This is a genomic window from Pseudomonas sp. GV071 (genome assembly GCF_003050835.1).
In the GTDB taxonomy this organism is placed as follows: Bacteria; Pseudomonadota; Gammaproteobacteria; order Pseudomonadales; family Pseudomonadaceae; genus Aquipseudomonas.
The window spans coordinates 108,053-164,023 of sequence record NZ_QAOJ01000006.1; the positions used below are offsets into that span (position 1 = coordinate 108,053).

At 60.3% G+C, this 55,971-nt stretch carries 58 protein-coding genes and 1 tRNA gene (2 of these 59 only partly in view); 13 read left to right on the forward strand and 46 right to left on the reverse strand.

Annotated elements, in window-relative coordinates; translation table 11 throughout:
* From ihfA to C8K61_RS13070, 8 genes are all read right to left on the reverse strand, one after another.
* On the reverse strand, positions 1-174 hold the 5' portion of the coding sequence (gene ihfA / locus C8K61_RS13035; RefSeq protein WP_003243414.1) for an integration host factor subunit alpha. Its footprint begins 129 nt before the window's first position; only the first 174 of its 303 coding nucleotides appear in the window; it begins with the start codon at positions 172-174; its stop codon lies beyond the left edge, outside the window.
* A 3-nt stretch (positions 175-177) separates the two neighbouring features.
* Positions 178-2,556 carry a phenylalanine--tRNA ligase subunit beta gene (gene pheT / locus C8K61_RS13040; protein ID WP_108096685.1) on the reverse strand — a complete coding sequence of 793 codons (2,379 nt, stop codon included), beginning with the start codon at positions 2,554-2,556 and terminating at the stop codon, positions 178-180.
* A gap of 38 nt (positions 2,557-2,594) precedes the next feature.
* Complete coding sequence (gene pheS, locus C8K61_RS13045) at positions 2,595-3,611, reverse strand: phenylalanine--tRNA ligase subunit alpha (protein ID WP_108096686.1); 1,017 nt, start codon at positions 3,609-3,611, stop codon at positions 2,595-2,597.
* Positions 3,612-3,706: 95 nt separating this feature from the next.
* On the reverse strand, positions 3,707-4,063 hold the full coding sequence (gene rplT / locus C8K61_RS13050; protein WP_108096687.1) for a 50S ribosomal protein L20: 357 nt from the start codon (positions 4,061-4,063) through the stop codon (positions 3,707-3,709).
* Between the two features lie 29 nt (positions 4,064-4,092).
* Complete coding sequence (gene rpmI / locus C8K61_RS13055) at positions 4,093-4,287, reverse strand: 50S ribosomal protein L35 (RefSeq protein WP_042552869.1); 195 nt, start codon at positions 4,285-4,287, stop codon at positions 4,093-4,095.
* 60 nt (positions 4,288-4,347) lie between these two features.
* The gene (infC, locus tag C8K61_RS13060) at positions 4,348-4,899 is read right to left on the reverse strand and encodes a translation initiation factor IF-3 (protein ID WP_178086454.1); all 552 of its coding nucleotides are present in this window, start codon (positions 4,897-4,899) and stop codon (positions 4,348-4,350) included.
* On the reverse strand, positions 4,899-6,821 hold the full coding sequence (gene thrS, locus C8K61_RS13065) for a threonine--tRNA ligase (RefSeq protein WP_108096689.1): 1,923 nt from the start codon (positions 6,819-6,821) through the stop codon (positions 4,899-4,901). The genes infC and thrS overlap by 1 nt, the downstream gene beginning before the upstream one ends.
* Before the next feature lie 223 nt (positions 6,822-7,044).
* Positions 7,045-7,121, reverse strand: a tRNA-Val gene (locus C8K61_RS13070).
* A 183-nt stretch (positions 7,122-7,304) separates the two neighbouring features.
* Between C8K61_RS13070 and C8K61_RS13075 the strand changes: the two genes are divergently transcribed.
* Complete coding sequence (locus C8K61_RS13075) at positions 7,305-8,588, forward strand: FAD-binding oxidoreductase (protein WP_108096690.1); 1,284 nt, start codon at positions 7,305-7,307, stop codon at positions 8,586-8,588.
* 59 nt (positions 8,589-8,647) lie between these two features.
* Here the strand turns inward: C8K61_RS13075 and C8K61_RS13080 are convergent, their stop codons facing one another.
* The 9 genes from C8K61_RS13080 to ppsA all read right to left on the reverse strand — a co-directional run bounded on the left by C8K61_RS13080 (position 8,648) and on the right by ppsA (position 17,509).
* Entirely contained in the window at positions 8,648-9,364 is a 717-nt protein-coding gene (locus tag C8K61_RS13080) for a hypothetical protein (RefSeq protein WP_108096691.1), read from the reverse strand.
* Positions 9,365-9,442: 78 nt separating this feature from the next.
* The gene (locus tag C8K61_RS13085; RefSeq protein ID WP_108096692.1) at positions 9,443-10,477 is read right to left on the reverse strand and encodes an OmpA family protein; all 1,035 of its coding nucleotides are present in this window, start codon (positions 10,475-10,477) and stop codon (positions 9,443-9,445) included.
* Between the two features lie 107 nt (positions 10,478-10,584).
* The gene (gene sigX, locus C8K61_RS13090) at positions 10,585-11,175 is read right to left on the reverse strand and encodes an RNA polymerase sigma factor SigX (RefSeq protein WP_108096693.1); all 591 of its coding nucleotides are present in this window, start codon (positions 11,173-11,175) and stop codon (positions 10,585-10,587) included.
* A 93-nt stretch (positions 11,176-11,268) separates the two neighbouring features.
* On the reverse strand, positions 11,269-12,093 hold the full coding sequence (locus tag C8K61_RS13095) for a mechanosensitive ion channel domain-containing protein (protein ID WP_108096694.1): 825 nt from the start codon (positions 12,091-12,093) through the stop codon (positions 11,269-11,271).
* Between the two features lie 2 nt (positions 12,094-12,095).
* Positions 12,096-12,341, reverse strand: a complete 246-nt coding sequence (locus C8K61_RS13100; RefSeq protein ID WP_108096695.1) for a CrfX protein — start codon at positions 12,339-12,341, stop codon at positions 12,096-12,098.
* A gap of 53 nt (positions 12,342-12,394) precedes the next feature.
* Positions 12,395-13,390 (reverse strand): zinc transporter ZntB, encoded by a 996-nt coding sequence (locus C8K61_RS13105; protein WP_108096696.1) that lies wholly within the window; start codon positions 13,388-13,390, stop codon positions 12,395-12,397.
* A gap of 46 nt (positions 13,391-13,436) precedes the next feature.
* A complete protein-coding gene (rraA, locus tag C8K61_RS13110; protein ID WP_108096697.1) occupies positions 13,437-13,925 on the reverse strand; it encodes a ribonuclease E activity regulator RraA in 489 nt (162 codons plus the stop codon).
* A gap of 101 nt (positions 13,926-14,026) precedes the next feature.
* Positions 14,027-15,025 carry an alpha/beta fold hydrolase gene (locus C8K61_RS13115; protein WP_108096698.1) on the reverse strand — a complete coding sequence of 333 codons (999 nt, stop codon included), beginning with the start codon at positions 15,023-15,025 and terminating at the stop codon, positions 14,027-14,029.
* Between the two features lie 111 nt (positions 15,026-15,136).
* Positions 15,137-17,509: a phosphoenolpyruvate synthase gene (gene ppsA, locus C8K61_RS13120; RefSeq protein ID WP_108096699.1), complete on the reverse strand. Its 2,373-nt coding sequence runs from the start codon at positions 17,507-17,509 to the stop codon at positions 15,137-15,139.
* 193 nt (positions 17,510-17,702) lie between these two features.
* Between ppsA and C8K61_RS13125 the strand changes: the two genes are divergently transcribed.
* Both C8K61_RS13125 and C8K61_RS13130 read left to right on the forward strand, forming a co-directional pair.
* The gene (locus tag C8K61_RS13125; protein ID WP_108096700.1) at positions 17,703-18,521 is read left to right on the forward strand and encodes a pyruvate, water dikinase regulatory protein; all 819 of its coding nucleotides are present in this window, start codon (positions 17,703-17,705) and stop codon (positions 18,519-18,521) included.
* Positions 18,522-18,549: 28 nt separating this feature from the next.
* Entirely contained in the window at positions 18,550-19,194 is a 645-nt protein-coding gene (locus C8K61_RS13130) for a LysE family translocator (protein ID WP_218277813.1), read from the forward strand.
* A gap of 154 nt (positions 19,195-19,348) precedes the next feature.
* On the opposite strand, the gene prpF is transcribed toward C8K61_RS13130, so the two are convergent.
* From prpF to C8K61_RS13155, 5 genes are all read right to left on the reverse strand, one after another.
* Positions 19,349-20,536 carry a 2-methylaconitate cis-trans isomerase PrpF gene (gene prpF, locus C8K61_RS13135; RefSeq protein WP_108096701.1) on the reverse strand — a complete coding sequence of 396 codons (1,188 nt, stop codon included), beginning with the start codon at positions 20,534-20,536 and terminating at the stop codon, positions 19,349-19,351.
* A 141-nt stretch (positions 20,537-20,677) separates the two neighbouring features.
* Complete coding sequence (gene acnD / locus C8K61_RS13140) at positions 20,678-23,290, reverse strand: Fe/S-dependent 2-methylisocitrate dehydratase AcnD (protein ID WP_108096943.1); 2,613 nt, start codon at positions 23,288-23,290, stop codon at positions 20,678-20,680.
* 14 nt (positions 23,291-23,304) lie between these two features.
* Positions 23,305-24,468: a 2-methylcitrate synthase gene (prpC, locus tag C8K61_RS13145; protein WP_108096702.1), complete on the reverse strand. Its 1,164-nt coding sequence runs from the start codon at positions 24,466-24,468 to the stop codon at positions 23,305-23,307.
* An 83-nt stretch (positions 24,469-24,551) separates the two neighbouring features.
* Complete coding sequence (gene prpB, locus C8K61_RS13150) at positions 24,552-25,436, reverse strand: methylisocitrate lyase (protein WP_108096703.1); 885 nt, start codon at positions 25,434-25,436, stop codon at positions 24,552-24,554.
* Complete coding sequence (locus tag C8K61_RS13155) at positions 25,433-26,164, reverse strand: GntR family transcriptional regulator (protein WP_108096704.1); 732 nt, start codon at positions 26,162-26,164, stop codon at positions 25,433-25,435. The genes prpB and C8K61_RS13155 overlap by 4 nt, the downstream gene beginning before the upstream one ends.
* 404 nt (positions 26,165-26,568) lie before the next feature.
* On the opposite strand from C8K61_RS13155, the gene C8K61_RS13160 reads away from it, so the two are divergent.
* The 3 genes from C8K61_RS13160 (at position 26,569) to C8K61_RS13170 (ending at position 29,780) form a co-directional block, all read left to right on the forward strand.
* Entirely contained in the window at positions 26,569-27,120 is a 552-nt protein-coding gene (locus tag C8K61_RS13160; protein WP_108096705.1) for an ATP-dependent zinc protease, read from the forward strand.
* 143 nt (positions 27,121-27,263) lie between these two features.
* On the forward strand, positions 27,264-28,790 hold the full coding sequence (locus tag C8K61_RS13165; protein ID WP_108096706.1) for an inactive transglutaminase family protein: 1,527 nt from the start codon (positions 27,264-27,266) through the stop codon (positions 28,788-28,790).
* A 3-nt stretch (positions 28,791-28,793) separates the two neighbouring features.
* Complete coding sequence (locus C8K61_RS13170) at positions 28,794-29,780, forward strand: alpha-L-glutamate ligase-like protein (RefSeq protein ID WP_108096707.1); 987 nt, start codon at positions 28,794-28,796, stop codon at positions 29,778-29,780.
* Between the two features lie 66 nt (positions 29,781-29,846).
* On the opposite strand, the gene thrH is transcribed toward C8K61_RS13170, so the two are convergent.
* On the reverse strand, positions 29,847-30,464 hold the full coding sequence (thrH, locus tag C8K61_RS13175; protein WP_108096708.1) for a bifunctional phosphoserine phosphatase/homoserine phosphotransferase ThrH: 618 nt from the start codon (positions 30,462-30,464) through the stop codon (positions 29,847-29,849).
* A gap of 186 nt (positions 30,465-30,650) precedes the next feature.
* Between thrH and C8K61_RS13180 the strand changes: the two genes are divergently transcribed.
* A complete protein-coding gene (locus C8K61_RS13180) occupies positions 30,651-31,271 on the forward strand; it encodes a phosphoadenosine phosphosulfate reductase family protein (protein ID WP_108096709.1) in 621 nt (206 codons plus the stop codon).
* A 60-nt stretch (positions 31,272-31,331) separates the two neighbouring features.
* Here the strand turns inward: C8K61_RS13180 and C8K61_RS13185 are convergent, their stop codons facing one another.
* The 6 genes from C8K61_RS13185 to C8K61_RS13210 all read right to left on the reverse strand — a co-directional run bounded on the left by C8K61_RS13185 (position 31,332) and on the right by C8K61_RS13210 (position 36,045).
* Positions 31,332-31,868, reverse strand: a complete 537-nt coding sequence (locus C8K61_RS13185) for a DinB family protein (RefSeq protein ID WP_108096710.1) — start codon at positions 31,866-31,868, stop codon at positions 31,332-31,334.
* A 181-nt stretch (positions 31,869-32,049) separates the two neighbouring features.
* The gene (gene cysB / locus C8K61_RS13190) at positions 32,050-33,024 is read right to left on the reverse strand and encodes an HTH-type transcriptional regulator CysB (protein ID WP_108096711.1); all 975 of its coding nucleotides are present in this window, start codon (positions 33,022-33,024) and stop codon (positions 32,050-32,052) included.
* Between the two features lie 173 nt (positions 33,025-33,197).
* The gene (locus tag C8K61_RS13195; RefSeq protein ID WP_108096712.1) at positions 33,198-33,701 is read right to left on the reverse strand and encodes a universal stress protein; all 504 of its coding nucleotides are present in this window, start codon (positions 33,699-33,701) and stop codon (positions 33,198-33,200) included.
* A 115-nt stretch (positions 33,702-33,816) separates the two neighbouring features.
* Positions 33,817-34,722, reverse strand: a complete 906-nt coding sequence (locus tag C8K61_RS13200) for a 5'-nucleotidase (protein ID WP_108096713.1) — start codon at positions 34,720-34,722, stop codon at positions 33,817-33,819.
* Positions 34,723-34,729: 7 nt separating this feature from the next.
* Positions 34,730-35,686: a putative 2-dehydropantoate 2-reductase gene (locus tag C8K61_RS13205; protein WP_108096714.1), complete on the reverse strand. Its 957-nt coding sequence runs from the start codon at positions 35,684-35,686 to the stop codon at positions 34,730-34,732.
* The gene (locus tag C8K61_RS13210; RefSeq protein ID WP_108096715.1) at positions 35,686-36,045 is read right to left on the reverse strand and encodes a thioredoxin; all 360 of its coding nucleotides are present in this window, start codon (positions 36,043-36,045) and stop codon (positions 35,686-35,688) included. The genes C8K61_RS13205 and C8K61_RS13210 overlap by 1 nt, the downstream gene beginning before the upstream one ends.
* A gap of 32 nt (positions 36,046-36,077) precedes the next feature.
* Here C8K61_RS13210 and C8K61_RS13215 point away from each other — a divergent pair, with 32 nt between their 5' ends.
* Together C8K61_RS13215 and C8K61_RS13220 are read left to right on the forward strand one after the other, a co-directional pair.
* Positions 36,078-36,500, forward strand: a complete 423-nt coding sequence (locus C8K61_RS13215; protein ID WP_108096716.1) for a PilZ domain-containing protein — start codon at positions 36,078-36,080, stop codon at positions 36,498-36,500.
* 182 nt (positions 36,501-36,682) lie between these two features.
* A complete protein-coding gene (locus tag C8K61_RS13220) occupies positions 36,683-37,759 on the forward strand; it encodes a 3-deoxy-7-phosphoheptulonate synthase (protein ID WP_108096717.1) in 1,077 nt (358 codons plus the stop codon).
* 75 nt (positions 37,760-37,834) lie between these two features.
* Here the strand turns inward: C8K61_RS13220 and C8K61_RS13225 are convergent, their stop codons facing one another.
* The gene (locus C8K61_RS13225; protein ID WP_108096718.1) at positions 37,835-38,104 is read right to left on the reverse strand and encodes a GNAT family N-acetyltransferase; all 270 of its coding nucleotides are present in this window, start codon (positions 38,102-38,104) and stop codon (positions 37,835-37,837) included.
* Between the two features lie 19 nt (positions 38,105-38,123).
* Positions 38,124-39,389: a hypothetical protein gene (locus C8K61_RS13230; RefSeq protein ID WP_108096719.1), complete on the reverse strand. Its 1,266-nt coding sequence runs from the start codon at positions 39,387-39,389 to the stop codon at positions 38,124-38,126.
* A gap of 448 nt (positions 39,390-39,837) precedes the next feature.
* On the opposite strand from C8K61_RS13230, the gene oprI reads away from it, so the two are divergent.
* Positions 39,838-40,089, forward strand: coding sequence for an outer membrane lipoprotei OprI (oprI, locus tag C8K61_RS13235; protein WP_108096720.1), 252 nt, complete (start codon positions 39,838-39,840; stop codon positions 40,087-40,089).
* Positions 40,090-40,280: 191 nt separating this feature from the next.
* Here oprI and C8K61_RS13240 read toward each other — a convergent pair whose 3' ends face one another.
* From C8K61_RS13240 to C8K61_RS13250, 3 genes are all read right to left on the reverse strand, one after another.
* Positions 40,281-41,240: a L,D-transpeptidase family protein gene (locus C8K61_RS13240; protein WP_108096721.1), complete on the reverse strand. Its 960-nt coding sequence runs from the start codon at positions 41,238-41,240 to the stop codon at positions 40,281-40,283.
* Positions 41,241-41,317: 77 nt separating this feature from the next.
* A complete protein-coding gene (locus C8K61_RS13245; RefSeq protein WP_108096722.1) occupies positions 41,318-41,599 on the reverse strand; it encodes a hypothetical protein in 282 nt (93 codons plus the stop codon).
* Between the two features lie 191 nt (positions 41,600-41,790).
* Positions 41,791-42,396, reverse strand: coding sequence for an arylesterase (locus C8K61_RS13250; RefSeq protein WP_108096723.1), 606 nt, complete (start codon positions 42,394-42,396; stop codon positions 41,791-41,793).
* A gap of 10 nt (positions 42,397-42,406) precedes the next feature.
* Between C8K61_RS13250 and C8K61_RS13255 the strand changes: the two genes are divergently transcribed.
* Positions 42,407-43,090 (forward strand): ABC transporter ATP-binding protein, encoded by a 684-nt coding sequence (locus C8K61_RS13255; protein ID WP_108096724.1) that lies wholly within the window; start codon positions 42,407-42,409, stop codon positions 43,088-43,090.
* Positions 43,090-45,594, forward strand: a complete 2,505-nt coding sequence (locus C8K61_RS13260) for an ABC transporter permease (protein WP_108096725.1) — start codon at positions 43,090-43,092, stop codon at positions 45,592-45,594. The genes C8K61_RS13255 and C8K61_RS13260 overlap by 1 nt, the downstream gene beginning before the upstream one ends.
* 108 nt (positions 45,595-45,702) lie before the next feature.
* Here C8K61_RS13260 and greB read toward each other — a convergent pair whose 3' ends face one another.
* Genes greB through C8K61_RS13285 form a run of 5 tightly spaced genes read right to left on the reverse strand, consistent with a single transcriptional unit; the run spans position 45,703 to position 50,086 of the window.
* The gene (gene greB / locus C8K61_RS13265) at positions 45,703-46,182 is read right to left on the reverse strand and encodes a transcription elongation factor GreB (protein ID WP_108096726.1); all 480 of its coding nucleotides are present in this window, start codon (positions 46,180-46,182) and stop codon (positions 45,703-45,705) included.
* A complete protein-coding gene (solA, locus tag C8K61_RS13270) occupies positions 46,179-47,324 on the reverse strand; it encodes an N-methyl-L-tryptophan oxidase (protein ID WP_371919992.1) in 1,146 nt (381 codons plus the stop codon). Before solA ends, greB begins: the two co-directional genes overlap by 4 nt.
* 45 nt (positions 47,325-47,369) lie before the next feature.
* Positions 47,370-48,197, reverse strand: coding sequence for an ammonia-dependent NAD(+) synthetase (nadE, locus tag C8K61_RS13275; RefSeq protein ID WP_108096728.1), 828 nt, complete (start codon positions 48,195-48,197; stop codon positions 47,370-47,372).
* Between the two features lies 1 nt (position 48,198).
* Positions 48,199-49,428, reverse strand: coding sequence for a nicotinate phosphoribosyltransferase (gene pncB, locus C8K61_RS13280; RefSeq protein ID WP_108096729.1), 1,230 nt, complete (start codon positions 49,426-49,428; stop codon positions 48,199-48,201).
* Between the two features lie 10 nt (positions 49,429-49,438).
* Positions 49,439-50,086, reverse strand: coding sequence for a nicotinamidase (locus tag C8K61_RS13285; RefSeq protein ID WP_108096730.1), 648 nt, complete (start codon positions 50,084-50,086; stop codon positions 49,439-49,441).
* A gap of 219 nt (positions 50,087-50,305) precedes the next feature.
* Here C8K61_RS13285 and C8K61_RS13290 point away from each other — a divergent pair, with 219 nt between their 5' ends.
* Positions 50,306-51,010, forward strand: a complete 705-nt coding sequence (locus C8K61_RS13290) for an NUDIX hydrolase (protein ID WP_108096731.1) — start codon at positions 50,306-50,308, stop codon at positions 51,008-51,010.
* Positions 51,011-51,027: 17 nt separating this feature from the next.
* On the opposite strand, the gene C8K61_RS13295 is transcribed toward C8K61_RS13290, so the two are convergent.
* The 7 genes from C8K61_RS13295 to C8K61_RS13325 all read right to left on the reverse strand — a co-directional run.
* Positions 51,028-51,312, reverse strand: a complete 285-nt coding sequence (locus C8K61_RS13295) for a gamma-butyrobetaine hydroxylase-like domain-containing protein (protein ID WP_108096732.1) — start codon at positions 51,310-51,312, stop codon at positions 51,028-51,030.
* Positions 51,312-52,289 (reverse strand): HEAT repeat domain-containing protein, encoded by a 978-nt coding sequence (locus C8K61_RS13300; protein ID WP_108096733.1) that lies wholly within the window; start codon positions 52,287-52,289, stop codon positions 51,312-51,314. Before C8K61_RS13300 ends, C8K61_RS13295 begins: the two co-directional genes overlap by 1 nt.
* Positions 52,286-53,140: an ABC transporter ATP-binding protein gene (locus C8K61_RS13305; RefSeq protein ID WP_108096734.1), complete on the reverse strand. Its 855-nt coding sequence runs from the start codon at positions 53,138-53,140 to the stop codon at positions 52,286-52,288. The genes C8K61_RS13300 and C8K61_RS13305 overlap by 4 nt, the downstream gene beginning before the upstream one ends.
* A complete protein-coding gene (locus C8K61_RS13310; RefSeq protein WP_108096735.1) occupies positions 53,137-53,919 on the reverse strand; it encodes an ABC transporter permease in 783 nt (260 codons plus the stop codon). Before C8K61_RS13310 ends, C8K61_RS13305 begins: the two co-directional genes overlap by 4 nt.
* Before the next feature lie 100 nt (positions 53,920-54,019).
* Positions 54,020-55,432 (reverse strand): ABC transporter substrate-binding protein, encoded by a 1,413-nt coding sequence (locus C8K61_RS13315; protein ID WP_108096736.1) that lies wholly within the window; start codon positions 55,430-55,432, stop codon positions 54,020-54,022.
* 125 nt (positions 55,433-55,557) lie between these two features.
* Complete coding sequence (locus C8K61_RS13320; RefSeq protein WP_108096737.1) at positions 55,558-55,803, reverse strand: ferredoxin family protein; 246 nt, start codon at positions 55,801-55,803, stop codon at positions 55,558-55,560.
* Positions 55,804-55,852: 49 nt separating this feature from the next.
* Positions 55,853-55,971, reverse strand: the end of a protein-coding gene (locus C8K61_RS13325) for a fumarate reductase/succinate dehydrogenase flavoprotein subunit (RefSeq protein WP_108096738.1). The gene runs 1,618 nt beyond the window's last position; only the last 119 of its 1,737 coding nucleotides appear in the window; its start codon lies off the right edge, out of view — the gene reads right to left on this strand; the stop codon is at positions 55,853-55,855.

Sequence of the window (55,971 nt, forward strand, 5' to 3'; positions counted from 1 at the left end):
CTTGTCGCGCAGATCGAAATTGCCGAAACCGGACAATTTCACCTGCTCATTCAGCTCCAGAGCCTGACGGATTTCCTCAAAGAACAGTTCCACCAATTCCTTGGCTTCCCGTTTATTCAGGCCTAGCTCTTCGTACAGACGTTCGGCCATTTCAGCTTTCGTCAGAGCCCCCATACGCTACTTCCTTAACGTGGCGTTGAACCTTTCTTCAAGCGAGGTAAGGATATTCTGCGTTGTAGTACTCACCTCTTCGTCATTAAGAGTGCGCGATGGATGTTGCCAGGTCAAGCCAACGGCCAAGCTTTTTCTATGCGGATCAATACCTTTACCGTGATACACATCAAATAGCTTGAGGTCCGTCAGATACTCGCCCGCCGCGTCACGGATCCCGCCGAGTACCACATCGGCAGCAATGCTTTGGTCAACCAGCAATGCCAGGTCGCGGCGCACTTCCGGGAAGCGCGAAAGCTCGTGGAACTTAGGCAACAGACCGAGGGCAACTTCGGCCAAGACCAGCTCGAAGAGGAACAGCGGCTGATCAATACCTAAGGTTTTCGCCAGCTCAGGGTGAATGGCACCGACATAACCAACCAGCTGACCATCACGCTCAACCCGAGCGGTCTGACCTGGATGCAGCGCGGGGTGTTCGCCAGCAACAAAACTGAACGCGCTTTGCGCACCGGAGAAGCCCAGAAGCGCTTCAACGTCGGCTTTGGCATCGTAGAAATCGACGGTTTCGCGACCATGCGCCCAGCCTTCAGCCAAACGCGAACCGCAAATCACGCCGGCGAGCATCGCCTCCTGTTTCAGCCCTTCAAGCTGACCAACAAAACGCAGGCCGCTTTCAAACAGGCGTACGCGGGTTTGCTGGCGGTTCAGGTTGTGCTGAACGGCTTTGACCAGACCTGGCCACAACGAAGAACGCATCGCTGCCATATCCGAGGAAATCGGGTTGGCCAGCATCAGCGGCTCGACGCCAGGGGTGAACAAGGCGAACAACTGAGGATCGATGAAGCTGTAAGTGATCGCTTCCTGGTAACCGCGGGCAACCAGCAGCCGACGCAACGCTGGCAGTTCGGCACGCGCCTCTGCCTTGGGCTGAGGCGCCAGGCGCGCTTGCGGGTAACGAACCGGCAAGCGGTTGTAGCCGTAGAGACGGCCTAGCTCCTCGATCAAGTCGACTTCAAGGCTGATGTCGAAACGATGACTTGGCACTACAACTTGCCACTGGCCTTGTGCCTCAGCGCTCACCTGCAAGCCCAACGCAGTCAGCAAGCGCTCGATTTCGCCAGCGTCCATTTCCATGCCAAGCATTTGATTGATGCGCTCGGCACGCAGGGTGATGGACGGGGTCGCTGGCAGATCGGTGGCGCTGGCCACTTCAATGATAGGACCAGGCTCACCACCAACGATTTCCAGCAGCAAACCGGTTGCCCGCTCCATCGCCTCGCGGGCCAGGTTCCAGTCAACGCCGCGCTCGAAACGATGCGAGGCGTCGGTGTGCAGGCCATACGAACGGGCCTTACCGGCTACGGCGATGGTGTCGAAGAAGGCACTTTCCAGGAACAAATCGCGAGTGCCGGCGGCCACGCCGCTGTGCTCGCCGCCCATCACGCCGGCAATTGCCAAAGCGCGCTGGTGGTCAGCGATAACCAGGGTGTCAGCGCGCAGCGCTACTTCCTGGCCATCCAGCAGAACCAGCTTCTCGCCCTCTTCCGCCATACGTACACGGATGCCGCCATTGATCTCATTGAGATCGAAGGCATGCAGCGGCTGACCGAGCTCGAGCATCACGTAGTTGGTGATATCCACAGCAGCGTCGATGCTGCGAACGTCAGAGCGACGCAGGCGTTCAACCATCCACAGCGGGGTCGGCTTGCTCAGGTCGACATTACGAATCACCCGACCGAGATAACGCGGGCAGGCTTTGCTGGCGGAAACATCAACTGGGATCACCTGATCGTGAACAGCTGGAACCACAGCCACCGCAGGGCGGCTGACAGGCGCGGCGTAAAGCGCCCCTACCTCTCGGGCCAGACCAGCCAGCGACAAACAGTCACCACGGTTGGGGGTAAGGTCTACTTCAATGCTGGCGTCGTCCAAGCCCAGGTAGGCGCGTAGGTCCTGGCCGACAGGAGCGTCCGCTGCCAACTCCATCAAGCCGCTGCTTTCATCGCTGATCTGCAGCTCGGAAGCCGAGCACAGCATGCCGCTGGACTCGACGCCGCGAAGCTTGGCTTTCTTGATTTTGAAGTCATCCGACAACTCGGCGCCGATCATGGCGAACGGCACTTTCAGGCCGGGACGCACATTGGGTGCGCCGCAAACGACCTGGAAGGTCTCCGCGCCATTACTCACTTGGCAGACACGCAGCTTGTCAGCGTCCGGATGCTGTTCGGTGCTCAGCACCTCACCAACCACGACCCCGCTGAACACGCCGGCGACCAACGCAACGCTGTCGACCTCAAGACCGGCCATGGACAAACGCGCCACCAACTCATCACGGGAAACCGAAGGGTTTACCCAACTACGCAGCCATTGTTCGCTGAATTTCATTCTGTTCTTCTCCTAGAAAACGTTAACAGGCAAGCGACCTAGCGAAATTGCGCAAGGAATCGCAGGTCGTTGTCGAAGAACAGACGCAAGTCGTTAACGCCATAGCGCAGCATAGCCAGGCGCTCGACGCCCATACCGAAGGCGAAGCCTTGGTATTTTTCCGGGTCGATACCGGACATTTTCAGCACGTTCGGGTGCACCATGCCGCAGCCCATTACCTCGAGCCAGCCGGTTTGCTTGCACACGCGGCAACCTTTACCGCTGCACATCACGCACTGCATATCCACTTCGGCGGACGGCTCGGTGAAGGGGAAGAAAGACGGACGGAAACGCACGCCCAGATCTTTCTCGAAGAACACCCGCAGGAACTCTTCGATGGTGCCTTTCAGGTCTGCGAAGCTGATGTCCTGATCGACCAGCAGGCCTTCAACCTGGTGGAACATCGGCGAGTGGGTGATATCCGAGTCACAGCGGTAAACGCGACCCGGGCAGACGATGCGGATCGGCGGCTGCTTTGATTCCATGGTGCGCACCTGGACCGGCGAGGTGTGGGTGCGCAGCAACATGTTGGCGTTGAAATAGAAGGTGTCATGCATCGCCCGCGCCGGGTGGTGGCCGGGGATGTTGAGCGCTTCGAAGTTGTGGTAGTCGTCTTCCACCTCGGGGCCTTCAGCGATGCCATAGCCGATGTGGGTGAAGAACTGTTCGATACGCTCGAGCGTACGTGTGACAGGGTGCAGTCCACCTGAGGACTGCCCACGACCTGGCAACGTCACGTCGATAAATTCTGCAGCGAGCTTGGCGCTCAGAGCTGCTTGCTCCAACAATTCCTTGCGGCTGTTGAGCGAGTCTTGCACACGGTCTTTGGCAGCGTTGATCAACGCACCGACCTTGGGACGGTCCTCGGCGGACATGTTGCCCAGGCTCTTCATCACCTGAGTGAGTTCGCCTTTTTTGCCAAGGTAGAGAACCCGGATTTGCTCCAGGGCATTTACGTCTTCTGCGCGCTGAACGGCCTCAAGTGCTTGAGAGACCAGCGCATCCAGGTTTTCCATTTACAGACTCCAGATACGAAATAGGGGAAGAGCTCGAAGGCTCTTCCCCTATTGGTGACGTTTAGCACCGGGCGAGCCCGGTGATTGTCGGGGACTTAAGCCAGAACGGCTTTCGCTTTCTCGACAATCGCAGCAAACGCCGCTTTTTCGTTCACTGCCAGATCAGCCAGAACCTTACGGTCGATCTCGATCGCTGCCTTTTTCAAGCCAGCGATGAAACGGCTGTAGGACAAACCGTTGATGCGGGCGCCAGCGTTGATACGGGCGATCCACAGAGCACGGAATTGACGTTTTTTCTGACGACGGTCGCGGTAGGCGTATTGGCCTGCCTTGATTACCGCTTGTTTGGCAACGCGGAACACGCGCGAACGTGCACCATAGTAGCCTTTAGCGAGTTTCAGAATTTTTTTGTGACGACGGCGAGCAACAACGCCACGCTTAACACGAGCCATGAGTAACTTCCTCTAATTCTTGACCGAAATTAACGAACGCGCAGCATGCGCGCGACCTTTGCCACGTCAGACGGATGCACCATGGTGCTGCCGCGCAGATGACGCTTACGCTTGGTCGACATTTTGGTCAGGATGTGGCTCTTGAAAGCGTGCTTGTGCTTGAAACCGGTAGCGGTTTTCAAGAAACGTTTAGCTGCACCGCTTTTGGTTTTCATTTTTGGCATGTTCGGATACTCCGCATTCAGTTGATAAACATAACCGCAAGGCCTGCCGTGCCCTGGTGGTTATTTCTTCTTTTTGGGGGCGATGACCATGATAAGTTGGCGTCCTTCCATCTTCGGGTGCTGTTCAACGGTGCCGTATTCAGCAAGGTCACCTTCAACCCGCTTCAACAACTCCATGCCCAGCTCCTGATGCGCCATCTCACGGCCGCGGAATCGCAAAGAAACCTTGGCCCTGTCCCCATCACTAAGGAAACGTACCAGGTTGCGTAGTTTTACCTGGTAATCCCCTTCTTCCGTCCCTGGACGAAACTTGATTTCTTTAACCTGAACCTGTTTCTGGTTCTTCTTCGCTGCGGCAATCTGCTTCTTCTTTTCGAAGATCGACTTGCCGTAATCCATTACGCGGCAGACCGGTGGAACCGCATCAGCGGAAATCTCTACCAGGTCCAGCTTGGATTCTTCAGCGATTCTAAGCGCTTCATCAATCGAGACGATGCCAATTTGCTCGCCGTCAGCGCCAATTAACCGAACCTCGCGTGCCGAGATATTCTCGTTGATCGGGGCTTTCGGTGCAGCTCGTTTATCTTGTCTCATTTCACGCTTAATAATAATTACTCCGAATCTTGGCGACCACGCCGGGAAACCGCTTGCGTCAGGAACTCTGCGAATTGGGTGACTGGCATGGAGCCAAGATCAGCACCTTCTCGCGTACGCACAGCGACAGTTTGCGTTTCAACTTCCCGATCTCCGATAACCAAGAGATACGGAACCTTGAGCAAAGTATGCTCACGGATTTTAAAGCCGATTTTTTCGTTTCTCAAGTCAGACTTGGCACGGAACCCGCTTTGATTGAGGCTTTTTTCAACCTCAAGCGCAAAATCAGCCTGTTTATCGGTGATATTCAAGATCACCGCTTGAGTAGGCGCCAGCCAAGCTGGGAATGCACCTTCGTAGTGCTCAATCAGCATGCCGATGAAGCGCTCGAACGAGCCCAGGATAGCCCGGTGCAACATAACGGGGTGCTTGCGGCTGTTGTCTTCGCTGACAAACTCTGCGCCCAAACGGACTGGCAAGTTGAAATCGAGCTGCAGGGTACCACACTGCCACACTCGACCCAGGCAATCCTTCAGCGAGAACTCGATCTTCGGACCGTAAAACGCGCCCTCGCCCGGCTGCAGGTCATATGGCAGACCAGCACTGTCCAGCGCCGAGGCCAGTGCAGCCTCTGCACGATCCCAGAGCTCATCCGAACCTACGCGCTTTTCCGGGCGAGTCGACAGTTTCAGCTGGATATCGGTGAAACCAAAGTCAGCGTAGACATCCAACGTCAGCTTGATAAAAGCAGCGGACTCGGCCTGCATTTGCTCTTCAGTGCAGAAGATATGCGCGTCATCCTGGGTGAACGCACGCACGCGCATGATGCCGTGCAGCGCACCCGACGGCTCGTTACGGTGACAGGCACCGAACTCCGCCAGACGCATCGGCAGCTCGCGGTAGCTTTTCAAGCCCTGATTGAACACCTGCACGTGGCAGGGGCAGTTCATTGGCTTAATTGCGTAATCGCGGTTTTCCGACTGAGTAGTGAACATGTTTTCGGCGTAGTTGGCCCAGTGCCCGGATTTCTCCCACAGGCTACGGTCGACCACTTGCGGCGTCTTGATTTCGAGGTAGCCGTTTTCGCGCTGAACCTGGCGCATGTACTGCTCAAGCACCTGATACAAGGTCCAGCCATTCGGATGCCAGAACACCATGCCCGGCGCTTCTTCCTGGGTATGGAACAGGTTCAAGCGCTTGCCGATTTTACGGTGATCGCGCTTCTCGGCCTCTTCAATACGCTGAACATAGGCAGCCAGCTGTTTTTTATCTGCCCAAGCTGTGCCATATACGCGCTGCAATTGTTCGTTCTTGGCATCGCCACGCCAGTAGGCGCCGGACAGCTTGGTCAGTTTGAAGGCTTTGAGGAAGCGGGTATTCGGCACGTGCGGACCGCGGCACATGTCGAGGTATTCCTGGTGATAGTAGAGGCCCATTTCCTGGGTATCAGGCATGTCCTCGACCAGACGCAGCTTGTACTCCTCGCCACGCGCGGAAAACTCAGCAATTACTTCGGCACGCGGCGTCATCTTTTTGATCACATCGTATTCGGTATCGATCAGCTGATGCATACGCGCTTCGATCGCGGACAGGTCGTCCAGCGTGAAGGGGCGCTCATAGGCGATGTCGTAATAGAAGCCTTCGTCGATAACCGGGCCGATTACCATGCGCGCAGTCGGGTACAGCTGCTTGACCGCATGGCCCACCAAGTGAGCGCAAGAGTGACGGATGATCTCCAGCCCCTCTTCGTCCTTCGGCGTAATAATCTGCAGGGTAGCGTCGCTACTGATGACGTCGCAGGCATCAACCAGCGTGCCATTGACCTTGCCGGCCACGGTGGCCTTGGCCAGACCAGCACCAATGGATTGAGCCACCTCGGCTACGGAAACCGGGTGATCGAACGAACGCTGACTGCCGTCGGGAAGAGTAATAACAGGCATGGCGCTTCCTCTCCTAGTGGTGACCCCTACCAAAGGTCACATGGGTTGGGATTAGCCAGTACGCGATCCGGCGGTGTACCCGCCTCACAGTGGCAGGAGCCCGAGGGCCAACCTGAACCGAACCGCAGTCACTGGGGATATTTGGGACTTGGGATGCTTTCAGAAAGCCGTAGCGCTGACAAGCGCCCAATAAAAAAGGGTCACCTAAGTGACCCTTTAAATTTGGTAGGCACGATTGGACTCGAACCAACGACCCCCACCATGTCAAGGTGGTGCTCTAACCAACTGAGCTACGTGCCTGCAATGGAGGCGCATTCTACGGAGGCGACCGGAAGAGTCAACAGTTTTTTCGCTAACCCCCTGAATAAACGTATTTTTTACTGTTCAGCGTGGCGTTTTATATTTTGCACGGAGGCTAGCCGGGCATTTTTAACTCAGGTAGCATCGGCCGATTCGTAAAAAATATAAAACAGAGGTTGCAAGATGGCACACACTCCTTATCCGCAGTCTTACTACGCCGCGTCGGCCAATGCCGTTCCCGCCAGACCCGAATTGGTCGGCGACGTAGAAACCGATGTCTGTGTGGTGGGTGCAGGTTACACAGGGCTTTCCACCGCCCTTTTCCTCCTGGAAAACGGCTTTAAAGTCACCATTCTCGAAGCCGCGAAAGTCGGTTTCGGCGCTTCCGGTCGCAACGGCGGCCAGATCGTCAACAGCTATAGCCGCGACATCGACGTGATCGAGCGCAGCGTCGGCCCCAAGCAAGCCCAATTGCTCGGCCAGATGGCCTTTGAAGGCGGCCGCATCATTCGCGAGCGCATCGCAACTTACAACATCCAGTGCGACCTGAAAGATGGCGGTGTTTTCGCCGCCATTACCAACAAGCAGATGGGCCACCTGGAATCGCAAAAGAAGCTGTGGGAGCGCTACGGCCATACCCAGCTTGAGCTGCTGGACAGCACCCGCATTCGCGAGGTGGTAAATACTGAGAACTACATTGGCGGCATGCTCGATATGAGCGGCGGCCACATCCACCCACTCAATCTCGCGCTGGGTGAAGCCGCAGCCGTTGAGTCGCTAGGTGGCACTATTTACGAACAGTCGCCAGCCACGCGCATTGAGCGCGGCGCCAACCCAGTAGTGCATACGCCGCAAGGTCGGGTAAAAGCCAAGTTCGTGGTCGTCGCTGGCAACGCCTACCTAGGCAATCTGATTCCCGAGTTGGCGGCCAAATCGATGCCGTGCGGCACCCAGGTGATCACCACCGAACCGCTGAGCGACGATGTCGCCAAGAGCCTGCTGCCGCAGGATTACTGCGTCGAGGACTGCAACTACCTGCTCGACTACTACCGCCTCAGCGGCGACAAGCGCCTGATCTTCGGTGGTGGCGTTGTTTACGGCGCACGTGACCCGGCCAACATCGAAGCCATCATCCGTCCGAAGCTGGTGAAGACCTTCCCGCAGCTGAAAGACGTGAAGATCGACTACGCCTGGACCGGCAACTTCCTGCTCACCCTGTCGCGCCTTCCGCAAGTGGGCCGCCTCGGCGACAACATTTATTACTCTCAAGGCTGCAGCGGTCACGGTGTCACTTACACCCACCTGGCAGGCAAGATACTCGCCGAATCCCTGCGCGGCCAAGCCGAACGCTTCGACGCGTTTGCCGGCCTGCCCCACTACCCATTCCCAGGCGGCCAATTGATGCGCGTACCGTTTACCGCCATGGGCGCTTGGTACTACAGCCTGCGCGACAAGCTCGGTTTCTAAGAAACCCGGCAATAAAAAACGGCGCCCGTTGGGCGCCGTTTTTTATTGCGGGCCGCTATTCAGTTAGTACGATGATCAACGGCCTCGTACGCATTACGCGCAGCCAGCTTCTGCCCGGCCTGCTCAAGCTGCGCTGCGGCATTCAACCAGCGTTGACGCTCGACATTCGCTGGCAATTGCGCTGGCGCCTGAACCAGCACCGCCCAGTTACCGACCTCATCCCAGGCCGATTGGAAATTCTTGAAACTCATCACCAGGCGACGACTCATCCCGGAACGCACCAGCAAACGCTGCTTGACCCGGTCGTAGCCGACCACCACGGCGTAATGAGGAGAAGAAATAACACTTCCATCGTCAATCCGCACCAACACCGGATAACCCGCAGAGACCTGCTCCAACACATCACGCAAACGCGGCGATAGCGGATAAACCAGCAGACCGTGTTCGTTAACCAAACGGGTCAGGCTCTTCTCCATCATCAACTCTTGGCCCGGCAGGCGCATCTTCTTCGCCACCAGACCTGGCGTGGTTACCACGTCCTGTTGCGACAACATAACCGCTACCGCCCCGGGCGCACCTTCAAAAGCGGTCTCGGCAAAAAATGGTACCGAATTCAACTCAACCCGCTCAGGCAATGCCCGAACCTCAGGTGCAAGCGCAACCTGGCTTGAGCACCCCGCCAGGACCATCATCACAGCGCCAATCAACACTAACGAACGAAGACCTGACACGTGCGCACGCTCTCGGATAGCCCAGGAAAGGCCTGAATCATACATGGCCTTCCAGCCACCGCACTTTATTCCAGGCAAAGAAAAGCCCGGCCTAAGCCGGGCTCTTCTGAAACGCCGCGCTAATTACTTAGCTTGGGCTTCTACTTCAGCTTCTACGCGACGGTTTACAGCGCGGCCAGCTTCGGTAGCGTTATCCGCAACCGGCTTGGACTCGCCGTAGCCAACAGCGTTAACACGCTCGCCACCTACACCGTACTGGTTAACCAGAACTTCACGAACAGCGTTAGCACGACGCTCGGACAGTTTCTGGTTGTAAGCGTCAGTACCAACGGAGTCGGTGTGACCTTCAACAGTGGTGGAAGTCGCTGGGTACTGCTTCATGAAGTCAGCCAGGTTTTTGATATCGCCGTAGCTTTCTTCTTTGACTTTCGATTTGTCGAAGTCGAATTTCACGTCCAGCTCAACGCGAACCACTTCAGCTACAGCTGGGCAGCCGTCAGCGTCAACAGTTACGTTGGCAGCGGTGCCTGGGCACTTGTCGACGTTGTCGCAAACGCCGTCGTTGTCGCTGTCGGAGCAAACTTCTGGAGCCGGAGCGGCTACAGGCTCAGCAGCTTTCTTGCCGCCACCGAAGTTAACGCCGATACCGACGCTTGGCGCCCACTCGGTGTCGCCTTGGTCGATATTGTATTGAGCTTCAACGCCAGCACGGGCGTAGAAGTTCTCGGTGAAGTAAACCTTGGCACCGCCGCCAACGTTGGCGAAGGTAGAGCCGTTACGACCACCATTGCCGTTCTGGCCGATGCTCTGATCGGAGAAACCAGCAGAAACGTACGGACGTACTACGTCGCCCGGAGCGTTGAAGTGATAGAGAGCGTCCAGAGCGGTGTTCGAGCCTTTGATGTTACGGCCGTCTTCGCTACGAGCGTTGTGGACTTCGTCGTAACCCAGACGCAGTTCAACGTCGTCGGTCAGGAAGTAACCAACGGAACCGCCAAACAGGTTGCCGTTGTTTTTGAAGTCACGAGCGCTGTCGAACATTTCTTTCTTGGCGAAGCCTTCAACTTCTACTGCACCTTGGCCTTGGGCCAACGCCTGAAGAGAGGAAGCAGCGATCAGCGAGCCGATAACAACGCCTAAGGTGTTTTTAAATTTCATCCGTAAATCCCTATCTTGGTGGTCAGTAAGTTGTCTGACAAACGCAAGACAACTCAGGCGGCGATTCTAACAGGAATCACCTGGTCGGTTAGAGGTATTTCACCCAACTAAGTTTCGGCTATTCCCGAAAATTTTTCCCGCAAACGGTCGAGTGCCCGTTTATATCGCATCTTGGTTGCGCTCAAGCCCATGTGCATGATGTCGGCGATCTCTTGGAACTCCAGTTCCGCGACAAAACGTAGCACCAGAATTTCCCGATCAATCGGGTTCACATGCACCAACCAGCGGTCCAGGCCGCCAGGCTCCTGGGCTACAGGCGTCTTTTCCTCTGACGCCTCTTCGAGCGGATCCAAACTAAGCGCATCCAACAAGCGTCTTTTTCGGCGCTCTTTGCGGTACTGGGTAATGCACTCGTTGTAGGTAATGCTGTACAGCCAAGTCTTGAACTTTGACTTGCCTTCAAAATTCTTCAAGCCATATAAAACTTTCAACATTACTTCTTGACAGACGTCGTCTGCGTCCCGGTCGTTTCCGAGATATCGCGCACATACGTTAAATAACGTGCGCTGGTAACGGCGCATTAGCTCTTCATATGCCCGCGTAATGTGGAACAACTCCACATGCGCACGCGCCACCAGCTCCTCATCAGAGAGCTCGCGGGGGTCATAGCGGGAAGATAGCGTTTGAGCTTTATTCAAAACGAGTCGGGCCGGCAGTCTGGTGAATAGCCGCCACAGCCCTGAACCTCAGGCAGTCCAGGATGGCGGCATACATTAGCAGGGATTGGCGTGTTAGCGGCTGCTCACCCGTTGCTCGAGGATCTCGCGGTTGGCCAGAGATACCAGCTCGCCATCGTCCGTCAGCAGGGTGGTTTTCACAGTGCCGATCTCCTCGATCTGCCCTTCCACATCGCCCACTTTCAGCTGCTGCCCGACTTCATACAGCTCACGCACATAGATACCGGCGAGGATCTGCGCAGCGATGTCGCGACTGCCCAGCCCCAGCGCCAGCGCCACAGCCAGCCCCACGGAGATCAGAACAATGGCGATCACGTTGTTGAGCAGGTCGGTTTTGACTTCAAGCTGGCCGATAGCAACCGAGATGCTGAGGATGATCACCAGACCCTGAGCAATACGCGCCAGGCCATTGGCGTAATCCAGGCCAACGCCATCGGCTGCGCTGCGCACCAAACCACTAACCAGTTGCGCCAGCAGGATGCCGATCACCAGCACCAGCGCCGCGCCGAACACTTTCGGCAGATACAGGGCCAACACGTCAAGGGTCGCCGACACACGCTGCAGACCCAGCGACTCGGCGGCCGAGACCAGAAACACCAACAATACGAACCAGTAAACGATCTTGCCGATCAGCGCCGACACCGGAACTTGAATACCGACGCGACCGATCAACTTGGTCAGGCCGGTGCCTGCCATCAAGCGATCCAGGCCAACCTTGCTGAGCAGCTTGGACAGCAGGGTGTCGAGTAGTTTGGCGACGACGAAGCCCAGCAGCACCAGCACCAAGGCAACGAACAGGTTAGGAATAAACACCGCGACCTTGGTCCACAGCGCGCCCATTGCCTCTTTGAGGTTTTGAGTCCAGGGATCGATTTCCATGTTCAGTCAGCCTTATTGGTCGTACGAGCGGAAGAAGTGCGGCGGGATACCGGCGCGATGTGGTCGGAGCCTTTGCTGACGGCGATCATCAAGGCTTCGAGGCAACGCCCCATCAAGCCGAACAGGTCGCCGGCGCCCACTTGCCGGTTGGCGGTTTTCAACACACGGCCCAGGGTTGCGTCGTCGTCATGGCTGGTGGCCGATGACTTGAGCAGATCTCGCAGGGATTGTTCGAATGGATCGTGCATGCGCACCTCAGGATTTCTCAGGGCTAGACGCGGCGTATTTTCGCCAAGTCACATCAAACCCAACGCAATCGACGAAAAAGCCACCATTGTCCCAGCGCAACCGACGCCATTAGCACGCACGCCAACAGGAACCCATAGGGGCTTTCAGAGCCCGGAATACCGCCGACGTTGATGCCCAGCAGGCCAGTGAGAAAGCTCATCGGCAGGAATATTCCGGTGACGATACCGAAGCGGTACATCGTCCGGTTCATCCGTTCACTCATGCGCCGGCTTTCGGTTTCCAGCACCAGCCCTACCCGCTCGCGGATCAGCTCAAGCTCCTCCAGATAGCGGGTCAGGCGGTTGTTCAATTCGTTCCAGTAGTCACTGTCGTCATCGGCGAACCACGGCAATTTATTGCGCGTGAGTTGGGCAAAGATATCCCGCTGCGGTGCAAGGAAGCGCCGCAAGCCGGCCGCTCGACGGCGGATATGCAGCATCTGTCCATGCTCAGGGGTAAAGCGCTCATCGGCATCGGCCTGCTCTTCCTGGCTGTCGACCAGATCAGACAGATCCGCCACCAACGCATCGACCTTACCGGTCATGTGTTGCGCCAGGTACAGCATCAGCTCCGAGGCGGTTTTCGGCCCCTTGCCCGCCTCCAACTCGGCAATCAGGTCTTCGGTGGCATGCAACGGGCGCAGGCGCAGCGAAATGACCCGCTGGGCAGCGGCAAAAATGCGCACCGAGACCATGTCTTCCGGTTCGGCACCGGGGTTCAGATTGACCCCACGCAGGAACAGCAGCAATTCGTCATTGGGCAGCGGCAACAGGCGCGGGCGGGTGTTCTCCTCCAGCAGCAAGTCGCAACTGAATTCGTTCAAGCCACTGCCGTCGCGTAGCCAGGCGTGGGTTTGCGGATGGCCGCGATCCCAGTGCAACCACAGGCTTTCTTGCACCTGTAACGCCAGTCCATCAATTTGCTGGCGGGTGACCGAGCGAGCACCACCCTCGCCGTCCAGCACAAAAGCGTGGACCAGCCCCCATTGCGCATTGTCTTCTTCGTACATTGCCTATCCCTTAACAAAAAACCCGGTTTTCACCGGGTTTCTAGCCTTACGCAGGCATCTTCAACGCTTGCGGCGAGATGATGATGCCGTTGTTGTCGGCATACACGAACTCGCCCGGGCGGAAGGTCACGCCGCCGAAGGTCACGGCGACATTGAGGTCGCCAATGCCGCGCTTTTCGGTCTTCATCGGGTGGCTGGCCAGCGCCTGAACGCCCAGTTCGGTTTGCGCGATGACGTCGACGTCACGGATGCACCCGTAGATCACCAAACCTTCCCAGCCATTCTTCGCGGCTTTTTCCGCGAGCATGTCGCCGAGCACTGCGCGACGCAGCGAGCCACCGGCGTCCACCACCAGGACTTTGCCTTTGCCCGGCAGGTCGACCTGGTCTTTGACCAGCGAGTTGTCTTCGAAGCACTTGATGGTGACGATTTCACCACCAAAGGAGTCGCGGCCGCCGAAATTGCTGAACATCGGTTCGACTACCTGCACCAGCTCCGGGTAGGCGTCGCACAAATCGGGAGTGACGTATTGCATGGGAAAACTCCTTGATAGGTTATGGAAACCGCTCGTTCAAAGCTCTACTGGTTCAAAGCTCTACTGGCTGAAAAGTTCAATACGGCGCCATCTTAGCCGCGTCACTGCGGTGATGAAACGTCCTGTTCAGCGGGTTCCAGCGCATCAGGCAGGCTCAGGTGCCGCAGCCAATGTTCAGCCAGCGGCCAGACTTCCTCTTGCGCTGCCTTGCTGACCAGCATTTCGACATGACCGAAATCATCGCTAAAGCCCTGCTTCTTGCCGAGACAGAGAAAACGCCGGCGCTCGGAACCGAACTGTTCGAGCAACTTGCGACAACCCCAGGCCGGGTCCTGCAGGTCGCCATCGGCCCCCACAGCCAGCACCGGCACATTGACCTCGGCCAGGCCTTTCCACCAATCGTTCTTCTTGCCCTCGCCAAAACGACCGAACAGGCCGTGCCATCGCAGGCTTTCGCGGATCAGACCAATCGGCTCGTCTTCCGGGCCGCGCTTGAGGCGAGAGCCGGAAATCACCGAAACGCCCTTGAGCATCAGACGCGCGCTCCACTCCACTAGCGGCACTTTCAACGGCCAGTACACGCGGCTGATCTGGCTGCCGAACAGGGCTACCGACGCCACGTCGTCTTCGTTGAGGTAACGTCCACCCAGCGCACCGGCCAGGGTAATACCGCCCAGTGAATGGCCAATCCAGTGCGGCGCCTGGCCGCTTTGCTCACGCACAAAGGCGGCAATGGCTGGCAAGTCGTAGCGGGCGTAGTCGGCGACTTTGTTGTGACGGTACTCAAGGTTGCGTGGCGACAAGCCGTGGCCGCGCATTTCGGCGATCCACACATCGAAACCGGCGCGTGCCAGGTACGGCCCCAGGCCAATGCACTTGGGCGAGTACCAGAAGCGTCGGTTGGAAAAGCTGCCAGGGATCAGAATCACCGGCACGCCACGGTCTTCGCCGTGGTTGGCCATGCCCAGACGGGTAAGGGCCAACTCCACGCTGAAGTCGGGGCTGTTGGAAGGTTTGAGACGATAAACGTCCTCGCTGAGATCGCCACGAAGCTCGGCGCTCATCAAGGCTACGGGAAACAGTTCACTGCTACTTTGCATGCGGATCGACTGACAGAAAAAACTTGCAGAAAAAAGGGCGGGAATAGACCCGCCCTTCTTATAGGTGGTTAACGCAACGCCGGCATTCTAACCGCCGGCGCTGCTTCTGGCTCAGGCCTGTTGACCTTCAGCCAGGAAGAACCAGGTTTCCAGCACGGAGTCTGGGTTCAACGACACGCTTTCGATGCCCTGCTCCATCAGCCACTTGGCCAGGTCCGGGTGGTCCGACGGGCCCTGACCGCAAATACCGATGTACTTGCCCGCCTTATTACAGGCCTGGATGGCATTGGACAGCAGCTTCTTGACCGCCGGATTACGTTCATCGAACAGGTGCGCGATGATGCCGGAGTCGCGGTCCAGGCCCAGGGTCAACTGGGTCAGGTCGTTGGAGCCGATGGAGAAGCCGTCGAAGAACTCAAGGAATTCCTCGGCCAGAATGGCGTTGGATGGCAGTTCGCACATCATGATGATGCGCAGGCCATCTTTGCCACGGGCCAGCCCGTTGGCCGCCAACAGGTCGATGACCTGGCTCGCTTCGCCCAGGGTGCGCACGAACGGCACCATGATTTCGACGTTGGTCAGGCCCATCTCGTTGCGCACTTTCTTCAGTGCACGGCATTCCAGTTCGAAGCAGTCGCGGAACGACTCGCTGATGTAACGCGAGGCACCGCGGAAGCCCAGCATCGGGTTCTCTTCTTCCGGCTCATACAGCTTGCCGCCAATCAGGTTGGCGTATTCGTTGGACTTGAAGTCCGACAGACGCACGATGACCTTCTTCGGCCAGAACGCCGCGGCCAGGGTGCTGATGCCCTCAACCAGTTTCTCGACATAGAAGCCGACCGGATCGTCGTAACCGGCGATACGCTTGTCGACGCTGTCTTTGATTTCTGGCGGCAGACCGGCGTAGTTGAGCAGCGCCTTGGGGTGCACGCCGATCATGCGGTTGATGATGAACTCCAGGCGCGCCAGGCCGATACCGGCGTTGGGCAACTGGGCGAAGTCGAACGCGCGGTCTGGGTTACCGACGTTCATCATTATTTTGAACGGCAGGTCCGGCATGGCATCGACGGAGTTGGTGCGGATGTCGAAGCCCAGCTCGCCTTCGAAGATGAACCCGGTGTCGCCTTCGGCGCAGGACACAGTCACACCCTGGCCATCGCTCAGCACCTGGGTGGCGTTGCCGCAACCGACCACTGCCGGGATCCCCAGTTCACGGGCGATGATCGCCGCGTGACAGGTGCGCCCGCCACGGTTGGTGACGATGGCGCTGGCGCGCTTCATCACCGGCTCCCAGTCCGGGTCGGTCATGTCGGAAACCAACACGTCGCCTGGCTGCACCTTGTCCATCTCGGACACATCGTTGATCACGCGCACTTTACCGGCGCCGATCTTCTGGCCAATGGCGCGGCCTTCCACCAGCACTTTGCTGGTTTCTTTGAGCAGGTAGCGCTCCATCACGTTGGCGGTGGTGCGGCTTTTCACGGTTTCCGGACGCGCTTGAACGATGTACAGCTGGCCGTCGTCACCGTCTTTGGCCCACTCGATGTCCATCGGGCGGCCGTAGTGTTTTTCAATGATCAGCGCTTGCTTGGCGAGCTCGGTGACTTCGGCATCGCTCAGGCAGAAACGGGCGCGGTCGGCACGGTCGACGTCGACGGTTTTCACCGACTTTCCGGCCTTGGCTTCGTCGCCGTAGATCATCTTGATGGCTTTACTGCCCAGGTTGCGACGCAGGATCGCCGGGCGGCCTTCTTCCAAGGTTTTCTTGTGAACGTAGAACTCGTCCGGGTTGACCGCGCCTTGCACCACGGTTTCGCCGAGGCCGTAGGCGCCGGTGATGAACACCACGTCACGGAAGCCCGATTCGGTGTCCAGGGTGAACAACACGCCGGCGGTACCGGTTTCCGAACGCACCATGCGCTGTACGCCAGCCGACAGCGCCACCAGCTTGTGGTCGAAACCCTGGTGCACGCGATAGGAGATGGCGCGGTCGTTGAACAGCGAGGCAAACACTTCCTTGGCCGCACGGATGACGTTTTCCACGCCGCGGATGTTCAGGAAGGTTTCTTGCTGGCCAGCGAAGGAGGCGTCTGGCAGGTCTTCGGCGGTGGCGGAGGAGCGCACAGCCACGGCCATGTTTTCGTTGCCGTTGGCCATGGCGGCGAAGGCGGTGCGGATTTCCGTGTTGAGGCGCTCGGGGAATTCGGCTTCCATGATCCATTGGCGGATCTGGGCACCGGTCTTGGCCAGGGCATTGACGTCATCGACATCCAGCGCGTCGAGCGCGGCGTGGATTTGCGCGTTGAGGCCGCTCAGTTCAAGGAAATCACGGTAGGCCTGGGCAGTGGTGGCAAAACCACCGGGGACCGAGACGCCAGCGCCTGCGAGGTTACTGATCATTTCGCCGAGGGATGCGTTCTTGCCCCCCACGTGCTCCACATCATGGACGCCGAGCTTATCGAGGGAAACTACGTATTCAGCCAAGGTGATCTCTCCACTAACGGTGTTGGACTAGCTCAGACCCTATTTACTCTCACCCGTTGCGGCACAAAGTGCAGCGCGGTGTGACGGTGGCCTGGCCCTGGAAAATAAGTAACAATGCCAACCGGCATGGCTTCGATCAAAAGGGGGCCTATCATAGCCAAGAATCATCCCTAGCTTAAGGCCCTCGGTGCAAATGAAACGAACCGCTTTCTTCATCTCCGACGGCACCGGCATCACGGCCGAAACGCTTGGCCAAAGCCTGCTGGCGCAGTTCGAGAACATCACTTTTCACAAGCTCACGCGCCCCTACATCGACACCGTGGAAAAAGCGCGGGCGATGGTACAGCAAATCAACAATGCGGCCGAGAAAGACGGCGTTCGCCCGATCATCTTCGACACCATCGTCAACCAGGACATCCGCGACATCCTGGCCAAGTCCGATGGCTTCATGATCGACATCTTCTCGACCTTCCTCGCCCCGCTCGAACAGGAACTGACGTCGCACTCGTCCTATTCGGTGGGCAAGTCCCATTCCATCAGTCACAACTCCAACTATATGGAGCGTATCGAGGCCGTGAACTTTGCCCTCGACAACGACGATGGCGCCCGCACGCACTACTACGACAAGGCCGACCTGATTCTGGTCGGTGTCTCGCGCTGCGGTAAAACCCCTACCTGCCTTTATATGGCACTGCAATATGGCATTCGTGCGGCCAACTACCCGTTGACCGAAGAAGACATGGAGCGCCTGCAACTGCCCAACGCGCTCAGGCCATACAAAGACAAACTGTTCGGTCTGACCATCGACCCCGACCGTTTGACCGCCATTCGCAACGAACGCAAGCCCAACAGCCGTTACGCCAGCTTTGCCCAGTGCGAGTTCGAAGTGCGTGAAGTCGAACAACTGCTGCGCCGGGAAAACATTCCGTACATCAATTCCACGCATTTCTCCGTGGAAGAGATTTCCGCCAAGATCCTGGTGGAAAAAGGCGTTGAGCGGCGCCTGAAATAACCCCGCCCCTTTAAACCAGGTACCCGCCATGACCCTGATGGACTGCTTGCTGTTCGCGCCAATCGCTGTGTTTATCGCCCTGACGCCAGGGCCGAACAACTTCTGCGCACTGAACAACGGTATTCGTCATGGTGTCGGTACTGCCGTTGCCGCCACCGTCGGCCGGGCGATTTCCTATGCCATTTTCCTCAGCATTTCTGCCGTGGGTCTTGGCGCCATGCTGCTGGCTTCGGAAACCGCGTTTACCACCCTCAAGTGGATCGGCGCCGCTTACCTGCTCTATCTCGGCATCCGCACCTGGCGCAGCCGTGAATTCAGCGGCCTCGATCTGGCTGAAAGCAGCGTAGCAGACAGCGCGCAGGCGAACAGGAGTGTGACCAAACTGATGCTTCAAGAGTTCCTTGTCGGCATCAGCAACCCAAAAGCCATTCTGCTGTTCGCGGCCATTTTCCCGCAGTTCATCAAACCCGAATTGCCCCCCACCGAACAGTTTGTGTACCTGGGCGGCACGTACCTGCTGGCAGAGTTCTTTGCCTCCATGGTTTACGGCCTGTTCGGCCGGCAAATTCGCCGACTGATCAAAACCCCGACCGGCGCTCGCCGCCTGAACAAAACCACTGGCGCGTTTTTTATGGGCGCCAGTGGCGTGTTGCTCAGCACCACTCACCATTAAGAACGTGCTCGCAGCCGCCCCCTCTCCCTAACCCTCTCCCCGCTGGGGCGAGGGGACTAAGCAACAGCCCGGCCGGACGCCCAGCTCGGTTAAGCTCCCCTCGCCCGCTTGTGGGAGAGGGGCTGAGGGAGAGGGCAGCGTTCTCAGCCCCACCTCAAAAACTATCCCCCGGCACCCGCACCCAGCCTTCCATCAAAATGCGCGCACTGCGGCTCATGATCGCCTTGGTCACGGTCCACTCGCCATTAACCTGCGTCGCCTCAGCGCCCACCCGCAAGGTGCCGGACGGATGCCCGAAGCGCACCGCCGTGCGCGCACCGCCGCCAGCTGCCAGGTTGACCAAGGTGCCCGGAATCGCCGCCGCCGTACCAATGGCCACGGCCGCCGTGCCCATCATGGCGTGGTGCAGCTTGCCCATCGACAGCGCACGTACCAGCAGATCAACGTCCGCGCCCTGCACAATCTTGCCGCTGGATGCTTTGTAGTCCTGAGCCTTGGCGACGAAGGCCACCTTCGGCGTGTGCTGACGGGTCAGCGCCTCGTCGGCGTGTTTGATCAGGCCCATGCGCAAGGCGCCGGCGACACGAATGGCCTCAAAACGCGCCAGCGCCTCAGGGTTGCCGTTGATGTCTTCACGCAGCTCGGTGCCGCGATAGCCGATGTCTTCGGCATTGACGAACACGGTAGGAATACCGGCAGTGATCATGGTCGCCTTGAAGGTGCCCACACCGGGTACTTCCAGGTCATCGACCAGGTTGCCGGTGGGGAACATCGAGCCGCCCTCCTCGCCGTCATCCGACGGGTCGAGGAACTCCAGCACGATCTCCGCTGCCGGGAAGGTCACCCCGTCCAGCTCGAAGTCACCGGTTTCCTGGACCTGGCCATTGCTGACCGGCACGTGGGCGATGATGGTTTTCTGGATATTGGCCTGCCAGATCCGCACCACGCACACGCCGTTGTCCGGAATGCGCGCCGGGTCGACCAACCCCGCATGCAGGGCAAAGGCGCCGGCACCGGTGGACAGGTTGCCGCAGTTGCCACTCCAGTCGACAAAGGCTTTGTCGATGGACACCTGGCCGTAGAGGTAATCGACGTCATGGTCCGGCTGGCTGCTTTTAGACAGGATCACGCACTTGCTGGTGCTGGACGTGGCGCCGCCCATGCCGTCGATCTGCGCGGCGTAAGGGTCGGGGCTGCCGATCACACGCATGAACAGACGATCACGGGCGGCGCCCGGTACCTGGCAGCTCTCGGGCAAGTCTTGCAGGCGGAAGAACACGCCCTTGCTGGTGCCGCCACGCAGATAGGTGGCGGGGATTTTGATTTGCGCTGCATGGGGCATGGAATTTGATGTCCTCGTAAACCATTCGGATATCACACCGGCCCTGTGGGAGGGGCTTCAGCCGCGAGCTTTTCAGCATCGAAAGAGCATCGCGGCTAAAGCCCCTCCCACAAGAGCCGACCGTTACCTGGGTAGCGGCGTTTAAACCGCCACATTCCCTTCCAGGAAATCCTGGGCAAAGCGCTGCAGCACACCGCCGGCTTCGTACACCGACACTTCTTCGGCGGTGTCCAGGCGGCAGGTCATCGGCACTTCCAGGCGCTCACCGTTTTTGCGGGTGATCACCAGGGTCAGAGTGGCGCGCGGGGTGCGTGCGCCAACCACGTCGTACAACTCGGTGCCGTCCAGGCCCAGGGTCAGACGATTGGTGCCGGGTTTGAACTCCAGCGGCAACACGCCCATGCCCACCAGGTTGGTGCGGTGAATACGCTCGAAACCTTCGGCGGCAATCGCTTCCACCCCAGCCAGGCGTACACCCTTGGCGGCCCAGTCACGCGACGAGCCCTGACCGTAGTCAGCACCGGCGACGATGATCAGCGGCTGCTTGCGCTCCATGTAGGTTTCAATCGCTTCCCACATGCGGGTGACCTTGCCTTCCGGCTCCAGGCGGGTCAGCGAGCCTTTTTTCACCTGGCCATCGACCACAGCCATTTCATTCACCAACTGCGGGTTGGCGAAGGTGGCGCGCTGCGCCGTCAAATGGTCACCACGGTGGGTGGCGTAGGAGTTGAAGTCCTCTTCCGGCAGGCCCATTTTCGCCAGGTACTCACCGGCGGCGCTGTCCAGCAGAATGGCGTTGGACGGCGACAGGTGATCGGTGGTGATGTTGTCCGGCAGCACCGCCAGCGGACGCATGCCGGTCAGCGTGCGTTCACCGGCCAAGGCACCTTCCCAGTACGGCGGACGGCGAATGTAGGTGGACTGCGGACGCCAGTCGTACAGCGGGCTTTCCGCTTCGGCAAAGGTGCCCAGATCGAACATCGGAATGTAGATCTGCTTGAACTGCTCCGGCTTCACCGAGGTGGCGACCAGTGCGTCGATCTCCTCGTCGCTTGGCCACAGGTCTTTCAGAGTGATCGGGTTGCCGGCCGTGTCATGGCCGAGCACGTCCTGCTCGATATCAAAGCGCACGGTACCGGCGATGGCGTAGGCCACCACCAGCGGCGGCGAGGCCAGGAAGGCCTGCTTGGCGTACGGGTGGATACGGCCATCGAAGTTGCGGTTACCCGACAACACGGCAGTGGCATACAGGTCGCGGTCGATGATTTCCTGCTGGATCACCGGATCCAGCGCGCCGGACATGCCGTTACAGGTGGTGCAGGCATAGGCAACGATGCCGAAACCCAGCTGTTCCAGTTCGGTCAGCAAGCCGGCTTCTTCCAGGTACAGCTTGGCCACTTTCGAACCTGGGGCAAACGAGGTTTTCACCCACGGTTTGCGCACCAGGCCCAAGGCGTTGGCCTTTTTCGCCACCAGCCCGGCCGCCACTACGTTGCGTGGGTTGGAGGTGTTGGTGCAGCTGGTGATGGCGGCGATGATCACTGCGCCGTCCGGCAGCAGGCCATCGGCCTCTTCTACTTTACTGGCCGCCAGCATCGCCTCACCGGCAATCCCGCGCTCCTGCAATGCCGAGGTCGGCAGGCGTTTGTGCGGGTTGCTCGGGCCGGCCATGTTGCGCACTACAGTGGACAAATCGAAGCTCAGCACTCGCTCGTATTCGGCGGTCACCAAGGCATCGGCCCACAGGCCGGTGAGCTTGGCGTACTGCTCGACCAAGGCCACTTGCTCGGGCTCGCGGCCGGTGAGCTTGAGGTAGTCGATGGTCTGCTGGTCGATGTAGAACATCGAGGCGGTGGCGCCGTATTCCGGGCACATGTTGGAGATGGTCGCGCGGTCGCCGATGGACAGGCTGTCCGCACCCTCGCCGAAAAACTCGACGTAAGCACCCACCACCCGCTCCTTGCGCAGAAACTCGGTGATCGCCAGCACGATATCGGTCGCGGTAATGCCTGGCTGGCGTTTGCCGGTCAGTTGCACACCGACGATATCCGGCAGGCGCATCATCGAAGCACGGCCAAGCATCACGGTTTCCGCTTCCAGGCCGCCAACGCCAATAGCGATCACGCCCAGGGCATCGACGTGCGGGGTGTGGCTGTCGGTACCGACGCAGGTGTCCGGGTACGCCACGCCATCACGGGCCTGGATCACCGGGCTCATTTTCTCCAGGTTGATCTGGTGCATGATGCCGTTGCCGGCCGGAATCACGTCGACGTTCTTGAACGCGGTCTTGGTCCACTCGATGAAGTGGAAGCGGTCTTCGTTGCGACGGTCTTCAATGGCGCGGTTCTTCTCGAACGCGTCCGGATCGAAGCCGGCGAATTCGACGGCCAGGGAGTGGTCGACGATCAATTGCGTCGGCACCACCGGATTGACCTTGGCCGGGTCACCGCCCTTGTCGGCAATCGCATCACGCAGGCCGGCCAGGTCGACCAGTGCGGTCTGGCCGAGAATGTCGTGGCACACCACGCGCGCCGGGTACCAAGGGAAGTCGAGGTCGCGCTTGCGCTCGATCAGCTGCTTGAGCGAATCAGTGAGCACCGCCGGGGCGCAGCGACGCACCAACTGCTCGGCCAGCACCCGCGAGGTGTACGGCAGTTTGGCGTAGGCCCCAGGCTCGATGGCATCGACCGCCTCACGGGTGTCGAAGTAGTCCAGCGCGCTGCCGGGCAGGTTCTTGCGGTATTGAGTGTTCATTTGGATGCTCATGGTTATGGGCGATCCTTGAGTGGCACGAACTTCAGGTCTTCAGGCCCTGTGTAGTTGGCGCTCGGGCGAATGATCTTGCCGTCGATGCGCTGCTCGATCACGTGGGACGACCAGCCGGAGGTACGCGCAATCACGAACAGCGGAGTGAACATGGCGGTCGGCACACCCATCATGTGGTAGCTGACGGCACTGAACCAATCGAGGTTGGGGAACATTTTCTTGATGTCCCACATGATGGTTTCCAGGCGCTCGGCAATGTCGAACATCTTGGTGTTGCTCTGCTCGGCGGACAGTTCGCGCGCCACCTCTTTGATCACTTTGTTGCGCGGATCAGCCACGGTGTACACCGGGTGGCCGAAACCGATCACCACTTCTTTTTTCTCGACGCGGGCGCGGATGTCAGCCTCGGCTTCGTCCGGGTTGTCGTAGCGCTTCTGGATCTCGAAGGCCACTTCGTTAGCGCCACCGTGTTTCGGCCCACGCAGGGCGCCGATGGCGCCGGCGATGCAGGAATGCATGTCGGAACCGGTGCCAGCAATCACCCGCGAGGTAAAGGTGGAGGCGTTGAATTCGTGTTCGGCGTACAGGTTCAGCGAGGTGTGCATGGCGCGCACCCACGACTCGCGTGGTTTCTCGCCGTGCAGCAGGTGCAGGAAGTGACCACCGATGGAGTCGTCGTCGGTTTCCACGTCGATGCGTTTGCCGTTGTGGCTGAAGTGGTACCAGTACAGCAAGGCAGAGCCCAGGGAGGCCATCAGCTTGTCGGCAATATCGCGGGCGCCGGGGTGGTTGTGGTCGTCCTTTTCTGGCGACACGCAACCCAATACCGACACGGCGGTACGCATCACATCCATCGGGTGGGCCGACGGCGGCAGTTGCTCCAGGGAGGTTTTCAGTGCGGCGGGAATCCCGCGCAGGGCTTTGAGCTTGGCCTTGTAAGCGGCGAGCTCCGACACGTTCGGTAGTTTGCCGTGCACCAGCAGGTGGGCGATTTCTTCGAAGTCGCAGCGGTTGGCGAAGTCGAGTACGTCGTAGCCACGGTAGTGCAGGTCGTTACCGGTACGGCCGACGGTGCACAGGGCAGTATTGCCAGCAGCGGTGCCGCTCAGGGCTACCGATTTCTTGGGTTTGAAGCCCGGCGTGGTCGTCTCTGGGGTTGCGCTCATCGCGGGTATCTCCTCATCTGATCCGGTTGGATTTCTTGTTCTGTTGCTACAAGCCGCCCTTCAGCCAGGCGGTTTGCGCGGCATCACTTCTTGGCAGCAAACAACGCGTCGAGCTTCTGCTCGAAGGCGTGGTAGTTGATGCGGTCATACAGTTCGGCACGGGTCTGCATCAGTTCGATGACGTCCTTCTGATGGCCGTTCTGACGAATCGAGGTGTAGACACTTTCCGCTGCCTTGTTGGAAGCGCGGAAGGCCGAAAGCGGGTAAAGCTGAATGGCGACACCGACCGAGGCCAGCTCATCGCGAGTAAACAATGGCGTGGCGCCGAACTCGGTGATGTTGGCCAGCACTGGCACGCCAAGGGCGTCGACGAAACGTTTGTAGGTCGGCAGGTCGTAGGCGGCCTCGGCGAAGATGCCGTCGGCGCCGGCTTCCACGTAACGCAGGCAGCGTTCAATGGCAGCGTCCACGCCTTCGGCCTGGATGGCGTCGGTGCGGGCGATCAGGAAGAAGTCGGCATCGGTCTTGGCGTCTGCCGCAGCTTTTACGCGGTCAGCCATTTCTTCGGTGGAGACGATTTCTTTGCCCGGACGGTGACCGCAACGCTTGGCGCCTACCTGGTCTTCAATGTGCGCGGCGGCAGCGCCGGCCTTGATCAGGTTCTTGATCGTGCGCTCGATGTTGAAGGCGCTGGGGCCGAAACCGGTGTCGATGTCGACCAGCAGCGGCAGGTCGCAGACGTCGGTGATGCGGCGCACGTCGGTGAGCACATCGTCCAGGGTGTTGATGCCCAGGTCCGGCAAGCCCAGGGAGCCGGCAGCCACCCCGCCACCCGAGAGATAAATAGCTTTATAGCCAGCACGCTTTGCCAGCAGCGCGTGGTTGGCGTTGATGGCGCCGATAACCTGCAGCGGCGACTCGGCAGCGATGGCAGCGCGGAAACGTTGACCTGGGGTGTTCGAACTCATGCTTCACCTCTCGTTGGGGACTTGGAAACCGCCTGCCCGGCCTGGCCGGTGTAATGGCGTTCAATGTTGCGTTTGGAGGCAGCGATATGGCGGCGCATCAGAAGCTCAGCCAGTTCGCCATCCCGTTCGGAAATCGCGTCAAGAATGCGGTGGTGTTCGGCAAAGGCATGCCGGGGGCGGTTGGGCGTGGCGGAGAACTGCAGGCGATACATGCGCACCAGTTGGTACAGCTCGCCGCAGAGCATCTGCGCCAGGGTTTTATTGCCGCTGCCCTGAATGATCCGGTAGTGGAAGTCGAAGTCGCCTTCCTGCTGGTAGTAGCCGACGCCGGCCTGGAACGCGGCGTCGCGCTCATGCAGGTCGAGCACGTTGCGCAGCTCGTCGATCTCGCTCTGGCTCATGCGCTCGGCGGCCAGGCGACAGGCCATGCCTTCCAGGGATTCGCGAATTTCGTAGAGCTCGATCAGCTCGGCGTGGCTCAGCGAGACCACGCGGGCGCCGACATGGGGAACGCGCACCAGCAAGCGCTGCCCTTCCAGGCGGTGAATCGCCTCACGCAGCGGGCCGCGGCTGATGCCGTAGGTACGGGCCAGTTCCGGCTCGGAGATCTTGCTGCCCGGGGCGATATCGCCCTGCACGATGGCCGCCTGGATACGGCGGAACACATGCTCCGAGAGGGTCTCGGAATCGAGGGGCGCATCAACCGGGGATTCGAGGGCGTCTTGCATAGTGTCGACACATCGCTAGATATTTCGACGGAAACTACCCTTGAAAGACCTTTTCGTCAAACAATCTGTAGACATTGTCGACAGTATTTTTAGATCGTCTTTTGCAGGAATCGAGGTTCAAGCCTCTCCCAAAAACAAACGCGCCCCTTGTGGAGAGGCCGGTCAACCTCGATGCTCTTGCCTTGATCCAAGCAATAGAAAGCAAGCTAACCGCCTGTCGCCGCAGAAAATCTGCATGTTAGAATGCGCCGCGCCTGTGGCCTGCGGAGCGCTTCGCGTGGGCTGCTAGACTCACTCGCCAGGCGTTAGGTGAAACTAAGCCCTTGCTGTTAACACTAAGTGACTTGATACGGGGACTCGCTCCACGAGACCCGCTGCAATTACCACGATCCGTTTTAGGACTTATGACACTCAAGCCCTTAGCCCTGCTGTTATCTCTTTTTCTGTTGCCGGCCGTTGGCCAGGCGGCGGACAAGGGCGTGTATGGCCTGAACGAATACGCCCAGCTCACCGACATCGATCTGCAAGTGGCCGCCAAACTCGACACCGGCGCCAAGACGGCCTCGCTGAGCGCGCGCGATATCAAACGCTTCAAGCGCGACGGCGAAACCTGGGTGCGCTTCTACCTGGCCATCGACGATGCCCACGCCCACCCCATCGAACGCCCGCTGGCACGGATCAGCAAAATCAAACGTCGCGCCGGTGACTACGACCCGGACGAAGAGAAAACCTACACCGCCCGCCCGGTGATCGAGTTGCAGGTGTGCATGGGCAAGGCCCTGCGCACCATCGAAGTCAACCTCACCGACCGCAGTGCCTTCCAGTACCCCCTATTGATTGGCTCCGAAGCGCTGAAACGCTTCGACGCCCTGGTCGACCCCAGCCTCAAATACGCCGCCGGCAAGCCTGGTTGCGCCGTGGCCGATGACAGCAACGAGAAACAACCGGTTAGCTAAGCGGCCTACCCGACCGCCCAACTGCCGCGCTAGACAGCAAAGAACGTGAGCTCCACCGCAATGCCATTACCTGCACCACACCCTGCCTGGGGTCATGTGGTACAGCGACACTAACAAGATTGATTAATGGACAGGTTCCCGACATGCGCTCTCTTACCCTGCATCTGAAAGTCCTGATCGCCATATTGGTGACCTTGGGCGTTCTGATTACGGCCTACCAGATTTTCATCGTTGGCATCCCGATTACCGAGGATGAAACTGACGATCTGTGGAACATCGACGCCAAGGTCGAGTTCGTGGCAACACCGAAAAACCCGGTGAAAGTGCAGATGTTCGTGCCGCCGCTGAGCCAGGACTATGTCAGCCTCAACGAGAGCTTCATCTCCAACAACTATGGGGTGAGCATCAACCGTGTCGACGGCAACCGTAAGGTCACCTGGTCGGCCCGCCGTGTCAGTGGCAACCAGACCCTCTACTACCGCCTGGTGCTGACCAAGCGTTACAGCGGTGAAAAACCCAAGGCCAAAGGCCCGATCTTCCGCGACAGCATTGCCGTCGAAGGCGCCGAGAAAATTGCCGCCGAAGCCCTGATGGCACCGATTCGCCAACACTCGGCGGACATCGAAACCTTCATCAGCGAGACCATCAAGCGGGTCAACAACGTCAATGACGACAACGTCAAACTGTTGCTGGCTGGCGACCCGTCGACGCCGAACAAGGCCAAGACCATCGAGCTGCTGTTGTCTATCGCCCACGTGCCGATGGAGCGCGTGCACACCATCCGCCTGGTGGCTGACCAACCCCAGACCCCGGAGCTGTGGCTGCGCAGCTTCAACGGTCAGGACTGGCTGTACTTCAGCCCGGAAACCGGCGAGCAAGGCCTGCCGGCCGACCGCCTGGTGTGGTGGACCGGTGATGAAAACCTGGTAAGCATCGAAGGCGGCAAGAAACTGCAGGTGCGCTTCAGCCTCAACAACAGCCAGATGAACGCCATTCGCCTGGCCAAGCTGACCGACGAAAACACCGACGCCGACTTCCTCGAATACTCGCTGTACGGCCTGCCGCTGCAGACCCAGCAGACCTTCATGATCATGGTGATGATCCCCATCGGCGTGCTGGTAATTCTGGTGCTGCGTAACCTCATCGGCCTGCAGACCCTGGGTACCTTCACTCCGGTACTGATCGCCCTGGCGTTCCGCGAAATGCAGCTGGGCTATGGCATTGCGCTATTTACCATCATTACCGCCCTCGGCTTATCGCTCAGGTCGTACCTCGAACACCTGAAGCTGCAGATGCTGCCGAGGCTGTCGGTGGTGCTGACCTTCGTGGTGGTGCTGATCGCCACCATCAGCTTGCTGAGTCATAAGTTGGGCCTGGAACGCGGCCTGTCGGTGGCGCTGTTCCCGATGGTGATTCTGACCATGACCATCGAACGCCTCTCGATCACCTGGGAAGAGCGCGGTGGTGGCCATGCCATGAAAGTGGCGATCGGCACCCTGTTCGCCGCCTCCCTGGCGCACCTGCTGATGACCGTGCCGGAGCTGAACTACTTCGTGTTTACCTTCCCGGCAGTGCTGCTGATTCTGGTGGGCTTCATGTTGGCCATGGGTCGTTATCGCGGCTATCGCCTGACCGAGCTGTTCCGCTTCAAAGCCTTTCTGAAGGACTGAGCCATGTTCGGCATGATCAAAACGTGGAAGGCCCTGGAAGCCAAAGGCATCATGGGCATCAACCGGCGCAACGCGGACTACGTGCTCAAGTACAACAAGCGCAACCTGTACCCGATCGTCGATGACAAGATCATCACCAAGGAGCGGGCAATTCTGGCCGGCATCCATGTGCCGGAAATGTACGGCATCATCGAGACCGAAAAGCAGATCGACAAACTGCCGGAAATCATCGGTGACCGTCCGGACTTCGTCATCAAGCCGGCGCAGGGCGCGGGCGGTGACGGCATTCTGGTGATCGCCGACCGCTTCGAAGATCGCTACCGCACGGTGTCCGGCAAGATCGTCAGCCATGAGGAGCTGGAGCATCAGATTTCCAGCATCCTCACCGGTCTGTACTCGCTGGGCGGCCACCGCGATCGCGCGCTGATCGAATACCGGGTAACCCCGGACCAGATCTTCAAAAGCATCAGCTACGAAGGCGTGCCAGACATCCGCATCATCGTGCTGATGGGCTACCCGGTGATGGCCATGTTGCGCTTGCCGACACGCCAGTCCGGCGGCAAGGCCAACCTGCACCAGGGCGCCATTGGCGTGGGTGTCGACCTGGCCACCGGGGTGACCCTGCGCGGCACCTGGCTGAACAACAAGATCAGCAAACACCCGGACACCACCAACGCCGTCGACGGCGTGCAGCTGCCCAACTGGGACGGCTTCATGAAGCTGGCCGCCGGTTGCTACGAGCTGTGTGGCCTGGGTTACATCGGTGTCGACATGGTGCTGGACCAGGAAAAGGGCCCGCTGATTCTCGAACTCAACGCCCGCCCCGGCCTGAACATCCAGATCGCCAACGACTGCGGCCTGACCCACCGTGCCCATGCTGTGGAGGCACGGATTGCCGAGCTGACGGCGCAGGGCGTGGTGGAAACCGCGGAAGAGCGCGTGCGTTTTGCCCAGGGCCTGTTTGGCAACGTGCATAAAGCCGAGATCTGATCGCCGCCCTGCCTTGCAGACGTAAAAAAGCCCGCAACCAAGCGGGCTTTTTTATGCGCGAGGAGCTTACAAGCTCAGCTCACGGTTCGACGCCTTGATGAATTCCTGTTTCAGGTCTTCATAGGTGTGCACCGCCGGGAACTGCGGGAACTCGCGAATCACGTTTTCCGGGGCATGGAACAGGATACCGGCATGGGCTTCGCTGAGCATGGTGGTGTCGTTATACGAGTCACCAGCGGCGATCACGCGGTAGTACAGGCTCTTGAACGCCAGCACCGACTGACGCTTGGGGTCTTTCTGGCGCAGCTGGTAGCTCACCACGCGGTCAGTTTCGTCGGTGATCAGCTTGTGGCACAGCAGGGTCGGGAAACCCAGTTGGCGCATCAGCGGCTGGGAGAACTCGTAGAAGGTGTCCGACAGAATCACCACCTGGAAGCGCTCGCGCAGCCAGTCGACAAATTCCACAGCGCCTTCCAGCGGCTTGAGGGTGGCGATCACTTCCTGAATGTCGGCCAGTTTCAGACCGTGCTCATCGAGGATGCGCAGACGCTGCTTCATCAGCACGTCGTAGTCGGGAATATCGCGGGTGGTGGCTTTGAGCGCTTCGATACCGGTTTTTTCCGCGAAGGCGATCCAGATTTCCGGGACCAACACACCTTCCAGGTCGAGACAGGCGATTTCCACAGGGCACTCCTAAACAGGATTCAGAAAGAAGGCGGCACTCTAGCCGCTTGCCTGCGCCCACGCAACGCGGGGCGCCGACGCTTCTTCACTGAGGCTGATATTGCCTATCAGCGTTGCGTGCTGCAGGGCCGCAACGGATTTTGCTACCATCGCCCTCCCCTGCCGACATGACCCTGGAGCCCCGTAATGGACCTCGATCTGGAAACGCTCAACAGCCAATTCGCCAACGAACCGGAAAAACTGGTGGAGTGGGCACTGGGCCTGGGCAAGACCGCGATCTGCACCACCAACTTCCGTCCATTCGAAGCGGTGATCCTGCACATGGTCAGCCAGGTGAAACCGGACATCCCGATCATCTGGATGGACAACGGCTACAACACCGAAGCCACCTACAAGTTCGCCGATGAAGTGACCCGCGCGCTGAACCTCAACCTGATCACCTACCTGCCCAAACGCAGCCGCGCCCACCGCGAAGCGCTGGAAGGCCCGGTGCCGGGTCTGGACGATCCACGCCACGAAGCGTTCACCGAAGAAGTGAAACTGGAACCCTTCGCCCGCGCCCTGCGTGAAACCGCCCCACAAGTGTGGTTCACCGCCCTGCGCGCCACCGACACCGCCGTACGCGCCACCATGGATCCGATCAGCATCAACCCCGATGGCTTGATCAAAGTGGCCCCGCTGCTGCACTGGTCATCGAAAGACCTGTACCAGTACCTGACCAAACATGGCTTGCCGAATAACTTCGATTATTTCGACCCTACAAAGGGCGAAGATAATCGCGAGTGCGGGCTGCACATCAGCCACTGAGGCTTACGCCGCTCCTACAAGTTGCATAGACCCGTAGGAGCGGCTTTAGCCGCGATGCTTTTAGAGGCCCTGATTAGGGATCTGATCGAGCAAGTCGGTCGAACCCACGTCGATCCCCGCCTGAAACAGCAAGGTCGTGGCCTGCCCGCGGTGGTGGGTCTGGTGATTGAAGAAGTGCGCGGTCAGCGCGCCGAAGGGTTTCTGCTGGATGCCCTGGGAGTTCTGATAGCGCAACAGGTGCGCCAAGTCCGGTTGATGTACCTGCCCTGCCCAGGCACTGATGATGGCGTCCAACTGCTGGCGCCTATCCAGCAATTCCGCCAAGTCACTACAGAGCAAATCCCGCAGGCTGGCAGGTTTGCTAATTTCGGCCATCGCCCGCAACGCCGGAAAATCTGCCGGGTGCTCGCTAAAGCGTTTCAGCCAGACGATATCCCCCGCCACCACATGATTGAGGGTGGCAAACAGCGATGGAAAAAACGCCTGACGATCAGCCATCAATTGCGCCGTTGGCAGAGTGGCGGCGGCGGCATACAGCTTGTCGTTCATGGCCGCGTTATAGGCGGCCATCAAGACCAAGTGATCACAGCGGGACATCAACGCGCTCCTTGAAACGGCAAAATCAAGTTCGCGGCTAAAGCCCCTCCCACATGAATCACATTTGTCCATGTGAGCGCATTCCTCTGTGGGAGGGGCTTTAGCCGCGATGCGCTTGATCTTTGACTCCTTAAAAAAAGCGCCCATCAACGGGCGCTTTTTTGTCGGGGCAAATACGCTGTTAGTGAACGGGCAACTCCACTCCGTGGAACAGCTCTTCCAACTCCACTTTGTTGTGGCACTGAACGGCTTTGGCCATCACGTCGCGAGTCAGGTGCGGGGCGAACTTCTCAATGAAGTCGCACATGAAGCCACGCAGGAAGGTGCCGCGGCGGAAGCCGATCTTGGTCACGCTCGGCTCGAACAGTTCGCTGGCATCCAGCACCACCAAGTCCGGATCGAGCTTGGCGTCCACCGCCATCTTGGCGACGATGCCGACACCCAGGCCCAGGCGTACGTAGGTTTTGATGACGTCGGCGTCGGCGGCGGTGAACACCACTTTCGGCGTCAGGCCGCGGTGACTGAAGGCCTCGTCGAGCTTGGACCGACCGGTGAAGCCGAATACGTAGGTCACGATCGGGTATTCAGCCAGGGCTTCGAGGGTCAACTTGGGTAGCTTGGTCAGGGCATGGCCCTGGGGCACCACCACGCAGCGGTTCCAGGTGTAGCAAGGCATCATGATCAGGTCGTTGAACAGCTCCAGACCTTCGGTGGCGATGGCGAAGTCCACTGTACCGTCAGCGGCCATTTCGGCGATTTGCGTCGGTGACCCCTGGTGCATGTGCAGGGCCACGTCCGGGTATTGCTTGATGAAGTTGCTGATCACCGCCGGCAAGGCGTAACGCGCCTGGGTGTGGGTGGTGGCGATGGACAGCGTGCCTTTCTTCTCGTTGGAGAATTCCTGGGCGATCTGCTTGATGCTCTCGACCTTGCGCAGAATCTCGCCAGCGGTAGTGATGATGCGCTCACCAGCAGGGGTCACACGGGTCAGGTGCTTGCCGCTGCGGGCGAACACCTCGACACCCAACTCGTCCTCAAGCAGACGGATCTGCTTGCTGATACCCGGCTGCGAGGTATACAGGCTCTGCGCCGTGGCGGACACGTTGAGATCGTGGTGCGCGACTTCCCAGATGTAGCGCAGTTGCTGGAGCTTCATAAATATCCCTCAAAGCGAAAAGGCGACGCTGCAGACGCCAAAGGCGTTATATAACCATAGTAGTGGTTAGAAGACTAAATCTAGACTATTTCTTCGCATAAGAAGAGTCAGTCCAACTGCATCGCCTTTTCAACCGCCCCCGCGGCTTGTTTCAGATCTTGCTACCACTGCTGCTACACCTCGGCCCGTGTCCGGTGCTGAAGCATGGGCACCAGGTACACCGGCACCTCGGCCAACTGCACCAACCGCGCAGCCGTGCGGCCCAGGGGAATATCCTGAGAACTCGTGTGGCTGCTGTGGCTGCCGACCACCAGCAGGTCGACATTGAAGCGCTGCGCCTCAGCCAGGATCACCTGCGGTGGGTCACCCTGGACCACGCGCACCGCGCGGACCATCTGCATGTCCTGCTGGGCATCGCCCATTTCGTCGCGAAAGCCTTCGAACACCCGCTGCTCAATGCTGGCCAGCACACCGCTGAGGCCATTGGTGCGAATTTCCGTGAGTACCGCTTCGTCCAGGTAGGTTTTCAGTACCGATTCAGCGAACAATCCCATGGGTTCTACGGCATGTACCACGTACAGATCGGCTTTGAAGGCGCGGGCCATGGCCAGGGCATGCTGCAACACGTAAGGGGCGTAAAGGCCTAAATCGGTGGCGTAAAGAATCGAGCGAATCATGCGGCCTCCTAACTGCATTCTTAACGGCCTGGGTTGAGCTTAGCAGCGCTGGCTATAAATCCAGGCGCTGTTAGCAGTCCAAGACGAACGGGCAGGAGGCTGGCCAGGTTGGGCGTTACAGCAAGGGCTCGTTGCTGATGCCATGGGGAACGTGGCCGGTGGCGACCACCTCGCGACTTTTCTCGCAGTGGCCGGCCTGGTCATCGAAGAACACATCGGCGCCGAAGGTTTCCAGAATCGCGGTTTTCTCCAGGCCACCGAGAAAGTAGGACTCGTCCAAGCGGATGTTCCATTCGCGCAAGGTGCGGATTACCCGCTCGTGGGCCGGCGCCGAGCGCGCGGTAACCAATGCCGTGCGAATCGGGCAGCTTTCCTGCGGGAACTCCTGCTGCAGGCTGTGCAAGGCCGCCAGGAACGGCTTGAACGGCCCGCCGCCCAGCAATTCACGGGCCGACTCGCGCTCATGGGTCTGGAACGCCACCAGGCCACCGGCCTGATAGACCCGCTCGGACTCATCGGAAAACAGCACCGCATCACCGTCGAACGCGATGCGCAGTTCATTGCTGGCGGCGCGGCGGGCGCCGCCGGAGAGAATGGTCGCCGCGCCAAAACCGGCACGCAGCGCACTGCGCACGTCTTCGGCATGGGTGGAGAGAAACAGGTGGCAGCCGAACGCCGCCAGGTACGGATCGGGGCTGCGCCCACCGACAAAGGCGGCGCGGGAGATTTCCAGGCCGTAGTGCTGAATCGAATTGAACGCGCGCAGACCGGTGTCGGCGCTGTTACGCGACACCAGAATCACCTCCACCCGCTGTTGACCCAAGGCGGTGTTGAGGGCCAGGAGTTTTTCCACCAGGGGAAAGGCATCGCCAGGGGCGAGAATCTCTTCTTCGTGCTCAATCTGGTATTGGCGGTAAGCCTCCACGCCTTGGCTTTCGTAAATACGGTGACTTTCGCGCAGGTCGAACAGCGCCCGCGAGGAAATCGCCAATACCAGTTTGTCCCCCAGCCCTTTGCTCATATGCGCCTCAGCTCAGGTTACGTGCGTCGATAAAGGCCAGCTGTTGCTGCAACGCGCGGATGCGCGGCAAGTCGACCCCAGCCTGCTCAGCGGCGGCCAATGGCTCGGCATAGATGTACTGCAGCTCCAGCGGGCGCTTTTCCACGAAGTCGTGGTACATGCTCGGCAGGTAGTCGGGCATGCGGTCGGTGGAAGCCAGCAGCTTGTCGGCGAACACCTCGGGGATGGCGTAACCGCAGGCGGCGGCGCCCTGGATCACTTCTTTCATGATCGCCAGAATCAGCGCGCGGGTTTCGCCATGGGCCATCAGCGCAGTGGTTCCGGCGTTGAGCACCACCGAGAGACCGTTGTACGGCACGTTCCACACCAGTTTCTGCCAACGCGCCTGCGCCAGGTTGGGCATGGCGGTGGAGTCCAGACCGGCCGCCTTGAACAGCGCGGCGCCTTCTTCGGCAATCGCTAACTGGGCGCCAGGCTCAGTCGCCGGGCCGCTGTGGTAACCGAGGTTCACCCCGCCCAGGGCCTGGTGTTCGATCACACCGGGGCCGGAGCGATGGACGCAGATATAACAAAGGCCACCCAGCAGATGCAGCGACTCCGGCAGCAACGGCTGCAAGCCCTCTTCCACTGCCAGGCCGTTCTGCAACAACACCACCTTGGCGTTCGGCGCGGCGACCTTGGCAATCAAGGGCGCCAGCTCGGCGTTGCTGGTGCTTTTCGCACCCACCAACAGCCAGTCGCAGGCCGGCATATCGGCGGCATTGCAATATGCCTGAACGTTTGCAAGCGTCAGTGCACCATGCACGGCGCTGTTGAGTTGCAGGCCGCGCTCGGCTACGGCGGCATATTCGCTGCGCAACAGGAAATGCACATCAAAACCGGCGCGCGCCAGCATCAATCCGTAAAAACCACCGATGGCACCGGTACCGATAATGCCGATACGTGGGCTGGGGGATAACGACATCAGGGAAGCTCCTCAGGTGAACGGCTCAACGCCACGCCAATGGCGGCGTTCAGCTCGACCGGACTCAAGCGCGATTGCAGCGCGCCGAAAAATTGACCATCGCGCACGACGAACAGCGCTGGCAAGTGAAAAACCTCATAACGTTCGACCAGACCGCCATTGTTGGCAGCGTCGATCCAGCACAAGCGCTGTACGGAAAGGTCCATGCCTGGCAGCTCACGCCGCGCCCAGCGGCAACTGGCACAACCTATGCTGGTAAATAACAACAGCGATGTGCCAGGCCAATCGAGCAGCGCGTGATCTGCATCGAAATCCGACAGGTCGGTTTGCCTGGCTACACTGCTAGCAGTGATGCCCATAAGCCATCATCCAGTAGTGGAGTTTTGTCGTAATGCGCCAGTTTTTGCGTCATCCCAGTGATATGCCAGTTGAGGTAGTCCAGCGCAAGCACGCCTTCCTGCCCCGCCAGCGCCTGCACAATATCAGCCTCGGGGGCGTGGCCTGCAATTCCCCTAAAGGTTTTCGCCGCGGCACGGCGGTCGAGCTGCGCATTCCGCTGCTGGGCGAACAGGCGCGGTACAGCGGTGTGGTGGCCTGGTGCAAAAAACAGCCCGGCGACTACCTGGTCGGCATTGCCTTTATCGATGAAGAAACCCTGTTCCGCGCGCGAATGGTCGAGCAGGTTTGCCAGATCGAACACTACCGTCACCTGCGTGAGCTGGAACTGGGCCAACCGCTGCCCGTCGAAGCCATCGCCAAGGAATGGATCGCCGAGCACGCGGCCACCTTCTCCAACGTCAGCGGCCTGCACTAGCCGCCTGCCTCCGGGCCTGCCCTATCCCGTCATATTCCGCCCTATAAAGCACGAAAGCCCCATTGTCGAGGCGGGCCGTACGCGCTAAGGTTCCCACCCCCGTTACGCTCTGCGCTCTGTCGACAGATGGCTGGCGGCCAACTTCCGTGACCTGACTGACGACCTGACTGACGAGTAGCACGATGGCTGATTTACCGATCGATGACCTTAACGTTGCCTCCAACGACACCCTGATCACCCCCGACCAGCTCAAGCGTGAAATTCCGCTGACTGAAGCCGCGCTGCACACCGTGGTGCAGGGCCGTCAGGTGATCCGCAATATTCTCGACGGCAAGGACCACCGCCTGTTTGTAGTGGTCGGTCCTTGCTCGATCCACGACATCAAAGCCGCCCACGAATATGCCGAGCGCCTGAAGGTGTTGGCTGCCGAGGTGTCGGACACGCTCTATCTGGTCATGCGTGTGTATTTTGAAAAGCCGCGTACCACCGTCGGTTGGAAAGGCCTGATCAACGATCCGTACCTGGATGACTCGTTCAAGATCCAGGACGGCCTGCACATTGGTCGCCAGTTGCTGCTGGACCTGGCCGAAATGGGCCTGCCGACTGCCACCGAAGCCCTCGACCCGATCTCCCCGCAATACCTGCAGGACCTGATCAGCTGGTCGGCCATTGGTGCGCGTACCACTGAGTCGCAAACCCACCGGGAAATGGCCTCCGGCCTGTCCTCGGCGGTTGGCTTCAAGAACGGCACCGATGGCGGCCTGACGGTGGCGATCAACGCCCTGCAGTCGGTTTCCAGCCCGCACCGTTTCCTCGGCATCAACCAGGAAGGTGGCGTGTCCATCGTCACCACCAAAGGCAACGCCTACGGTCACGTGGTTCTGCGTGGTGGTAACGGCAAGCCGAACTACGACTCGGTGAGTGTGGCGGTGTGTGAGCAGGAGCTGAACAAGGCCGGCATCAGCCCGAACATCATGGTCGACTGCAGCCACGCCAACTCCAACAAGGACCCGGCCCTGCAGCCGCTGGTGATGGAAAACGTCGCCAACCAGATTCTCGAAGGCAACCAGTCGATCGTCGGCCTGATGGTGGAAAGTCACCTGGGTTGGGGCAACCAGTCGATCCCCAAAGACCTCAACGCCCTCAAGTACGGCGTGTCGATCACCGATGCCTGCATCGATTGGGACACCACCGAAAAAACCCTGCTGGGCATGCACAGCAAGCTTAAGGGCGTGCTACCTAACCGCCAGCGCGGCTAAGCGACACACTGCGCCAAGAAAAAACGCACCAATAAAAACGCCGGGCTTAGCCCGGCGTTTTTATTGGCCCTGCGATCAGTGCCGATCGCGGCGTTCCATATAGCGTTCAACGTAGGAGCACGACGGAATCACGGTGTAGCCCATGCGTTCAGCGTATTCCAGCGCCCGCTCCGTAAGGGCGGCGGCAATGCCACGACCTCGCAGGGAGTTGGGCACAAAGGTGCGATAGATATCGAGCGTCTGCTTACCCAAGTCCATATAGGCAAGGTATGCACGGTCACCGTCCACAGTGGTCTCGAATTGATGACCTGCCTGGTCATGGTTGATAGACAGCGCCTCGCTCATCACAACTCCTCAGCGGGTCTTAGAACATGACCCTTACCTTATCGATCTTATCCAAGCGCAGAAACATCTCCGCCGACCCCGAGCCAAATTGGACATTGAGGAAGGCCTTGCCGTTCTCCACTTTGCGCAGCACACCCTGATAATAGGTACCGTCATGGGTAATGAACTGCAAACGCTTGCCAGCGTATTCGGGCAGGCTGGCGACACTCACGAACTCATATTGCTGCGTCGCGGCTTTTGACTCAACTTTTTCTGCAACCACCAAATCGTTCGGCAATGCCTCTTTGCGCGCAGCCGGGTCGAACCAAGTGAAACCCAACGGCGTCACTGCCTGCTGATTGATCATCAGCGACGGGTGCAACATACCCAATACATCCTTGGCGTCGAAAAACTGTAGCCCATCCCAGCTCACACCCTCGTTCGGGCTGATTTCCAGGCGCAGCGACTGCGGGTCTTTGAGGTAGCGGCCGTAGGCTTCCAACACCGGCGCATCGAGCGCGATGCGCTGGCTACGCAGAACCTTGTCGAACTGCTCGATCGAGGTCTTAAGGTACGCCTCGCTGGTTTGCCCCAGCTTGCCGGCGCAGTACTCCTGCACTTTGCGTTGGTACTGGTTGTCGTTGATCTCGATTGCGACCAGCGACAACTCTGGCGGATGCACACGCATATCGCCCGGGTTATCCGACATATTGGCCAGGGCCAGCGTGACCTTGAGTTCACCCATGTCATGGGTGTCGGAGGTCATGGAAAAGTGCACGGTCTTCTTCGCCGGCGAGAACAGATAAGACAGTTCAGCGTCCGTTTCAAAAGTGCGGTAACCCATCTCCAGCAACTCGGTGGTGCCAATGAAACGCACCTTGCCGCAGCTCACTTCACTCATCGCGGTAAACAGACTGCGCTCGGCAGGCGCATCGTAGAGCTGTTGCATAAAGGGGCCGTGAACATCCAGGGCCAGCCCTTTCAGGTTGACCGCCAGCTGTTGCGGAAACTTGCCTTCGGCCAGGCTCTCCTTGAAGCGCAGCAGATCACCCAGGCCATTGAACTTCAATTGGGCGTGCTCTACCCGAACGCTGTCGCCCAATGCCGGCACTTGAATAGTGAGCTTCTCCAGGCCGACCCGGCCGTCAAAGGAAGAGGTAATGCCGCCGTAGCTGATATCCATAATCGGCGATAACTGGGCGATGGCGTCGTTCATGATTGAACGCACCGATAACCACAGTGACAGCTTGATTAACACGGCAATGGTAAGTGCCGCGAGCAAACCCCATTTAACAATCTTGGCCACGATGACGTCCTTGCTGTCTGAAGACACGCACTTTGCTGTAGGTCTTGTGCGGCGCAGCTTAACAGGCCGGCAAAGTGCCAGCCACTCCCCTACTTGGGGCCCGGCCAAAGGCTTTTATGCAGCTGTGAAGAGCAACTCGAAATGGACGATTTTTTAACGCTAATTGCCCGTCAAAGAGCGCCAAACACCTGATCAAGTATGGGCGAGCAATTATCCTGGGAATCCACCCGGACTGTCGTAAATGCGCACGCTGTGGGCGCAACTGGATAATTTTTATCCAGAGTGATTAACCACTTGCTTACATAGCGCTCAATTTCGTCAAAAAAAAGTGTTGTGCTGGCGCAACGTCCGTTTACTTACTACAAGTAATGAGTAGTATGTAGACCGGCAAATACCTCGAGCTCGGGGCAGTTGCTTTATGGAAAAAATGCACCTTAAGGGGAACACGATGAACAACGTTCTGAAACTCTCTGCTCTGGCTCTGGCCGCCGTTCTGGCTACCGGTTGCAGCAGCGTATCCAAAGAAACCGAAGCCCGTCTGACTGCTACCGAAGACGCAGCTGCTCGCGCTCAAGCTCGTGCTGACGAAGCTTACCGCAAAGCTGACGAGGCTCTGGCCGCCGCTCAGAAGGCTCAGCAAACTGCTGACGAAGCCAACGAGCGCGCCGCTCGTATGCTGGAAAAAGCCAGCCGCAAGTAATAGCCCCTGCGGCTATATAAGCCGGTCCCTCGCGGACCGGCTTTTTTTTGCGTGGTGGAAAGAGCTCGAGGCTGAAGCCTCTCCTACAAAGAATCACCGAACCCTGTGGGAGAGGCTTCAGCCTCGAGTTTTTGACTTTCCAACGTCCACAAAAAAGCCCGCAGCAGCGGGCTTTTTGTTGCGGCTGAGGCTTACTGCGCGACAGCTGCCGTGTTGGTCATCACCGCGCCTGGCACGGCGATTTCGACCGGCAGGCCGTCTTCGGCAGCCACCACATCACGCACCACTTCCCAGTCCAGGCTCACACCGTTGGACAGGTCATCGCGCTTGAGCAGGGCGTTGATCACCGCGGTGTGCTTGTCTACCACCGACGGATTGCCGTTGTCGTCCAGCGGGGTGTGGGCTTCGAGGTAGACCTTGCCGCCGCTCACGCCGAATTTGTACGGGTCGTTGAGGATGCGCACTTTGGTTCCCACCGGAACCATCTTCGCCAGTTCCAGCACGTTGTTGTTGAGCATGCGGAAGCAGCCGTGGCTGACGCGCATGCCGATACCGAACTTCTTGTTCGAGCCGTGAATCAGGTAACCCGGCAGGCCGAGGTTGAATTTGAACGGCCCCAGCGGGTTGTTCGGCCCTGGTGCCACCACGGTTGGCAACGGGTCGCCATCTGCCGCGTGCTCAGCTCGGATCGATGCTGGCGGGTACCAGGCCGGATTGGCGGTCTTGGCAGTGATGGTGGTCTGGTTGATCGGCGAACCCCAGCCCTCACGACCAATACCCAGCGGGTAGGTGTGTACCACGTTCTCGCCTTTCGGGAAGTAGTACATGCGGTACTCGGCGAGGTTGATCACGATGCCTTCGCGTGGGCCGGGCGGCAGCACGAAACGGGTTGGCAGAATGATCTGCGTGCCAACGCCTGGCAGCCAGGGGTCCACACCCGGGTTGGCGGCGACCATCTCCAGGTAGCCCAGGTCGTTGGCCACGCCGATGTCGGCGAAGGTGTCTTCGTACTTGGCGGTGATGACCTGAACCTGGCCAATGATGTCTTCGCCCGGTGGCGGCAGCGGGAATTCCAGTGCTGCGGCAGGGCCGACCGCGAACAACGCGGCGAGTGACAGGGAACGGGCGACTGCAGGAGCGCGCGACAACATCCGGTGATCCTTGGCTGAGTTAGCGAGTAGAGAAAAGACGACGATTGTACACGCGCGTACGCCGGGCCGGGAGAGGCCTAGACGCCCGGCCACAGCGGCCGGTCGCCTTCGCGCTGGGCCTGCAAGGTGGCATAGCACGCGGCGCACAAGCGCTGGTCGCGCAACTGCGGTTTTTCCAGGTTGACCCACTTGGGCTGCGCCGGCAGCAAACCGCCACACAGGGTACGGTCGGCGTGCCCGCTTAATTCCAGCTGCCGGGCCACCAGGTGCACGCGCACTTCACGGCAGGCGAACAGGTCGAGCTGCTCGTCTGGTTCGATCAGTTGGTAAGCGTGTAAGGACCAAGCGGGGCGCGGCATTGAGGGCTCCTGGGGACGGCGCCACCTTAGCCGAAAGGTAGCGCCTGGAAAAGCCTTCCTATCAGGCCTTTTTTAAAACGTAGCAAGCGAAGGCCAGGCAAGGCAAAAACAGGTGAAAAAAACGGAGTTGGCTGTAGCCAATGAGTATTTTTGAATCTGTTTTTAACGCCGCATGGCCGAGCGCAGTAGTTTTAAAGTAAAGGTTTGACGGCTGGCCAAGCGTTATCCAAGAGCTTGCTTTGCGCCCCTGCAGCCGGATGAATCCCGTCCGCCTGCATCAACTCCGGCACTCCGCCTACGCCTTCGAGAAAGAACGGCACCAGCGGCACCTGCTTCTCGGCCGCAAGGTTGCTGAACGCGGCAGCAAAGGCCTTGTTGTAGCGCTCGCCATAGTTGGGCGGCAGGCGCATGCCGAGCAGCAGCACTTTCGCCCCAGCCTGTTGTGACTGTTCCACCATCGACGCAAGGTTTTGTTGCAATTGCGCGGGCGGCTGACCACGCAGGCCATCGTTGCCGCCCAACTCGATGATCACCAGCGCCGGCTTATGCTCTGCAAGCAGCGCCGGCAGGCGCGCGAGGCCCCCTGCACTGGTGTCGCCGCTGATGGACGCATTCACCACTTTCTGCGCAAAACCGCCCTCCTCCAGGCGCTTTTGCATCAGGTTGACCCAGCCCTGGCTGGTTTCCAGGCCCAAACCGGCGCTGATACTATCGCCGACGACCAGCACCGTGCTTGCCGCCGCCCCTTGTGCCCAAAGCATTACGACCAGGGCACTGGTTACCCACCATGTACGCATTGGAATCTCCATGACTGCGAGCATTCTTACTGCGCGGAACCTTAGCAAAGTGGTTCCCAGCGCGGAAGGCGATTTGACCATCCTCCACGACCTCTCCCTCGACCTCGCGCGCGGCGACAGCCTCGCCATCGTCGGCACCTCCGGTTCGGGGAAATCCACCTTACTTGGTTTACTCGCCGGGCTCGACCTGCCCAGTCAGGGCCAGATCACCCTCGCCGGCCACGCCCTCAACACCCTCGACGAAGACCAGCGCGCCCGCGTGCGGGCTGAGCATGTCGGCTTCGTGTTCCAGTCGTTCCAGCTGCTCGACAGCCTCAACGCCCTGGAAAACGTCATGCTGCCGCTTGAGCTCGAAGGCCATCGCGATGCCCGCGAACGGGCTCGCGCCCTGCTCGAACGGGTCGGTTTGGGCAAACGCCTGAGCCATACGCCGCGCCAACTCTCCGGCGGCGAACAGCAACGGGTGGCCATCGCCCGCGCCTTTGCCGCCGAGCCCGCGGTGCTGTTTGCCGACGAGCCCACCGGCAACCTCGACACCCACACCGGTGAGCACATCAGCGACCTGCTGTTCGAAATCAATCAGGAACGCGGCGCCACCCTGGTGCTGGTGACCCACGATGAACGCCTGGCACAACGCTGCCACCGCCGTATCCGCCTGGAAGCTGGGCATATCGTGCATACCGCGGAGGTCTGATGACTGGTCTGCCGTTCACCCGCCTGCTCACCCTGGCCGCCCGCCAACTGCGCCGCGATACGCGCGCCGGCGAGTTGCGCGTGCTGTTCTTCGCCCTGCTGATCGCCGTGGCCGCCAGCACCGCCATCGGTTTTTTCAGCGCCCGTCTGAACGCCGCCATGCTGCTGCGCGCCACCGAGTTCCTGGGTGCCGACATGCTGCTCAGCGGCAGCTCACCCGCCACCCCGGCGCAACTGCAGGCTGCTGAACAACAGCAATTGCAGCATGCGCAATTGGTGGAGTTCTCCAGCGTGATTGCCGGCGATGAAGGCATCCAGCTGGCCAGCGTCAAAGCCGTGAGCAGCAGTTACCCGCTGCGCGGCCAGCTGAAAAGCGCGCCGGCACCGTACGCCGAAGAAACCACTGGCGGCAGCCCGCCACCGGGTGAGGCCTGGGTCGAGGCACGGCTGCTGGTGGCGTTGAACGTCAAGGTCGGCGACAGCGTGGATGTCGGCGCCAAAACCCTGCGCCTGAGCCGTGTGCTCACTTACGAACCGGACCGCGCCGGCGACTTCTACAGCCTCACGCCACGCCTGCTGATGAACCTCGACGACCTGCCGGCCACTGGCGTGGTGCAGCCGGGCAGCCGGGTGCGCTATGCCGAACTGTGGACCGGCAGCGCGGAGAACCTCGAACGTTTCCGCCAGGTCCTCAAGCCAACCCTGGCGGCCAACCAGAAAATCGAAGGCGCGCGCGATGCCAACCGCCAGGTCGGCGGCGCCCTTGGCCGTGCCGAGCGCTACCTCAACCTGTCGAGCCTGGCTGCCGTGCTGCTCGCCGGGGTGGCCGTGGCGCTGTGCGCGGCGCGCTTTGCCGCCAAACGTTTTGATGCCAGCGCCTTGCTGCGCTGCCTGGGCCTATCGCGCCGCGAAGCCTTGACCGTGTTCACCCTGCAACTGGCCATGCTCGGCCTGCTCGCCAGCGGCCTCGGCGCTCTGCTCGGCTGGCTCGGCCAACTGGGGTTGTTTTACCTGCTCGGCGGCTTGCTCCCCGCCACTGTGCCGAGCGGCGGTGTGATGCCGGCCGTGGCCGGTATTGCCACCGGACTGGTCGCGCTGGCCGGTTTTGCCCTGCCGCCACTGGCGGCGCTGGGCCGGGTGCCGCCTTTGCGGGTGCTGCGCCGCGACCTGATGCCGGTGCCGCCGAGCTCCTGGCTGGTGTACGGCGCCGCCCTGCTGGCGCTGACCTTGATCATGTGGCGGCTGAGCCTCGACCTGCCGCTGACCCTGGCCCTGCTCGGCGGCGGCCTGGTCGCCGCGTTGCTGCTCGGTGGCGCGCTGGTGCTGGGCCTGCAAGGCCTGCGTCGGCTGCTGGCCGGCGCGCCACTGCCAATGCGTCTGGGCCTCGGCCAACTGTTGCGTCACCCACTGGCCGCCGCCGGGCAATCGCTGGCGTTCGGGCTGATCCTGCTGTCCATGGCCCTGATCGCCCTGCTGCGCGGCGAGCTGCTGGACAACTGGCAACAGCAACTGCCCAAAGACGCGCCCAACTACTTCGCCCTCAATGTGCTGCCGGCCGACAAAGACGCCTTTGCCGCGCACCTGGCCAAACTCTCGCCGCACCCCGCGCCGCTGTACCCGGTGGTGCCGGGGCGCCTGGTGGCGATCAATGACCAGCCAGTGAAGCAAGTGGTGAGCAAGGACTCCACCGGCGACCGCGCGATTCGCCGCGACCTCAGCCTGACCTGGGCCGCCGACCTGCCGGTGAGCAACAAGCTGGTGGCCGGCAACTGGTGGACGGCGGAGAAAAACGCCGAGCTGCCTGGCGTGTCGATCGAAAGCAAACTGGCGGAAAGCCTCAAGGTGAAACTCGGCGACAAACTGAAGTTCAGCGTTGGCGGCCTCGACCGTGAAGCCCTGGTCACCAGCCTGCGAGAGGTCGACTGGGACACCTTCCAGCCCAACTTCTACATGATCTTCGAGCCCGGCACCCTTCAGGATCTGCCGGTGACCTACCTGACCAGCTTCTACCTGCCGCCACAGCAAGAGAAACAGCTGGTGGAGCTGTCCCGCGCCTTCCCGGCGGTGACCTTGCTGCAGATCGAAGCAATCCTCGCGCAACTGCGCAGCATCCTCGCCCAGGTCACCCTGGCGGTGGAGTACGTGTTGCTGTTCGTCCTCGCGGCCGGCCTTACCGTGCTGTTCGCCGGCCTGCAGGCAACCCTCGACGAACGCATCCGCCAGGGCGCCCTGCTGCGTGCCCTGGGTGCCGAGCGCAAAGTGCTGCAACGGGCGCGGTTAGCCGAGTTTGGTGTGCTGGGCGCGGCCAGTGGTTTGCTCGCGGCGTTGGGCAGTGAGCTGGTGAGTTTTCTGCTCTACCGCTTTGCCTTCGACATGGTCTGGGCACCGCATTGGTGGTTGCTGGTGCTGCCATTGATTGGCGCGGCACTGGTTGGCTGTGCCGGCGTAATCGGCACCCGCCGGGCGTTGAATGCCAGCCCGCTGACAGTGCTGCGCGAAGGATGACTTAAAAATCAAAAGCTCGCGGCTAAAGCCCCTCCCACAGGGACCTGCGATTCCCGTGGGAGGGGCTTTAGCCGCGATAACTAGCAGCCGTAATGAAGCGAGTTTGTCCTACTCAGGCTTCACATACTCGATCACATTCACCCACCACCACTTCTCCCCTTCCGGGGTGACGACCATAAACTCGTCGCCCACTTCCTTTTTCAACAATGCCCGCGCCATCGGCGAGTCGATGGAGATGTAGTCGTTGCGGCCATGGATTTCGTCGTAGCCGACAATGCGAAAGCGCTTGCTCACGCCTTCGTCGTTTTCGATCTCGACCCACGCGCCGAAGTACACCCGGCCTTCCTGTTCCGGCGAATAGGCCACCACCCGCATATCCTCCAGGCGCTTGCGCAGGTAGCGCACACGGCGGTCGATTTCGCGCAGCAGTTTCTTGTTGTACTGGTAGTCGGCATTTTCGCTGCGATCCCCGAGCGAGGCGGCCCAGGTGACCTTCTGGGTGGTGTCCGGGCGTTTTACCCGCCACAGATAATCCAGCTCTTCTTTCAGCGCAGCATGGCCTTCGACGGTGATGATTTGCGTGCTCAAACTGTGGCTTCCCGTGGGGCAAAACGTGCCAGTGAAAACGCGCTGAGGTCCAGCTCGCTATGGCCGTCGACCACCTGCTGGGCCAGCGCTTCGCCAATCGCGGCGGAGTGTTTGAAGCCGTGGCCGGAACAGGCGCTGACTACGGTGATGGCGGGTCGTGTGGGGTGTTGATCGATGATGAAGTGGAAGTCCGGCGTCACCGTGTAGGTGCACACCGCAGTCTTCACCGCCTTGGGTTTTACCCCAGCAATCTTGCCAACCAACTGGCCGGCGAACATCTCAGCACACTCTTCTTCAGTCACCTGACGATTCAGCGCATCAGGCGCCGTGCTCAGGCCGTATTGCTCGGTGGCGATCTTCATCGAGTTCTCCCCCGGCAACGGCGGAAAGCCATAGCACAGGTCTTCGTCCGTCGGCCCATGGGCGAGGATAAAGGTCGGCGATGGCGAGGGGAAAATGCTCGGTTGCTCAAGCTCGAACCAATACAAGGTCTGCCGGCACACCCGCAGTAACTGGTCGAATGGCGCCCCCAGCAGCCCGGCATTCCACATGCCGGCGCAGACGATCACGCGCTTGGCATACACGGTCGGCCCATCGCTGACCACCCGCGTTTGCCCTTGGTCATCTTCCAGCGCGGTAACGGTTACCCCGGTCAGCAGCTGCGCGCCGTGCTGACGTGCGAGCTGCAATTGGGTGGCGATGCACTGCTCGGGGCGCACATAACCACCGCCTGGCTCGTAGTAGCCAGTGGCGCTATCGAGCACCGGAGCAAACTGCGGGAAGCGCGCACGAATGCCAGCGGCATCCAGCGCTTCATGGTCGATGCCGTAACGGCGCGCCTGTTCCAGGGTACGTTCGGTGAAGTCGGCGGTGCCGTGGTGCGAGGTGGCGGTTGCGCTGGAGGTCATCACCAACACGCCGCATTGCTCGAACAGCGGCACACCGGTTTCGCCTTCCAGCTCGCGCCAGATCTGCTGCGCGCGGCGAACCAGCGGTGCATAAGCATCGCCCTCACCCACCGCCTGGCGGGTGATGCGCGTGTCGCCGTGGCTGGAGCCCTGGTCATGGGGCGGCGAGAAACGGTCGATACCGACCACCTTCACTCCGCGCTTGGCCAGTTGATACAGCGTGGCCGCGCCCATGGCACCGAGGCCGACTACCGCCACGTCAACGTTCAAGGTCGACACCTAGTCCGGCACCCGCGGCAACGCACGTTTGTGCGCGGTTCTGGCGAAGGCTCGCTCGATGATGGCGACCGCCTCTGGCTTGCCTTCCTTGCCCAGCAGATAACCGTCGATGTCTTCGTAGGTACAGCCGTATGCGGCCTCGTCGTGCTTGCCGGGGGCCAGTTCTTCGAGGTCGGCGGTCGGCGCCTTGTACACCAGGTTGTGCGGCGCACCGAGGGCAGTGGCGAGCAGGCGCACCTGGCTTTTGCACAGGCCGCTCAGCGGCGCGAGGTCGCAGGCACCGTCACCGAACTTGGTGAAAAAGCCCATCAGCGCTTCCGCCGCGTGGTCGGTGCCGACCACCAGGCCATTGGTGAAGTTGGCGATCGCGTATTGCGCGACCATCCGCGTGCGCGCCTTGACGTTGCCTTTGGTGAAGTCGGTGAGCCCCGCCGAGGGCACCAGCCCGTCGAGGGCGACGTTGGCCATCAGGCCTTCCACCGCATCAGCGATGTTGACCACGGTGGCCTGGTCCGGCTTGATGAAGTCCAGCGACGCCTGGGCATCGGCCTCATCAGCCTGGGTTTTGTAGGGCAGGCGCACGGCGATGAATTCGGCCTGTTTGCCCTCGGCGCGCAGTTGCTCAACCGCCAATTGGCACAGCTTGCCTGCGGTCAGCGAGTCGACCCCGCCGCTGATGCCGAGCACCAGCGAGATACAACCGGAGTTGCTCAATACGCCTTTGATAAAGTCGATACGGCGGTTGATTTCAGCCTGCTCGCCGCCTTGCACCAGCTGCCGGTTGACCCCCAGTTCTTTGGCAATCGCGTCTTGCTTTGCGGTACCCATATCAAACCCCTCCTCGCTGATTAATGTCGCGCACGGCAAACACCTGAGCCGCGTATTGCAAAAATGAAGCGTCCTCGCAGACGTTCTTGATCGGGTCATCGGAGAACTTCACCACCGGCTCGCCGTGCACCCGCACCAGTTTCATGACGATGCTGAGCGGTTCCACGCCTTCGACATCGCAGGCCAGGCTGGTGCCCATGCCGAACCCGAACTTGGCCCGGCCGCGCACGTGGCGCAGGATCGGCAGGCATTTTTCAAAGTTCAGGCCGTCCGAGAACATCAGGTCCTTGGTCAGCGGGTCGATGCCCAGTTGCGCATAACGCGCCAGTACCTTGTCGGCCCAGACGATCGGATCACCGGAGTCCTGGCGCAGACCATCGTAGAGCTTGGCGAAGTACAGGTCGAAGTCCTTGAGGAAAAAGTCGGTGCTGATGCAGTCGGTCAGGGCGATGCCCAGGCGGCCACGGTATTCACGCACCCAGTTTTCCAGCGCCGCGTTCTGGCTTTCACGCAAGCGGCTGAGCTGCTGGTGCACCATCAACCATTGGTGCGCCATGGTGCCGATCAACGGCAGGTCGAACTGATAGGCCAGGTGCGCGTTGCTGGTGCCGACGAACACGCCTGGGAAGTCGCGGCGCATGATGTCCACTACTTCCTGCTGGGCCTTGAACGACAGGCGCCGGCGGGTGGAGAAGTCCGACACACGAAACTCCGCCAGTTCTTCCTCACTGGCGTTTTTGCGCAGCCAGTCGAACTTCTGGTACAGCCGGCGGGTGACGTCTTCGAGCTCGACCTCGGGGTATTTCTCGCGGTTGCGCAGCTCGCTGACCAGGGCCAGCACCGGTTGCTCGAACATGATGCAGTGCAGCATCGGCCCGCGTACGCGGATGTTCAGTTGGCCGTCCACTTCATTGACCAGGATGTAGCGCAGGTTGAAGCGGAACAAGCCGAGAAACTGCTCGTAGTCGGCGGTCAGGTATTCGCGGCGACGTCTGTCGAAGAGAAAACGCAGCTCGTCGTCGCGCATGCGCATGCCGGCAAGCTTCTCCAGCTCGTCACGAATCTCAGGGATCAGGTGGCCCAGGTTTTCCTTGGAGCGCACGATGAACTGGTACTCCACGTCGACGTTGGGGTGCTGGTGCAGCACCGCCTGCATCATCGTGAAGGTGTAGTAGTCGGTGTCCAGCAGGCTCTGAATCACGCCATTGCTGCGGTCGTAGGCACTTTCCATGATGTTGTCCTTAAACGCCTACCAATGAGGCTAATAACGCGCGGCTGGTGGAAATCACAATGCCGGCGCGCTGCATCTCGACAATTGCCTGAGCGGCGCCATCTTCGCTAATTGCGCGGCAGGCGGGAAGATGAATGATCACCGCAAAACCCGCGCCAGCCAGTTGCAAGGCGGTGGTTTTGACGCAGAAATCCAACGCCAGGCCACCAACAATCACCCGCTCTACGCCCTGGCTCTTTAGGTATTCGATGACCCCGGTGGAGAGTTTGTTGTGCAAGTCGTGGTAGCAGGCGCCGTAGGGGTGCAGGTCCGGCTCCACACCTTTCCACACGAAGTAGTCGTACTCGTAGGGCGTGGGCAACTCATCGAGCAAGGTGAAACCTTCAGTGCCCGGCACGCAGTGACTGACCCAGGTGAGGTCGGCGTGTTCGAGTTGAGTCGGTTGCAGCATGTCGGCGTGGGTTTTCACCACCCAGGGCGCCTGCGGGGTGTGCGCATCTTTGCTGCCGACCCGCACGCTGGCCAGACTGGCCATGACATTCAGCTCCGCGCCAATCAGGTCACCACCGGCCACCGGCAATTCATCCGGGCACAGCGGCGTGAAGCTTTTCTGGGCGTCGACATCGAAAGAAGCGGTTTTCATCGGCGAGCTGTTCATGGCGGTTTCTCCTGTGGACGAGCACAAAGTACACGTCGTGTACTTTTAAATCAACAGGAGAAGTTAAATAAGTCATTTGCAGGGATCGCGGCTGAAGCCGCTCCTACAGAATCTACGGTTCCGTAGGAGCGGCTTCAGCCACGATGCTCTTTATTGTTGAAAACAAAGTACACGACATATACCTTGTCAGCCGTTCCCCAGCAGATTCGATGCCTAGCCATGCCAAGATCCAGCGAAGAGAAAAGCGCCTACCTGCACACCGTCGACCTCTGCGTGCTGCGCTATTGCCGCGACGCCCACGAGTTGCAGATTCTGCTGATCCAACGCGACGCCGAGCCCTTTGCCGCCCATTGGGCGCTGCCGGGCATTGTGGTCAATGGCAGCACGGTGGACCTGACGCTGGACGATGCCGTCAGGCGCCTGCGAACCAGCAAGGTCGGCATGGACCTGGCCTATATCGAACAAGTGGGCACGGTGGGCGACGCCTTTCGTGACCCGCGCTGCTGGTCGTCGTCGACCTTCTACCTGGCGATTGTCAGCGACACGGCAACGCCCTCGGAGCACCAGCGTTTCTTCCCTCTGAGCGAGGTGGCCAGCGCGGCGGTCAAGCTGCCCTTCGACCACAACCAACTGGTCAGCGCCTGCCAGGAGCGCCTGCTGTCGAAATCCATGTACAGCAGTTTGCCGCTGATGTTCCTTGGCACTGAGTTCAGCGCCCCGGAAGCGGTGACGATTTTCTCGTTGGTGTTGGGCCGTCCGGTGCTGAAAACCAGCATGCGTCAGCGGCTGCTGAAGATGAGCGAAGCCGGTTACCTGGAGGAAACCGGGCGCAAGAAGCAGGGTGAAGGTGGCCGCCCGCAGGCCACTCTGGAGAATCTGCAGCCGGCAAGCCTGTATCTGTTTGATCGCAGCTTTCTGGACTAGCTTTTTTGCATCGGCGCCTACGCCACGCTCAGCTCGCGCAGGTACATCCAGGGATAAATCCCGCGTTCATGGCCATCGCTGAACACCAGTTGCACGCCATAGCCTTGTGTGTTGATCGCGGTGATCTGCACCTGCTCATCGACCACCGATATCTGCCCGCCCAGTCGCGCCGCGCGGCACTGTGAGCAGGGGCAAGCAGCGCGCAACCGGGCATGGCTGAGCTCGGCGCACTCCCCCGCAGTCCATTCGATCCACAACTGCCGCTCCTGCCGACGATTGCGCAGTGCCACCGGCGCGTCCATCAGCTGACTGCCTGCAATTGGGCGATGGCGATACGCACGGCCTTACGCACTTCCGGATCGCTGTCGTGTTCGGCCGCTTGTAATGCCGGCAGAGCCGCGCGGTCGGCCAACTCGCCAAGGGCCAGGGCGGCTTCCTTGCGCAGGTTGCTGATGGCGTGGCCCAGCACTTCGATCAGCGCCAGCGTGGCGCCGGCAAAACGCAACTTGCCGAGGGCACGGGCGGCGCGCAGACGCACCTGCCAGTAGTCGTCCTGCAACGCGGCGATCAGCATCGGCCCGGCGTCGCTGAGGCCGACCTTGCCCAAGGTGGTGGCCGCCTCTTCACGCACTTGCCAGGCGCTGTCGGCCAGCGCCGCCTGCAACGCCGGCAATACGCTGGCATCGCTGGCCAGGCCAAGGGCGCCCGTGGCGGCGCGGCGAACTTCAGCGTCGGCGTCGGCACTGGCCAGGCGCGCCAGCTCGGGCAAGGCGCTGTGCTGCTTCAGCCAACCGAGAATGCCCACCGCCTCGCGGCGCACAAAGGCGTCGCTGTCGCTCAAGGCCAAAACCGCAGCTGGCGCGCTTTCCGCCAAGCGCAGTTCACGCAGGGCACGCAAGGCACTGGCTCGTACAAAGGCGTCGGCATGGGCAACCCACGGCAAGACCACGCGGCCAGCCTCCAGGGTTTTCAATTCACTTAGGCTCTGTGCTGCGGCGCCGCGCACGGCTTCATCGGCGTCGGCCAATGCAGCGCACAGGGCGCTGACCACCTCGCCCTCCTCCCAGGCTTCGAGCAGGCGCGCGGCTTCGCTGCGCACCTCGGCGGCCGTGTCTTGGCTCAGGGCGCGGATCAGCCAGGGCAAGCCGTCCGGGTCTTCGAGGTCGGCCAGCTCGATCAGGGCAATGCGCCGCACGCCCGCATCGCTGCTATCCAGACGCGGTTGCAGGTCGAGAATGTCAGCGTTTTCTGTGGAGAGAGCAGTGGTCAATTCAGTCATAGGGCTATTCGCAATGGCGGGTGGTCGCTGGGCAAACCCAGCGGGGTCAGGCGTGGCAACTCGCGGCCTTCTTCGTGGCGCAGCAGTTCCAGGCAATGGCGTTTGAGGTGGGTGAAGGCCGGGCTGGTGAGCAATTCGGCGCGGCGCGGGCGGGGAAAATCCAGGTGCAGGTCTTCGATAAAACGCCCCGGGCGCGGGCTCATCACCAGAATCCGGTCGGCAAGAAACAGCGCCTCGTCGATGTCATGGGTGACGAACACCACGGTGGTGCGGATGCGCCCCCAGATCTCCAGCAGCAACTCCTGCATGCGCCCACGGGTTTGCGCGTCGAGGGCACCGAAGGGTTCGTCCATCAGCAACAGGCGCGGACGGTTGATCAGCACCCGGGCGATTTCCGCGCGCTGCTGCATGCCGCCGGAAAGCTGGTTGGGCCAGCGGGAGGCGAAGTCCTGTAGGCCGACCAGGCCGAGAAACTCACGCGCCTGCTGACGCCGGGCGAGCTTGTTGAGGCCCTGCATCTTCAGGCCGAAGGCGACGTTGTCGAGCACACTGCGCCACGGCAGCAAGGTGTGGTGTTGGAACACCATGCCGCGTGCCGGCGAAGGCCCGGCGACCACCTCGCCATCCACCCGCAGCACACCGGCACTGGGTTGCAGATGGCCGGCCAGGGCGCCAAGCAAGGTCGACTTGCCGCAGCCCGACGGGCCGAGAATGCACACGAATTCACCGGCGGCGATGCTGAAGTCCAGCGCCTGCACGGCTTCGAACGCTTGCGCGCCCTCGCCCAGGCGAATGGTCAGGCGCTCGACGTCAATGCGCCCGGCCGAAAGAAAATGTTCCTGGCTGGTCATCGGCTGGCTCCTCGGTACCAGGGCGTCAGCAGGCCGCCCAGGTGTTTGACCAGGGCGCTGCTGCCCATGCCCAGCACGCCGATCAGCAGCATGCCGACGATGATGTCCGGGTAGTTCTGAATGGTGTACGACTCCCAAGTGTAATAACCGATGCCGAACTGGCCGGAGATCATCTCGGCCGTCACCAGGCAGAACCACGAGGTGCCCATGCCGATGGCAAGGCCAGTGACGATGCTCGGCGCCGCGCCAGGCAATACCACTTCGCGCAGAATCGCCCAACGCCCGGCACCCAGGCTGCGCGCTGAAGCGATCAGCCGTGGGTCGACGCCTTCCACGCCGTGCACGGTGTTGAGCAACACCGGGAACAGCGCGCCGGTGAAGGTGATAAACACCATCGACAGTTCGGACGAGGGAAACATCAGAATCGCCAGGGGAATCCAGGCCACCGCCGGAATCGGCCGCAGCACTTCGAGTGGCGGCAACAGCGTGTCTTCAGCCCACTTCCAGCGGCCGATGGCGACGCCCAGCACGACACCGAACAGCGCCGCCGCGAGGTAACCGGCGAATATCCGCAGCAGGCTGCTGGACAGGTGCGCCCAGAGCTTGCTGCTTTCCACCAACGCGACTGCAGCCTGGGCTACCGCGCTTGGGGTAGGCACGTAGGTGAAGGTCAGCAGGCCGAAGTCCAGACGCTGGCTGGCGGCCACCTGCCAGAACAGCAGGCAGAGGGCCAGCGAGGTCAGGCGCAGGGGCCAGCGGAAGAAAGTGGAACGGGTCATCGCGTACTCCTGCATGACTCTGGCTCCCTGCCTGCGCAGGGATGACGGAGGTTTGGGGCAAGAACTCCGTCGCCCCAGCGCAGGCTGGGGCCCAGATTCGTTAAAGCCCTACAACTGCCTGCTGGTTAACGCTAACGAAATCCAGCGCTGTACCACCATGCTGCTGGGCGAACTGTTCAGCCTGGTCCTTGAGCAGGAACGCGCTGACCTCACCCTTGCCGTTACGCACAAACCACGCCTGGCTAGCCAGCAACTTGATCCCGCTGTCGGCCGCCTGGGCGTAGATGGCGCGAATGTCTTTGCCTTCTTTTTCCAGGTCCGCCAGGGCTTTCAACGCCTCTTCCGGCGAGCTGTAGTGGCGCACTTTGTCTTCGCCGCGAACCCAGATCTGCGCCAGGCGCTTGAAGTCGGTGATCGGCTTGCCGGTGATCGCGTCATTGGCCTTGAGCGGTGCCGGCGCGTAGTTGGCCAGGGCTTTGTCGTAGTCCAGACCGGACTGTTTGAAGGCGGCGCGGATGTACTGGTCGACAACAAACTGATCGACGTCCAGACCCTTGTCGGTTTTCTTCAGCAGCTTGAGGGTGTCGATGGCGGTGGCCACGGCCTTGCGGTACTCGGGTTTCCAGGTCAGGTCGCGGGTTTGCAGGCCCAGTGGGCCATGGAACAGGTAATTGACCTCGGCCTCGACGCCGGTGACCTTCTCGATCAGCTCGCTGTATTTTTCCGGCTCGGCGGCGATCAGTTGGTCCGCTTCCAGGCTGGCGCGCAGGTAGGCGGTGACGATTTCCGGGTACTTTTTCGCGTAGTCGCCAGCCACCAGCGCGCCGTGGAAGGTCGGTGCGTTGGCTTGCGAGCCGTCGTAAATCTTGCGGGCGAAACCGCGGTTGGGGAACAGCTCGGCAAACGGCACGAAGTCGGCGTGGGCTTCGATACGGTTGCTGCGCAGCGCCGAACCGGCGATCTCTGGCGCCTGGGCGATGATCTTGACGTCCTTCTCCGGGTCCCAGCCTTGCGCGGCGACAGCGCGCAGCAACATGCCGTGGGCGGTGGATGCAAACGGCACGGAAATGGTCTTGCCCTTCAGTTGCGCCAGCGACTGCACCGACGACGAAGCCGGCACCACGATGCCGTTGCCACTGCCGCTGGTGCTGCCGGACAACACGCTGATAAACAGGCTCTGCTTCCCGGCATCACGGAACGCCACGCCATTGAAGGAGCCCGGGAAGTCGGCCATGGCGCCAAAATCCAGCTTGCCGGCGACCATCTCATTGGTCAGCGGCGCGCCGCTGGTGAAGTTCTTCCATTCAACTTCGTATTTGGCGTCTTTGTACTTGCCGTCGTGGGGCAAGTACTTGTCCAGCAGGCCCAGTTCGCGAATCAACAGGCCACCGGTGGCGCAGTTGATGGTGGTGTCCTGGGTGCCGATGGCGATACGGATGGTGTCGGCGGATGCCTGGGTGGAAGCCAGGCCGACGGCCAGCGCGAGGCCGGCGAGTTTGCTACGCAAGTGCATGGGTGTTTCCCCTCGAATCATGGTTTTTTAATCGTCTCCGCCGCCTTTTGGCTGGTGGGAAACGAGGGGTGGTGCAGGCAAGGCGTCCGGTGTTGGCGGATGGCGGTTATTTTTGGGCTGTGCGATCAACGCAACAAATACGGAATCTCGACCTTCACCGCCCCGGTCGGGCAGTCCTTTTCACAGGGCATGCAGTACCAGCATTCGTCGAAGGCCATGTACGCCTTCTGGGTGGCCGGGTTGATGGCCAGCAGGTCCATGGGGCAGACCTCGACGCAGACGGTGCAGCCTTTTTCGGCGATGCATTTGTCTTCGTCGATGGTCACCGGCGCATTGCTGCGAAAGAAGATTTCCTGGGGCTGATAGGCCATGACACGGTGTCCTCGGAGCCTCTGGCTCTCTCGTTTTCTGTTCTGAAAATCAGGCGGCCGCTTCGGCCTTTACCCGCAGGCGGTTGTAGGCCTGCTGTTCTTCGTCATCGAGGGCGATCAGGTACGGCTCGACCGGCTTCTTGAAGCTGGTCATGCGCCCGTCTGCGC

Coding starts and splice junctions, on each gene's coding strand:
- pheT (WP_108096685.1), bottom strand. CDS start 2,556: ATGAAATTCAGCGAACAATGGCTGCGTAGTTGGGTAAACCCTTCGGTT.
- pheS (WP_108096686.1), bottom strand. CDS start 3,611: ATGGAAAACCTGGATGCGCTGGTCTCTCAAGCACTTGAGGCCGTTCAG.
- rplT (WP_108096687.1), bottom strand. CDS start 4,063: ATGGCTCGTGTTAAGCGTGGCGTTGTTGCTCGCCGTCGTCACAAAAAA.
- rpmI (WP_042552869.1), bottom strand. CDS start 4,287: ATGCCAAAAATGAAAACCAAAAGCGGTGCAGCTAAACGTTTCTTGAAA.
- thrS (WP_108096689.1), bottom strand. CDS start 6,821: ATGCCTGTTATTACTCTTCCCGACGGCAGTCAGCGTTCGTTCGATCAC.
- C8K61_RS13075 (WP_108096690.1), top strand. CDS start 7,305: ATGGCACACACTCCTTATCCGCAGTCTTACTACGCCGCGTCGGCCAAT.
- C8K61_RS13080 (WP_108096691.1), bottom strand. CDS start 9,364: ATGTATGATTCAGGCCTTTCCTGGGCTATCCGAGAGCGTGCGCACGTG.
- C8K61_RS13085 (WP_108096692.1), bottom strand. CDS start 10,477: ATGAAATTTAAAAACACCTTAGGCGTTGTTATCGGCTCGCTGATCGCT.
- C8K61_RS13095 (WP_108096694.1), bottom strand. CDS start 12,093: ATGGAAATCGATCCCTGGACTCAAAACCTCAAAGAGGCAATGGGCGCG.
- C8K61_RS13100 (WP_108096695.1), bottom strand. CDS start 12,341: ATGCACGATCCATTCGAACAATCCCTGCGAGATCTGCTCAAGTCATCG.
- C8K61_RS13105 (WP_108096696.1), bottom strand. CDS start 13,390: ATGTACGAAGAAGACAATGCGCAATGGGGGCTGGTCCACGCTTTTGTG.
- rraA (WP_108096697.1), bottom strand. CDS start 13,925: ATGCAATACGTCACTCCCGATTTGTGCGACGCCTACCCGGAGCTGGTG.
- C8K61_RS13115 (WP_108096698.1), bottom strand. CDS start 15,025: ATGCAAAGTAGCAGTGAACTGTTTCCCGTAGCCTTGATGAGCGCCGAG.
- C8K61_RS13125 (WP_108096700.1), top strand. CDS start 17,703: ATGAAACGAACCGCTTTCTTCATCTCCGACGGCACCGGCATCACGGCC.
- C8K61_RS13130 (WP_218277813.1), top strand. CDS start 18,550: ATGACCCTGATGGACTGCTTGCTGTTCGCGCCAATCGCTGTGTTTATC.
- prpF (WP_108096701.1), bottom strand. CDS start 20,536: ATGCCCCATGCAGCGCAAATCAAAATCCCCGCCACCTATCTGCGTGGC.
- acnD (WP_108096943.1), bottom strand. CDS start 23,290: ATGAACACTCAATACCGCAAGAACCTGCCCGGCAGCGCGCTGGACTAC.
- prpC (WP_108096702.1), bottom strand. CDS start 24,468: ATGAGCGCAACCCCAGAGACGACCACGCCGGGCTTCAAACCCAAGAAA.
- prpB (WP_108096703.1), bottom strand. CDS start 25,436: ATGAGTTCGAACACCCCAGGTCAACGTTTCCGCGCTGCCATCGCTGCC.
- C8K61_RS13155 (WP_108096704.1), bottom strand. CDS start 26,164: ATGCAAGACGCCCTCGAATCCCCGGTTGATGCGCCCCTCGATTCCGAG.
- C8K61_RS13160 (WP_108096705.1), top strand. CDS start 26,569: ATGACACTCAAGCCCTTAGCCCTGCTGTTATCTCTTTTTCTGTTGCCG.
- C8K61_RS13165 (WP_108096706.1), top strand. CDS start 27,264: ATGCGCTCTCTTACCCTGCATCTGAAAGTCCTGATCGCCATATTGGTG.
- C8K61_RS13170 (WP_108096707.1), top strand. CDS start 28,794: ATGTTCGGCATGATCAAAACGTGGAAGGCCCTGGAAGCCAAAGGCATC.
- C8K61_RS13180 (WP_108096709.1), top strand. CDS start 30,651: ATGGACCTCGATCTGGAAACGCTCAACAGCCAATTCGCCAACGAACCG.
- C8K61_RS13185 (WP_108096710.1), bottom strand. CDS start 31,868: ATGTCCCGCTGTGATCACTTGGTCTTGATGGCCGCCTATAACGCGGCC.
- cysB (WP_108096711.1), bottom strand. CDS start 33,024: ATGAAGCTCCAGCAACTGCGCTACATCTGGGAAGTCGCGCACCACGAT.
- C8K61_RS13195 (WP_108096712.1), bottom strand. CDS start 33,701: ATGATTCGCTCGATTCTTTACGCCACCGATTTAGGCCTTTACGCCCCT.
- C8K61_RS13200 (WP_108096713.1), bottom strand. CDS start 34,722: ATGAGCAAAGGGCTGGGGGACAAACTGGTATTGGCGATTTCCTCGCGG.
- C8K61_RS13205 (WP_108096714.1), bottom strand. CDS start 35,686: ATGTCGTTATCCCCCAGCCCACGTATCGGCATTATCGGTACCGGTGCC.
- C8K61_RS13210 (WP_108096715.1), bottom strand. CDS start 36,045: ATGGGCATCACTGCTAGCAGTGTAGCCAGGCAAACCGACCTGTCGGAT.
- C8K61_RS13215 (WP_108096716.1), top strand. CDS start 36,078: ATGCGCCAGTTTTTGCGTCATCCCAGTGATATGCCAGTTGAGGTAGTC.
- C8K61_RS13220 (WP_108096717.1), top strand. CDS start 36,683: ATGGCTGATTTACCGATCGATGACCTTAACGTTGCCTCCAACGACACC.
- C8K61_RS13225 (WP_108096718.1), bottom strand. CDS start 38,104: ATGAGCGAGGCGCTGTCTATCAACCATGACCAGGCAGGTCATCAATTC.
- oprI (WP_108096720.1), top strand. CDS start 39,838: ATGAACAACGTTCTGAAACTCTCTGCTCTGGCTCTGGCCGCCGTTCTG.
- C8K61_RS13240 (WP_108096721.1), bottom strand. CDS start 41,240: ATGTTGTCGCGCGCTCCTGCAGTCGCCCGTTCCCTGTCACTCGCCGCG.
- C8K61_RS13245 (WP_108096722.1), bottom strand. CDS start 41,599: ATGCCGCGCCCCGCTTGGTCCTTACACGCTTACCAACTGATCGAACCA.
- C8K61_RS13250 (WP_108096723.1), bottom strand. CDS start 42,396: ATGCGTACATGGTGGGTAACCAGTGCCCTGGTCGTAATGCTTTGGGCA.
- C8K61_RS13255 (WP_108096724.1), top strand. CDS start 42,407: ATGACTGCGAGCATTCTTACTGCGCGGAACCTTAGCAAAGTGGTTCCC.
- C8K61_RS13260 (WP_108096725.1), top strand. CDS start 43,090: ATGACTGGTCTGCCGTTCACCCGCCTGCTCACCCTGGCCGCCCGCCAA.
- solA (WP_371919992.1), bottom strand. CDS start 47,324: ATGGGCGCGGCCACGCTGTATCAACTGGCCAAGCGCGGAGTGAAGGTG.
- nadE (WP_108096728.1), bottom strand. CDS start 48,197: ATGGGTACCGCAAAGCAAGACGCGATTGCCAAAGAACTGGGGGTCAAC.
- pncB (WP_108096729.1), bottom strand. CDS start 49,428: ATGGAAAGTGCCTACGACCGCAGCAATGGCGTGATTCAGAGCCTGCTG.
- C8K61_RS13285 (WP_108096730.1), bottom strand. CDS start 50,086: ATGAACAGCTCGCCGATGAAAACCGCTTCTTTCGATGTCGACGCCCAG.
- C8K61_RS13290 (WP_108096731.1), top strand. CDS start 50,306: ATGCCAAGATCCAGCGAAGAGAAAAGCGCCTACCTGCACACCGTCGAC.
- C8K61_RS13295 (WP_108096732.1), bottom strand. CDS start 51,312: ATGGACGCGCCGGTGGCACTGCGCAATCGTCGGCAGGAGCGGCAGTTG.
- C8K61_RS13300 (WP_108096733.1), bottom strand. CDS start 52,289: ATGACTGAATTGACCACTGCTCTCTCCACAGAAAACGCTGACATTCTC.
- C8K61_RS13305 (WP_108096734.1), bottom strand. CDS start 53,140: ATGACCAGCCAGGAACATTTTCTTTCGGCCGGGCGCATTGACGTCGAG.
- C8K61_RS13310 (WP_108096735.1), bottom strand. CDS start 53,919: ATGACCCGTTCCACTTTCTTCCGCTGGCCCCTGCGCCTGACCTCGCTG.
- C8K61_RS13315 (WP_108096736.1), bottom strand. CDS start 55,432: ATGCACTTGCGTAGCAAACTCGCCGGCCTCGCGCTGGCCGTCGGCCTG.
- C8K61_RS13320 (WP_108096737.1), bottom strand. CDS start 55,803: ATGGCCTATCAGCCCCAGGAAATCTTCTTTCGCAGCAATGCGCCGGTG.